General features: G+C 69.2%; 48 protein-coding genes (1 of these 48 running past the window's edge). 32 read left to right on the top strand and 16 right to left on the bottom strand.

All coding sequences use genetic code 11. The features are described 5' to 3' along the window. From TSH64_RS31580 to TSH64_RS31595, 4 genes are all read left to right on the top strand, one after another. A protein-coding gene (locus TSH64_RS31580) for a FecR family protein (protein ID WP_247873253.1) crosses the window boundary here: on the top strand, nucleotides 1-108 show its 3' portion. Its footprint begins 936 nt before the window's first position; the window shows 108 of its 1,044 coding nt (coding positions 937-1,044); its start codon lies beyond the left edge, outside the window; it ends in the stop codon at nucleotides 106-108. Nucleotides 109-288: 180 nt separating this feature from the next. Continuing rightward, nucleotides 289-2,790, top strand: a complete 2,502-nt coding sequence (locus TSH64_RS31585; RefSeq protein ID WP_247873254.1) for a TonB-dependent receptor — start codon at nucleotides 289-291, stop codon at nucleotides 2,788-2,790. Between the two features lie 40 nt (nucleotides 2,791-2,830). Beyond that, nucleotides 2,831-3,979, top strand: coding sequence for a PepSY domain-containing protein (locus TSH64_RS31590; RefSeq protein WP_109451097.1), 1,149 nt, complete (start codon nucleotides 2,831-2,833; stop codon nucleotides 3,977-3,979). Then, nucleotides 3,976-4,161, top strand: a complete 186-nt coding sequence (locus TSH64_RS31595) for a hypothetical protein (RefSeq protein ID WP_109451099.1) — start codon at nucleotides 3,976-3,978, stop codon at nucleotides 4,159-4,161. The genes TSH64_RS31590 and TSH64_RS31595 overlap by 4 nt, the downstream gene beginning before the upstream one ends. Nucleotides 4,162-4,228: 67 nt before the next feature. Here TSH64_RS31595 and TSH64_RS31600 read toward each other — a convergent pair whose 3' ends face one another. Next, nucleotides 4,229-6,283, bottom strand: coding sequence for a sulfatase-like hydrolase/transferase (locus tag TSH64_RS31600; RefSeq protein ID WP_109451101.1), 2,055 nt, complete (start codon nucleotides 6,281-6,283; stop codon nucleotides 4,229-4,231). A gap of 375 nt (nucleotides 6,284-6,658) precedes the next feature. On the opposite strand from TSH64_RS31600, the gene TSH64_RS31605 reads away from it, so the two are divergent. The 9 genes from TSH64_RS31605 (at nucleotide 6,659) to TSH64_RS31650 (ending at nucleotide 18,024) form a co-directional block, all read left to right on the top strand. Next, nucleotides 6,659-7,672, top strand: coding sequence for an AAA family ATPase (locus tag TSH64_RS31605; RefSeq protein ID WP_109451103.1), 1,014 nt, complete (start codon nucleotides 6,659-6,661; stop codon nucleotides 7,670-7,672). Beyond that, nucleotides 7,662-8,546, top strand: coding sequence for a ParB/RepB/Spo0J family partition protein (locus TSH64_RS31610; protein ID WP_247873255.1), 885 nt, complete (start codon nucleotides 7,662-7,664; stop codon nucleotides 8,544-8,546). Before TSH64_RS31605 ends, TSH64_RS31610 begins: the two co-directional genes overlap by 11 nt. Nucleotides 8,547-8,847: 301 nt before the next feature. Next, complete coding sequence (locus TSH64_RS31615; RefSeq protein WP_109451106.1) at nucleotides 8,848-11,169, top strand: NosR/NirI family protein; 2,322 nt, start codon at nucleotides 8,848-8,850, stop codon at nucleotides 11,167-11,169. An 86-nt stretch (nucleotides 11,170-11,255) separates the two neighbouring features. Then, nucleotides 11,256-13,205, top strand: coding sequence for a TAT-dependent nitrous-oxide reductase (nosZ, locus tag TSH64_RS31620; protein ID WP_109453225.1), 1,950 nt, complete (start codon nucleotides 11,256-11,258; stop codon nucleotides 13,203-13,205). A 191-nt stretch (nucleotides 13,206-13,396) separates the two neighbouring features. Beyond that, the gene (locus TSH64_RS31630) at nucleotides 13,397-14,758 is read left to right on the top strand and encodes a nitrous oxide reductase family maturation protein NosD (protein WP_109451107.1); all 1,362 of its coding nucleotides are present in this window, start codon (nucleotides 13,397-13,399) and stop codon (nucleotides 14,756-14,758) included. After that, nucleotides 14,755-15,681 (top strand): ABC transporter ATP-binding protein, encoded by a 927-nt coding sequence (locus TSH64_RS31635; RefSeq protein ID WP_109451109.1) that lies wholly within the window; start codon nucleotides 14,755-14,757, stop codon nucleotides 15,679-15,681. The genes TSH64_RS31630 and TSH64_RS31635 overlap by 4 nt, the downstream gene beginning before the upstream one ends. Continuing rightward, nucleotides 15,678-16,502: an ABC transporter permease subunit gene (locus tag TSH64_RS31640; RefSeq protein WP_109451110.1), complete on the top strand. Its 825-nt coding sequence runs from the start codon at nucleotides 15,678-15,680 to the stop codon at nucleotides 16,500-16,502. The genes TSH64_RS31635 and TSH64_RS31640 overlap by 4 nt, the downstream gene beginning before the upstream one ends. Beyond that, nucleotides 16,502-17,035: a nitrous oxide reductase accessory protein NosL gene (locus tag TSH64_RS31645; RefSeq protein ID WP_109451112.1), complete on the top strand. Its 534-nt coding sequence runs from the start codon at nucleotides 16,502-16,504 to the stop codon at nucleotides 17,033-17,035. The genes TSH64_RS31640 and TSH64_RS31645 overlap by 1 nt, the downstream gene beginning before the upstream one ends. Next, nucleotides 17,035-18,024, top strand: coding sequence for an FAD:protein FMN transferase (locus TSH64_RS31650; protein ID WP_109451113.1), 990 nt, complete (start codon nucleotides 17,035-17,037; stop codon nucleotides 18,022-18,024). The genes TSH64_RS31645 and TSH64_RS31650 overlap by 1 nt, the downstream gene beginning before the upstream one ends. Before the next feature lie 58 nt (nucleotides 18,025-18,082). On the opposite strand, the gene TSH64_RS31655 is transcribed toward TSH64_RS31650, so the two are convergent. The 3 genes from TSH64_RS31655 to TSH64_RS31665 are packed head-to-tail and all read right to left on the bottom strand — an operon-like array spanning nucleotide 18,083 to nucleotide 20,750. Beyond that, on the bottom strand, nucleotides 18,083-19,009 hold the full coding sequence (locus TSH64_RS31655; protein WP_109451115.1) for a U32 family peptidase: 927 nt from the start codon (nucleotides 19,007-19,009) through the stop codon (nucleotides 18,083-18,085). A gap of 28 nt (nucleotides 19,010-19,037) precedes the next feature. Then, nucleotides 19,038-20,024 (bottom strand): peptidase U32 family protein, encoded by a 987-nt coding sequence (locus tag TSH64_RS31660; protein WP_109451117.1) that lies wholly within the window; start codon nucleotides 20,022-20,024, stop codon nucleotides 19,038-19,040. A 6-nt stretch (nucleotides 20,025-20,030) separates the two neighbouring features. After that, nucleotides 20,031-20,750, bottom strand: a complete 720-nt coding sequence (locus TSH64_RS31665) for an SCP2 sterol-binding domain-containing protein (protein ID WP_109451118.1) — start codon at nucleotides 20,748-20,750, stop codon at nucleotides 20,031-20,033. A 601-nt stretch (nucleotides 20,751-21,351) separates the two neighbouring features. Between TSH64_RS31665 and TSH64_RS36050 the strand changes: the two genes are divergently transcribed. The 3 genes from TSH64_RS36050 (at nucleotide 21,352) to TSH64_RS31675 (ending at nucleotide 23,694) form a co-directional block, all read left to right on the top strand. Next, nucleotides 21,352-21,492 carry a hypothetical protein gene (locus TSH64_RS36050; protein WP_167421690.1) on the top strand — a complete coding sequence of 47 codons (141 nt, stop codon included), beginning with the start codon at nucleotides 21,352-21,354 and terminating at the stop codon, nucleotides 21,490-21,492. A 174-nt stretch (nucleotides 21,493-21,666) separates the two neighbouring features. After that, complete coding sequence (locus tag TSH64_RS35730) at nucleotides 21,667-21,819, top strand: hypothetical protein (RefSeq protein ID WP_158285439.1); 153 nt, start codon at nucleotides 21,667-21,669, stop codon at nucleotides 21,817-21,819. 153 nt (nucleotides 21,820-21,972) lie between these two features. Further along, nucleotides 21,973-23,694, top strand: a complete 1,722-nt coding sequence (locus TSH64_RS31675) for a GAF domain-containing sensor histidine kinase (protein ID WP_109451122.1) — start codon at nucleotides 21,973-21,975, stop codon at nucleotides 23,692-23,694. 88 nt (nucleotides 23,695-23,782) lie between these two features. Here the strand turns inward: TSH64_RS31675 and TSH64_RS31680 are convergent, their stop codons facing one another. From TSH64_RS31680 to TSH64_RS31690, 3 genes are all read right to left on the bottom strand, one after another. Next, entirely contained in the window at nucleotides 23,783-24,685 is a 903-nt protein-coding gene (locus TSH64_RS31680; protein ID WP_109451124.1) for an SDR family oxidoreductase, read from the bottom strand. A 128-nt stretch (nucleotides 24,686-24,813) separates the two neighbouring features. Then, the gene (locus tag TSH64_RS31685; protein WP_109453227.1) at nucleotides 24,814-25,338 is read right to left on the bottom strand and encodes a DUF2249 domain-containing protein; all 525 of its coding nucleotides are present in this window, start codon (nucleotides 25,336-25,338) and stop codon (nucleotides 24,814-24,816) included. Between the two features lie 144 nt (nucleotides 25,339-25,482). Beyond that, entirely contained in the window at nucleotides 25,483-26,208 is a 726-nt protein-coding gene (locus TSH64_RS31690; protein WP_109451126.1) for a Crp/Fnr family transcriptional regulator, read from the bottom strand. A 147-nt stretch (nucleotides 26,209-26,355) separates the two neighbouring features. Here TSH64_RS31690 and TSH64_RS31695 point away from each other — a divergent pair, with 147 nt between their 5' ends. After that, nucleotides 26,356-27,474 carry an NnrS family protein gene (locus TSH64_RS31695; RefSeq protein WP_109451129.1) on the top strand — a complete coding sequence of 373 codons (1,119 nt, stop codon included), beginning with the start codon at nucleotides 26,356-26,358 and terminating at the stop codon, nucleotides 27,472-27,474. Here TSH64_RS31695 and TSH64_RS31700 read toward each other — a convergent pair. From TSH64_RS31700 to TSH64_RS31715, 4 genes are all read right to left on the bottom strand, one after another. Beyond that, a complete protein-coding gene (locus TSH64_RS31700) occupies nucleotides 27,439-28,110 on the bottom strand; it encodes an alpha/beta fold hydrolase (RefSeq protein ID WP_109451131.1) in 672 nt (223 codons plus the stop codon). The two genes, TSH64_RS31695 and TSH64_RS31700, sit on opposite strands and share 36 nt — an antisense overlap. Before the next feature lie 28 nt (nucleotides 28,111-28,138). Then, the gene (locus TSH64_RS31705) at nucleotides 28,139-29,140 is read right to left on the bottom strand and encodes a glutathione S-transferase family protein (RefSeq protein ID WP_109451133.1); all 1,002 of its coding nucleotides are present in this window, start codon (nucleotides 29,138-29,140) and stop codon (nucleotides 28,139-28,141) included. An 88-nt stretch (nucleotides 29,141-29,228) separates the two neighbouring features. Continuing rightward, a complete protein-coding gene (locus tag TSH64_RS31710) occupies nucleotides 29,229-29,813 on the bottom strand; it encodes a YceI family protein (RefSeq protein WP_109451135.1) in 585 nt (194 codons plus the stop codon). A 40-nt stretch (nucleotides 29,814-29,853) separates the two neighbouring features. Further along, nucleotides 29,854-30,699, bottom strand: coding sequence for a hypothetical protein (locus TSH64_RS31715; RefSeq protein WP_109451137.1), 846 nt, complete (start codon nucleotides 30,697-30,699; stop codon nucleotides 29,854-29,856). Between the two features lie 123 nt (nucleotides 30,700-30,822). On the opposite strand from TSH64_RS31715, the gene TSH64_RS31720 reads away from it, so the two are divergent. Then, nucleotides 30,823-31,776, top strand: a complete 954-nt coding sequence (locus tag TSH64_RS31720; protein WP_109451139.1) for a LysR family transcriptional regulator — start codon at nucleotides 30,823-30,825, stop codon at nucleotides 31,774-31,776. Between the two features lie 54 nt (nucleotides 31,777-31,830). Here TSH64_RS31720 and TSH64_RS36690 read toward each other — a convergent pair whose 3' ends face one another. Further along, nucleotides 31,831-33,678 (bottom strand): DEAD/DEAH box helicase family protein, encoded by a 1,848-nt coding sequence (locus tag TSH64_RS36690; RefSeq protein ID WP_282188140.1) that lies wholly within the window; start codon nucleotides 33,676-33,678, stop codon nucleotides 31,831-31,833. A gap of 300 nt (nucleotides 33,679-33,978) precedes the next feature. Between TSH64_RS36690 and TSH64_RS31730 the strand changes: the two genes are divergently transcribed. From TSH64_RS31730 to TSH64_RS31755, 6 genes are all read left to right on the top strand, one after another. Beyond that, nucleotides 33,979-35,037 (top strand): LacI family DNA-binding transcriptional regulator, encoded by a 1,059-nt coding sequence (locus TSH64_RS31730; RefSeq protein WP_109451141.1) that lies wholly within the window; start codon nucleotides 33,979-33,981, stop codon nucleotides 35,035-35,037. 38 nt (nucleotides 35,038-35,075) lie between these two features. Next, nucleotides 35,076-36,527: a xylulokinase gene (gene xylB / locus TSH64_RS31735; protein WP_109451143.1), complete on the top strand. Its 1,452-nt coding sequence runs from the start codon at nucleotides 35,076-35,078 to the stop codon at nucleotides 36,525-36,527. Next, complete coding sequence (xylA, locus tag TSH64_RS31740) at nucleotides 36,524-37,846, top strand: xylose isomerase (RefSeq protein ID WP_109451145.1); 1,323 nt, start codon at nucleotides 36,524-36,526, stop codon at nucleotides 37,844-37,846. The genes xylB and xylA overlap by 4 nt, the downstream gene beginning before the upstream one ends. A 73-nt stretch (nucleotides 37,847-37,919) precedes the next feature. Next, complete coding sequence (gene xylF, locus TSH64_RS31745; RefSeq protein ID WP_199237708.1) at nucleotides 37,920-38,978, top strand: D-xylose ABC transporter substrate-binding protein; 1,059 nt, start codon at nucleotides 37,920-37,922, stop codon at nucleotides 38,976-38,978. Next, on the top strand, nucleotides 38,978-40,300 hold the full coding sequence (locus tag TSH64_RS31750) for a sugar ABC transporter permease (RefSeq protein WP_109451147.1): 1,323 nt from the start codon (nucleotides 38,978-38,980) through the stop codon (nucleotides 40,298-40,300). Before xylF ends, TSH64_RS31750 begins: the two co-directional genes overlap by 1 nt. Beyond that, nucleotides 40,297-41,100, top strand: a complete 804-nt coding sequence (locus TSH64_RS31755; protein ID WP_109451149.1) for an ATP-binding cassette domain-containing protein — start codon at nucleotides 40,297-40,299, stop codon at nucleotides 41,098-41,100. The genes TSH64_RS31750 and TSH64_RS31755 overlap by 4 nt, the downstream gene beginning before the upstream one ends. Before the next feature lie 40 nt (nucleotides 41,101-41,140). Here the strand turns inward: TSH64_RS31755 and TSH64_RS31760 are convergent, their stop codons facing one another. From TSH64_RS31760 to TSH64_RS31770, 3 genes are all read right to left on the bottom strand, one after another. After that, the gene (locus TSH64_RS31760; RefSeq protein ID WP_109451151.1) at nucleotides 41,141-42,235 is read right to left on the bottom strand and encodes a TAXI family TRAP transporter solute-binding subunit; all 1,095 of its coding nucleotides are present in this window, start codon (nucleotides 42,233-42,235) and stop codon (nucleotides 41,141-41,143) included. Between the two features lie 31 nt (nucleotides 42,236-42,266). Continuing rightward, on the bottom strand, nucleotides 42,267-43,649 hold the full coding sequence (locus TSH64_RS31765) for a sel1 repeat family protein (RefSeq protein WP_146208091.1): 1,383 nt from the start codon (nucleotides 43,647-43,649) through the stop codon (nucleotides 42,267-42,269). A 451-nt stretch (nucleotides 43,650-44,100) separates the two neighbouring features. Continuing rightward, nucleotides 44,101-44,661 carry a sugar O-acetyltransferase gene (locus tag TSH64_RS31770; RefSeq protein WP_109451156.1) on the bottom strand — a complete coding sequence of 187 codons (561 nt, stop codon included), beginning with the start codon at nucleotides 44,659-44,661 and terminating at the stop codon, nucleotides 44,101-44,103. 348 nt (nucleotides 44,662-45,009) lie between these two features. Here TSH64_RS31770 and TSH64_RS31775 point away from each other — a divergent pair, with 348 nt between their 5' ends. Further along, a complete protein-coding gene (locus TSH64_RS31775; RefSeq protein WP_109451158.1) occupies nucleotides 45,010-45,420 on the top strand; it encodes a hypothetical protein in 411 nt (136 codons plus the stop codon). A gap of 142 nt (nucleotides 45,421-45,562) precedes the next feature. Here the strand turns inward: TSH64_RS31775 and TSH64_RS31780 are convergent, their stop codons facing one another. Then, nucleotides 45,563-46,753 carry a plasmid replication protein gene (locus TSH64_RS31780; RefSeq protein ID WP_109451160.1) on the bottom strand — a complete coding sequence of 397 codons (1,191 nt, stop codon included), beginning with the start codon at nucleotides 46,751-46,753 and terminating at the stop codon, nucleotides 45,563-45,565. A 797-nt stretch (nucleotides 46,754-47,550) separates the two neighbouring features. On the opposite strand from TSH64_RS31780, the gene TSH64_RS31785 reads away from it, so the two are divergent. The 7 genes from TSH64_RS31785 to TSH64_RS31815 all read left to right on the top strand — a co-directional run bounded on the left by TSH64_RS31785 (nucleotide 47,551) and on the right by TSH64_RS31815 (nucleotide 54,073). Continuing rightward, complete coding sequence (locus tag TSH64_RS31785; protein WP_247873256.1) at nucleotides 47,551-48,438, top strand: helix-turn-helix domain-containing protein; 888 nt, start codon at nucleotides 47,551-47,553, stop codon at nucleotides 48,436-48,438. A gap of 11 nt (nucleotides 48,439-48,449) precedes the next feature. Further along, complete coding sequence (locus tag TSH64_RS31790) at nucleotides 48,450-49,109, top strand: hypothetical protein (RefSeq protein WP_109451164.1); 660 nt, start codon at nucleotides 48,450-48,452, stop codon at nucleotides 49,107-49,109. An 82-nt stretch (nucleotides 49,110-49,191) separates the two neighbouring features. Next, nucleotides 49,192-50,268, top strand: a complete 1,077-nt coding sequence (locus TSH64_RS31795; RefSeq protein ID WP_199237709.1) for a UV damage endonuclease UvsE — start codon at nucleotides 49,192-49,194, stop codon at nucleotides 50,266-50,268. An 85-nt stretch (nucleotides 50,269-50,353) separates the two neighbouring features. Then, entirely contained in the window at nucleotides 50,354-51,934 is a 1,581-nt protein-coding gene (locus TSH64_RS31800) for a PAS domain-containing sensor histidine kinase (protein ID WP_247873257.1), read from the top strand. Between the two features lie 28 nt (nucleotides 51,935-51,962). Beyond that, the gene (locus tag TSH64_RS31805) at nucleotides 51,963-52,634 is read left to right on the top strand and encodes a response regulator (RefSeq protein ID WP_109451171.1); all 672 of its coding nucleotides are present in this window, start codon (nucleotides 51,963-51,965) and stop codon (nucleotides 52,632-52,634) included. A gap of 127 nt (nucleotides 52,635-52,761) precedes the next feature. Next, nucleotides 52,762-53,190, top strand: coding sequence for a response regulator (locus TSH64_RS31810; protein ID WP_247873258.1), 429 nt, complete (start codon nucleotides 52,762-52,764; stop codon nucleotides 53,188-53,190). A 154-nt stretch (nucleotides 53,191-53,344) separates the two neighbouring features. Further along, nucleotides 53,345-54,073, top strand: coding sequence for a helix-turn-helix domain-containing protein (locus TSH64_RS31815; RefSeq protein WP_109451173.1), 729 nt, complete (start codon nucleotides 53,345-53,347; stop codon nucleotides 54,071-54,073). Nucleotides 54,074-54,275 lie beyond the last annotated feature (202 nt).

Here is a 54,275-nt window from a genome sequence, read left to right on the forward strand (position 1 = left end):
TCCGGCGTCTTCGCGCTAGACCGCCCGGATGCCGTCTTCGATGCGCTGGAACGCGGCCTCGGCGTCCACGCCACCCGCATCACCCCCTATCTGACCCTGCTGCGCTGAAAAATGCTGCTGGCCTGAAAAAAATCGGCAGGCCTGAAAAAACCTCCCAGGGATCCCCGCCGTCCCATCGTCATGTCCGGGAAAGAAGAGAATGAGACGCAGTCGCAGAACGCGGCGCGGTCTCTCACCGGATATCAGAGGCGAGCGATGGCATTGGCGAAGTTTGGGGCGAAGTTTGGCATGAAGAGCGGATCTCGGGGCGGTGACCATGGTGGTCCGTCCGGCCGCTTGGTCCTGAAGCGGCGGTTCCAGAAGCGGCGGTTCCTGGGGCGGCTGCTGGCGACGACGGTGCTGATCGCGCCGGGGCTGCTGCTGCCCGGCATTCCCGCGGCGATGGCGCAAACGAACCCGGCCGGCCCCTCCGCAAACGCCGTCAGCTTCGCCATCGCGCCGCAGTCGGTCGACGGGGCGCTCGCCGCCTTCTCCGCCGCCACCCGCATCCAGGTGCTGACCCCCGGCGCCGTGACCCAGGGCGTCGCCTCCCCCGGCGTCAGCGGGGCGATGACCGCGCGCGAGGGGCTGAACCGCCTGCTGTCCGGCACCGGGCTGGTCGCCCGCTTCCTCAACACCGAAACCGTCACGGTCGAACGCGTGGCGGCGGGTGGCGCCGTCCAGCTCGACCCGGTGCAGATCGAAGGCAACCGGACCGCCGGCGGCCCCGGCGCCCTGCCCCCGGCCTTTGCCGGCGGGCAGGTGGCGCGCGGCGGGCGCATTGGCGCGCTCGGCAACCAGGATGCGATGGACGTTCCGTTCTCCGTCACCGGCTACACCGCCGAGACCATCCGCAACCAGCAGGCGGAGACGATCGCCGACGTGCTGGCCAACGACCCGGCGGTGCGCAGCAGCCTCGGCTACGGCAATTTCGCGGAAAGCTTCGTCATCCGCGGCTTCCAGCTGGCGGGAGAGGATCTGTCGGTCGACGGCCTCTATGGTACGGCGCCGCGCCAGATCGTCGCCACCAACATGTTCGAACGGGTTGAGGTCCTGAAGGGCGCCAACGCCTTCCTGAACGGGGCGGCCCCCAGCGGCTCCGGCATCGGCGGCGGCGTCAACCTCGTGCCCAAGCGGGCGGAGGACGAACCGCTGACCCGCCTGACCGCCAGCTATGCCATGGACAGCCGGCTCGGCCTGTCCGCCGATGTCGGCCGCCGCTTCGGCGACGCCAACCAGTTCGGCGTGCGCGTCAACGCCGCGGTCCGCGGCGGCGACACCGCCGTCGACGACGAGGAGCGGACGCTGAAGCTCGGCTCCCTGGCGCTGGACTACCGCGGCGAGCGCGCCCGGGTGACGCTCGACGTCGGCACCCAGACCCAGCGGGTGGAGCAGGGCCGCCCGGTGGTCTATTTCGGCAGCTTCGTCCCGGCCGTGCCCTCGGCCTCGCAGAACTACGCGCAGCCCTGGACCTATTCGCAGATGCGCGACACCTTCGGGCAGCTCCGCGCCGAATACGACATCCTGCCCAACCTGACCGCCTACGGCGCCTTCGGCCTGCGCAGCATGCGCGAGGACGGCGACTACGGCTCCCCCACCGTCACGCGGCCCGACGGCACCGGCACGGTCAGGCGCCTGACCGTCCCGCGCGAGGATTTCACCAGCACCGGCCAGGCCGGCGTCCGGGCCGACTTGCACACCGGCCCGGTCCGCCACCAGCTGAACGCCGGCGCCTCGGCGCTGCGGACCACCAACAACAACGGCTTCGAGTTCGGCACCACCACCGCCATCAACCTCTACCGCATGGTCGGCATGCCGCGTTCGGTGACGACCTCGGCCAGCGGCATGACGGGCGACCTGCCGAAGGTCAGCGAGTCGGTGCTGCGCAGCGTCTACGCCTCCGACACGCTGTCGATCCTGGACGACCGGGTGATGCTCACCGCCGGCCTGCGCCAGCAGAACATCCAGGTCCGCGGCTACAACCGGGCCAACGGCGCCCGCACCTCCGATTACGACCAGTCGGCGCTGACGCCGGTGGTCGGGCTGGTGGTGAAGCCGCTGAAGGAACTGTCGCTCTACGCCAACCGGATCGAAGGGCTGGCCCAGGGTCCGACCGCCCCGTCCACCGCCGCCAATGCCGGGGAGATCTTCGAGCCCTACCGCTCCGTCCAGTACGAGGTCGGCGGCAAGCTCGATTTCGGCAGCTTCGGCGGCTCGCTGTCGCTGTTCCAGACCACCCAGCCCAGCGGCGTCACCGACGCCTTCACCCGCCTCTACAGCGTGTCCGGCGAACAGCGCAACCGCGGCATCGAGCTGATGCTGTATGGCGAGCCGGTGCAGGGCCTGCGCCTGCTGGGCGGCGCCACCTTCATCGATCCGGAACTGACCGACACCGGCAACGCCGCGACCGAAGGCAAGGACGCCGTCGGCGTGCCGCGCCACCAGTTCAACGCCAACGTCGAATGGGACCTGCCCTTCCTTCCCGCCTCCTTCCCCACCGTGACGCTGACCGGCCGCGTGATCCACACCGGGGCGCAGTATCTCAATACCGCCAACACGCTGAAGATCCCGAGCTGGACCCGCTTCGACGTCGGCGCGCGGATGATCGCCGACGTCCAGAACCGTCCGGTCACCATCCGCGCGGCGGTGGAGAATGTGACCGACAAGGCCTATTGGGCGTCGGCCTACGGCGGCTACCTGAGCCAGGGCGCCCCGCTGACGGCCAAGCTGTCCGTCTCGGTCGATTTCTGACCGGCCGGCAGAGTGTTGACGGCGGCATGAGGAGCTTGCGATGACCAACCGAACCATCCGGGCCTGGACGCTGATCCACAAATGGACCAGCCTGATCTGCACGGTCTTCATGCTGCTGCTGTGCCTGACCGGCCTGCCGCTGATCTTCCATGACGAGATCGAGGCCCTGACGGCGGAACACACCCTGCCGCCGATGCCGGCCGAAACGCCGCTGAAGTCGCTGGACGAGGCGGTGGCGACGGCGCTGGCGACCTACCCCGGCGAGCGTCCGCTGTTCCTCAGCTTCGACGAGGACCGGCCGGTGGTGAACGTCACCACCGGACCGGGCGCCCGCCCGCCGGTGTCGCAGATGCACATCTCCGCCATCGACCTGCGCAGCACGCGGATCCTGGCCGACCTGAACGACGACAAGGGCTTCATGCATGTGATGCTGCGCCTGCACGTCGACATGTTCGCCGGCCTGCCCGGCGAGCTGTTCCTGGGGTTCATGGGCTTCCTGCTGTTCGTCGCCACCCTGTCGGGCGTGGTGATCTACGCCCCCTTCATGCGCAAGCTGTCCTTCGGCACCGTGCGGGCCGGGCGCAGCAGGCGGCTGAAATGGCTCGACCTGCACAACATGCTGGGCATCGTCACGCTGATGTGGGTGGTGGTGGTCGGGCTGACCGGCGTCATCAACACCCTGTCGGTGCCGCTGGTCGCCTACTGGCGCTCCAACGAGCTGGCGGCGATGATCGCCCCCTACGCCGGCAAGCCGGTCCCGGAGCGCTTCGCCTCCGTCGATGCCGCCGTCCGCACCGCGATGGAGGCGGCTCCCGGCATGCGCCCGCAATTCATCGCCTTCCCCGGCGTGCGCTTCTCCAGCAACCACCATTACGCGGTCTGGCTGAAGGGAGCCACGCCGGCCACCAACCGCATCCTGACCCCCGCCCTGATCGATGCCGAGACCGGGGCCTTCACCGACATGCGCTCCATGCCCTGGTACATGCTGGCGCTGCGGCTGTCGCAGCCGCTGCATTTCGGCGATTACGGCGGGTTGCCGATGAAGATCCTGTGGGCGGTGCTTGACGTGCTGACCATCGTCATCCTCGGCAGCGGCCTCTATCTCTGGGTCGCCCGCCGCCGCACCGCGCAGGACCACGCCGCCGCCGCTCCCGGCCTGCGCAGCGCCGTCGGGGACGCTGCGGAATGAAGCCGCGCGCGCCCCTCCCCCTGCTGGCGATCTTCGGCATTCCCGCCGCAATCGCGCTCGTCACCGCCGCCGGGCTGGTCACCGCCCTGCTGGACGACGGGCTGGTGGACGCCCTGTCCTGGGCGGCGCTGTCGGTGCCCGTGCTGGCCGCAGCCTGGTCCTGGCGGAACCGCGAGCGCTGACGGCCCCTTCCGGCGCTGCCCCCGGCGGCCTGCGGGGGCCCCGGTTTCCCAGGCCCCCGCATCCCCGTTACGCCGGCACCGGCTGTTCGGCCGGAACGAACGGCTCCAGCCCCGCCCGGCGCTCCACATCCGCCAGCAGGGCGGCGAGGCGGTCGGCATCCTCCTGGACCGCCGCCACGTCGTACCAGCCCGGCAGGTTGTCCAGGTCGGTGCGCGCCGTCGGGGCCTGCCCGGTCACCTCCAGGAGGTTGGTTTCCTCGTTCGGATCCCGGTTCAGGTCGTACATCTCCCATTCCAGCAGGAGCGGGTTCGCCGGGTCGAAGTAGCGGGCCAGCTTGGCGGTGTCGGTGCGCACGCAGCGGATGTGGTTGGGCTGGCGCACCGGGCCGGGGGACAGGTCCGGCACCGGCTTGACCTTGAGGTCGCCGGCACGCACCGCCTCGACGGTCCGGCAATACACCTCGTAGGCGCCGTAATAGTCGGGCTCGGTGATCCGGCCGCCCTCGGAGGGCTGTGTCACCTCGTCGTCGGTCATGAACAGCACGCCTTCGCGCGGCTCGCCGTTGGGATAGGTCACCGGCGTGCCGGGGGCCTTCAGCACCGGGGTCAGGTCGACGCCGGGCAGCGGCGCCATGGTGTGGCGCTTGGCCAGCTCGTCCGCCGCCTTGTCCAGGGCCCTGCGGCCGACGCCGGTCAGGCCCAGCACGGTGGGCACGAGGTCGGCGTGGCTGGTCACGGCCTCCACGTGCCGCAGCGAGGTCCCGTCGCCGCCCATCGAGGCCGGGAACCGCACCACCATCGGCACATGCACGGCCTCCTCATAGGCGACGTGCCACTTCTCCAGCATCATGTTGTGGGCGGCCCCCAGCTCGCCATGGTCGGCCACGAAGATCACGATGGTGTTGTCGGCCTGGCCCGAATCCTCCAGGGCCTGGAGCACGCGGTTGATCTGCGGATCGACCTGGGAATGCAGCCAGCCATAGAATTGCAGCAGCTGGATGCTGTACCCCTCCGGATCCTCGGAGAGCTGGAACGGGATGGTGAATTTCAGCGCCATCGCCACCGCGGCTTCCCAGTCGGCGGACCCGGCCAGGTCCCCGGCGGCGCTGACGGCGCCATGGCTCGCCTTGGCGGACAAAGCGAGGCCGATCTTGTAGGCGGCATCGAACTGGCAGGACGGCTTGGTCGACAGATCCTCGTCCCAGGTCGGAATCCGACCAGCGCAATCCTGCGGGAAGCCCTGCGGATTGAGCGGCATCGCCATGGTGCCCTCGGTCGGCGGGTACGACGACTGGCCCTGGAGGGGCACGTCGAGCGGGCCGAACACCGGCTGGGTCTTCGCAGCGCTTCCGTCGGTCGGCGGCAGCGCCTGCGAAATCACCGTGGGGTATGTCGCGATGTCGTGGGGGTTGGTGAAGGACACCACCGCGAACCACGGGCGCTCCGCCGCGTCGGTGGCCGGGGTGTTGGAACCGGGCCGCGCCTCGTCCGCCGAAACCCCGTAATTGTAGGGCAGCGCCAGCCCGCGGCGGCGCAGGAACAGGCAGGCGTTGTCGGCGAAGCCGGCGTCGCGGTAGAGGCCCAGGTTGTTGATCGCCGCCCCATGGGGCTCGGGATAGGACAGCTCCCAGTCGGAGAAGCCGTAGCGCTGGAGCGAATGGCCGGCCGGGTTGCTGACATGCCATTTGCCGAAATAATGCGAGGAATAGCCGATGGCCTGCATCCAATGGCCCATGGTGGGATGGCCGTCGGCCTCCAGCCACGGGAAGCGCGCCGCGTTGCCGTCCTTGAACATGCCGTCGGTCTGGGTCACGCCGGTGCGGTTGCCGTACTGGCCGGTGAACATCACCGCGCGGCTGGGGGTGCAGGCGCTGGACCCGATGGTGTGGTTGTGCAGCGCCACCGCATTCCTGCGCAGCCGGGTCAGGCCGGGAAAGAAGCGGGCGTATTCGTTCTCGCCCACGTCCGCCTCGCCCCGGAAGCCCAGGATGCGCTTCAGCGGTTCCGCCAGCCCGCCGTTGGGGCCATAGGAGAAGCGCGGGTAGCGGTATTGATCGACGGAAATCAGCAGGATGTTGGGCTGCGCGCCGTTGCGCTGCGGCCGGTTGGCATGCTCGGTCATGACACTATTATCCTTTTGCAATCCATATTGGGGAAAAGCAACGTCAATGGGCAATCGGCCTTCGGAAAAGGAATGAATTTCCGTTGTGGAGGCTGGCCAGAGCCCTGTTTCTTCGTTTACGCCCCAAAGGTAGTTTGATAATATTCAGGGCGTCAAACGGTATTGGTGGCAATTTTAACTTGGGAATCGTAAATTTTATTCATACTGGAGCATGCATTTCCCTTCAAGGTCACCTCATATCTTTTGGAATCTCTGCTGCAACGCAGAAAATCGAATTTCCCGCTCCATTCCTCCCGCCGAGGCCGAGGAGCGTTTCCTTGACCATTGTAGCGTCTACCCCTACCCTCCGGCCCGGTTCATGCTGGGGAGGGGACGGTGAAGGGCGACGAGTTGCGGACCCATCGGGAAGCGAAAGGACTGTCGCAGTCCGAGTTCGCCGTCTGGCTGAACGAACGGCTGCAACGCCGCTACGACAAGCAGAAGATCAGCCGCTGGGAAAATGACGCGGAGCGCATCCCGGCGGCGGTCGATGCCCTGATGACGCGCGAAATCAACGGGCCGGAGCCGGAAAGGCTGGGCGGCCCGGCCCTGGTCGTCGTCGTGGCGAACCAGAAGGGCGGCTGCGCCAAAACGGTGTCGGCGGTGAACATCGCCTCGGCGCTGGCGATCAAGGGCTATGCCACCATGCTGATCGACTGCGATCCGCAGGCCAACGCCACCCAGCATCTCGGCATCGACTCCTACACCATGGAGACGGAGGGCAAGACCCTCTACTACGTCATGCATGGCGACCTGGAGCTGGACGACATCCTCGTCACCGTGCCGGAAAGCGGCCTGCGCGTCGCCCCCTCCTCCATCCGTCTCGCCGAGACCGAGGTGGAGCTGGGCAAGGAGGCCGGCGGCGATTTCATCATGAAGGAGAAGATCGCCGCGGCGAAGCGCAGCTTCGACTTCATCGTCATCGACACGCCCCCCAACATCGGCGAGCTGACCAAGAACGCCATGGTCGCCGCCCACACCGCGGTCATCCCCTGCCAGACCGAGAAGTTCAGCCTGCTCGGCATGGCTTTCCTCTTGGAGAACGTCACCAAGATCCGCCGCCGGATGAACACCGGCCTGTCGGTGCTCGGCATTGTGCCGACCATCTTCAAGCAGCGGGAGCGCAACGACCGCGAGGTTCTGGAGCAGATCCACGAGGAATACGGCCCGCATCTGCGGGTGTTCGATCCGGTGCCGAAGGCGTCGGTCTATGCCCAGGCGACCTCGGTCGGCCGTGCGGCGGTGGAAGCGATGCCGGACGTCGCCGGTGCCGCCGTCTACCGCGATGTCGCATCCGCCCTGGCCGAGGAACGCACCGCCCGCATCAAGGAGGTCGACCGTGTCGCGTAGTCTTCTCGGCAAGGCAACCAAGCCGGCGCAAAGCGCCACCGCAACCGCCAGGATGAAGGACGCGCTGTTCGGCCTCAGCCGCCATGCGCCGCATCTGGTGGAGGTGCCGGTCGACCGCATCGCCCCCAACCCGAACCAGCCGCGCCGCGAGTTCGACGAGGAGGAGTTGCGCGGCCTGGCCGCCTCCATCGAGCGTCACGGGCTGCAACAGCCCATCGGCGTGCGCCAGACCGCCGACGACCGCTGGCAGCTGGTCTATGGCGAGCGGCGGCTGCGGGCGACGCGGCTGCTGGGGCGGGAGACCATCTTCGGCATCCTGTTCACCGGCGACGACGACGAGGAGATCGCCATCGTCGAGAACCTCCAGCGCAGCGACCTGAACCCGCTGGAGGAATCGGACGCGCTGGCCCGGCTGGCCGAACGGCACGGCTATTCCCACCGCCAGCTTGCCGAGGCGCTGGGCCGCAAGAAGACCTACGTCACCATGATGCTGTCCTTCCAGCGTCTGGCCCCGGCGATCCGCGAGGACTATCCCCTGCTGCGCCCGACCAAGGCGAGGCTGGAGGCGCTCGCCGCCATCGACGACCGGGACGAACAGATCCGCGCCTGGGAAAAGCTGAAGCGCGCCGAGATGGGCCCCCTGCCCTCCCCGGCGGCACCCACCGCCGGTCCGTCCCGGCGCGAGCCGGTCAGCGCGCCCGCCGGCATCGCCTCCAGCGCCCTGCCCGCCCGGACCGCCAAGCCGGTGTTCCAGGCCCGCGACGTGCTGCGGGACCTCCAGGCCAAGCCGCAGTCGCTGTCCGACACCGACCGTCAGGCGCTGGCCGACATGCGCAGCGCCATCGACGCGATCCTGGCCGCGGCCGGACAGTAAGACCGGTCGGAATCCGACCACCGCGGGACGGATGGTCGGATTCCGACCGGGAGCTGAACTCTCCCATCTGAATCTCCCTCTCCCCCCGGGGAGAGGGGACTTCTGGCTCCGGCCCGGGGCACGCCGTGACTATCGGCCAAGCGGTGTCCGCCCCTTCCCCCAAAAGTTGTTGATCTGGCGCAATTCGCACAAGGCCCCCCGGCGCACTTGACCGCGGTCAAGAACTCCCCCGCCGCCAAGCGCTTTCATGCCCTCCGAGACACCAATGCAGACACCGCCGCAAGGTGGCGAACGCCGGAGGATGGCCGTCGTGGGGTTCAGGCGCGTACAATCTTGGGTGGGATCGGCGCTCGTCGCCCTCCTGCTGCTGCTGACCGGGATCGCCGCAGGCATCGCCCCAGGCATCGCCACGGCGGACGCCGCCGACAGCGGCCGGCTGCTGCCCTATCTGGCGAAGCTGCACCCCGCCGACCTCGTCCCCGGCGCCGACCGCTTCGGCCAGCCCACCCCGAACACCCCCACCGTTCCCGTCTACAAGGGCGCTGCGCTGGTGGGCCATGCCTATCTGACCTCCGACTTCGTCAACACCACCGGCTATTCAGGCCGCCCCATCGACGTGGTCGTCGGGCTGACGGCGGACGGCACGGTGACCGGCGCCCGGCTGATGGACCATCACGAGCCCATCGTGCTGATCGGCATCCCGCCGGCCCGCATCAACGGCTTCATCGACGGCTATGTCGGCAAGAACGTGCTGACGCTCGCCACCCAGAGCGCCGCCAGCCCGCCGGTCGACATCGTGTCGGGCGCCACGGTGACGGTGATGGTGATCGGCGATTCCATCATCCGCTCCGGCAAGAAGGTGATGCAGACGCTGGGCAAGGCCGGGCCGGACACCGCCCCCGCAATCGTCAGATCCGTCGATTTGTCGAAGACGGCGGTGGAGGACTGGACGACCCTGATCGGCGACGGCTCGGTCCGCCGCCTGACCCTGACGGTGGGGGAGGTCAACGCCGCCTTCGAGAAGACGGGCAGGGCGGAGGCCATCGCCCGCGCCGAGGCCGGCAGCCCCGACGAGACCTTCATCGACCTCTACGCCGCCTTGGTGTCGATCCCGTCCATCGGCCGCTCGCTGCTGGGCGATGCCGAGTACGAGACGCTGACCAGGCGGCTGAAGCCCGGCCAGCAGGCGGTGTGGGTGGCGGGGCAGGGCCGCTATTCCTTCAAGGGCTCGGGCTATGTCCGTGGCGGCATCTTCGACCGGGTCGAGATGATCCAGCATGAGGGCTCGATCCGCTTCCGCGACAAGATGCACAAGCGCCTGGGCAGCGTCGCCGCCGCCGGTGCCCCCGATTTCCCGGAAATCGGCCTGTTCGTCCTGCCGGAGGGCACCGAGTTCAACCCGGCCGAACCCTGGCGGCTCCAGCTGCTGGTCCAGCGCGCCATCGCGGCACTCGACAAGGTGTTCGTCACCTTCGACCTCGGCTACCAGCCGCCCGACAAATACCTGAAGACCGAACAGCCGGCTCCCACCGCCGCATCTCCCGATCCGTCCGCCAGCCACAGCCCGGCCATCCGGGCCGCCGGTGCCGAGGCCGCGGAGGAGGCCGCCGAAGTCCCGCTGTGGCAGCGCATCTGGCAGAACCGGCAGGCCGACATCGCGGTGCTGACCTCCGCCATCCTGCTGCTGACCGGCATCTTCTTCTTCCAGGACCAGTTGACCAAGCGGCCGAAGCTGTACGAGCGGGTGCGCACCGCCTATCTGGTCTTCACGCTCGTCTGGCTCGGCTGGTACGCCACGGCCCAGCTGTCGGTGGTCAATGTCCTGACCTTCGCCAACGCGCTGCGCACCGACTTCCGCTGGGACTATTTCATGATGGACCCGCTGGTGTTCATCCTGTGGTTCTCGGTGGCGGCGTCGCTGCTGTTCTGGGGACGCGGCGCCTTCTGCGGCTGGCTCTGCCCGTTCGGCGCACTTCAGGAACTGGCGTCGAAGGCGGCCAAAAGGATCGGCATCCGCCAGATCACCGTCCCCTTCGCCCTGCACCAACGCCTGTGGCCGATCAAGTACATCGTCTTCCTGCTGCTGTTCGGCGTGTCGCTGCAATCGCTGGGCACGGCGGAGAAGGCGGCGGAGATCGAGCCGTTCAAGACCGCCATCATCCTGCATTTCGTCCGCGACTGGTGGTTCGTCGCCTTCGCCGTGGCGCTGCTGGCCGCCGGGCTGGTGATCGAACGCTTCTTCTGCCGCTATCTCTGCCCGCTGGGTGCCGCGCTGGCGATCCCCGGCCGGCTGCGGATGTTCGACTGGCTGCGCCGCTACAAGGAATGCGGCAGCCCGTGCCAGCGCTGCGGCAACGAATGCCCGGTGCAGGCCATCCACCCCGACGGCTCGATCAACCCCAACGAATGCATCCAGTGCCTGCACTGCCAGATGCTCTACCACCACGACCACAAATGCCCGGTCATGATCCAGAAGCGGCAGAAGCGCGAGAAGTGGCAGGCCGCCGAGGCCAAGCTGGCCGCCGAGAAGGAGGCAGCCGCCCGCAGCGCCCCGGCCCGCAGCACGGCGGCGACCGCCGACCCGGCCACCGGCCGGCTGACGATCCGGCCGCACGGATCCTGAGCCACACACCCTCACCCCGATAACGGGACCCGGTCGCAACGGGCCCCATGACACCCCGCAAGGCGGGGGCAGCGAAGGAGCAGACCATGTCGAGCGAGACCAACAACAGCGCAGGCGTCAACCGCCGCGCGCTTCTGGGCGGAACGGCGAAGGCGGCGGCCCTTGCCGGCCTCGGCGGTGCCGTGGGCGGGGCGACCGCCGGCGGCATCGCGGGCAGTGCCCTGTTCGGCGCCACCGAAGCGATGGCCGCCAATGCCCAGGCCGGCCACCTCAACGCCGAGGTGAAGCCGGGCGACCTCGACGAATATTACGCCTTCCATTCCGGCGGGCATTCCGGCGAAGTCCGCATCCTCGGCCTGCCGTCGATGCGCGAGCTGATGCGCATTCCGGTCTTCAACCGCTGCTCCGCCACCGGCTGGGGCATGACCAACGAGAGCCGGAAGATCCTGACCGAGCATATGCTGCCGGAAACCAGGAAGTTTCTGGAGACGCGCGGCGGCATCTATCTGAACGGCGACGCCCACCACCCGCACATGTCGTTCACCGACGGCACTTACGATGGCCGTTACATCTTCATCAACGACAAGGCCAACACCCGTGTCGCGCGCATCCGCTGCGACATCATGAAGACCGACACCATCATCGAGATCCCCAACGCCGCCGCTATCCATGGTCTGCGCCCGCAGCGTTATCCGCGGACCGGCTACGTCTTCGCCAACGGCGAACAGCGGGTGCCGACCCCGAACGACGGCCGCGACCTGACCGCCACCAAGGCCTACAAGTCGCACTTCACCGCCATCGACGGCGACACGATGAAGATCGCGTGGCAGGTCTGGGTCGACGGCAACCTCGACAACACCGACGCCGACTATCAGGGCAAATACGCCTTCTCCACCTGCTACGATTCCGAAGAGGGCGTCACCGCGGCGGAGATGACCAGCGGCGAGCAGGACTGGGTCGTCGTCTTCAACCTGAAGCGCATCGACGAGGCGGTGAAGGCCGGCAAGATCCAGGCGGTGAACGGCGTGCCGGTGGTCGACGGCCGCCACGGCAGCCCCTACACCCGTTACATCCCGGTGCCGGCCAACCCGCACGGCATCAACGCCGCTCCCGACGGCATCCATGTCACCGTCAACGGCAAGCTGTCGCCGACCGTCACCGTGTTCGACGTGCGGCTGCTCGACGACCTGTTCGACGACAAGATCAAGCCGCGCGACGTGGTGGTCGCCGAACCGCAGTTGGGCCTCGGCCCGCTCCACACCGCCTATGACGGCCGCGGCAACGCCTACACCACCCTGTTCCTCGACAGCCAGCTGGTGAAGTGGAACATCGACAAGGCGCGGCGTGCCTTCAAGGGCGAGAAGGTCGATCCCATCGTCCAGAAGCTGGACGTCCAGTACCAGCCCGGCCACAACCACAGCTCGATGGGCGAGACCAAGGAGGCCGACGGCAAGTGGCTGGTGTCGCTGAACAAGTTCTCCAAGGACCGCTTCCTCAACGTCGGCCCGCTGAAGCCGGAGAACGACCAGCTGATCGACATCTCCGGCGACGAGATGAAGCTGGTGCATGACGGCCCCACCTTCGCCGAGCCGCACGACACGCTGATCGTCCACCGCTCCAAGGTGAACCCGCGCTCGGTCTACGACCGCAACGACCCGCTGTGGGAAGAGGCGCGCCAGCAGGCCAAGAAGGACGGCGTGGTGCTGGAGGACGACGCCAAAGTCATCCGCGACGGCAAGAAGGTCCGCGTCTACATGTGGCAGCGCGCCCCGGCCTTCGGTCTGGAGGACTTCACGGTGAAGCAGGGTGACGAGGTCACCGTCTATGTCACCAACATGGACGACATCGACGACCTGACCCACGGCTTCAGCATCACCAACTACGGCGTCTGCATGGAGGTCGGCCCGCAGGCGACCGCGTCGGTCACCTTCACCGCCGACCGGGCCGGCGTCTACTGGTACTACTGCCAGTGGTTCTGCCACGCCCTGCACATGGAGATGGCCGGCCGCATGATCGTCGAGCCGTCCTCGACCTGATCGACCGCTCTCCCCCTGCGTAAATCCCCCTCTCCCCCCCGGGGAGAGGGTCGGGGTGAGGGGGATGCAAAGCGTGGCGTCGCTTGGTGCGCAGGAGCTTCCGATCCCAGCCAATCCTCGCCACGCGCCCCCCTCACCCTAACCCTCTCCCCGGGGGGGAGAGGGGATCCCCCCACCGACGGACTCCCGCCATGTTCCTCCGCACCGCGACATTCCTCGCCGCCACCCTGGCCCTGCCGGCCCCGGCGCTCGCCGCCACGGCGACGGTCGCCCCCGGCGGGCTGGAGGCGGCGCTGGCGTCCGCGGCGCCGGGAGACACGCTGGTGCTGTCCGCCGGGGTCCATCCCGGCCCGCTGACCGTCCGCACCCCGGTCACCCTGACCGGCGAGCCGGGGGCAGTCATCGACGGGCAGGGCAGCGGCAGCACGCTCACCATCCTCGCCCCCAACGTCACGCTGCGGCATCTGGAAATCCGCAACTCCGGCCTCAGCCTGATCGACCAGAATGCCGGAATCTTCCTCGGCAAGGAGGCCCGCGGCGCGGTGGTCGAACACAACCGGCTGCGCGACAACCTGATCGGCATCTATATCTGGGGAGCGGCCGACAGCCTGGTCCGCCGCAACGACATCGTCGGCCGCACCGACCTGCGCGTGTCGGAACGCGGCAACGGCATCCAGCTGTGGAACGCGCCGGGCACCCGCGTGCTCGACAACAGCGTGCGAGAGGGGAGGGACGGGCTGTTCACCACCTCGTCCCGCAAGAACGTCTTCTCCGGCAACCGGTTCGAGCATGTCCGGTTCGCCGTCCACTACATGTACACCAACGAGTCCGAACTGACCGACAACGTCTCCGTCGGCAACAACGTCGGCTATGCGGTGATGTTCTCCAACACCCTGCTGATCCGCAACAACCGCTCCAGGGCGGACCGCGAACACGGGCTGATGCTGAACAACGCCAACAGCGCGCGCATCGAGGGCAACGTGATCGAAGGCCGCTTCGCAGGTGCGCTGTCCGACGCCGGCGAGGCGCTGCCCGACAGCGACATCCCGCGCGACAGCGAGGCGATGAGCGACCGGCTGCGCAGCGGCACCTGGAAATGCGTTTTCATCTACAACGCCAACAAGAACCGCTTCACCGGCAACCGGTTCGAGGGCTGCGAGATCGGCGTCCATTTCACCGCCGGATCGGAGCGCAACAGCCTGACCGGCAATGCCTTCATCGGCAACCGCACCCAGGTCAAATATGTCGGCACCCGCTACCTCGACTGGTCGGAGAATGGGCGCGGCAACTACTGGTCGGACAACGCCGCCTTCGACCTGAATGGCGACGGCATCTCCGACGAGCCCTATCGCCCCAACGACGTGGTCGACCGGGTGATGTGGGAGTACCCGGCGGCCAAGCTGCTGATGAACAGCCCCGGCGTCCAGGTGATCCGCTGGGCGCAGAAGCAGTTCCCGGCCCTGCACCCCGGCGGCGTGATCGACAGCGCGCCCCTGATGACGCCTCCCCCCATGCCGAGCCTGCTCCAGACTGCCGAAAGGAAACAGCCATGACCGACTTCACCGCACAGGTGCAGGGCGTCACCAAGCGCTATGGCGAGACCGAGGCGGTGCGCGGCGTGGATTTGACGCTGGCGCCCGGCGAATGCGTGGCGATGGTCGGCCACAACGGCGCCGGCAAAAGCTCGCTGATCAAGCTGATGCTCGGCCTGACCACCCCGACAGAGGGGCGCATCCGCGTACTGGGCGGCGACCCGGCCAGCGCCGCCTGCTCCCCCATCCGCCGCCGGATCGGCTTCCTGCCGGAGAATGTCGCCTTCCACCCCAGCATGACCGGGCGGGAGACGCTGGACTTCTACGCCCGTCTGAAGGGCGCGCCCTGCCGCGACAACGACGCGCTGTTCGAGAGGGTCGGGCTGGAGCCCGCCGCCATCAAGCGCCGCGTCGGGACCTACTCCAAGGGCATGCGCCAGCGCTTGGCATTGGCCCAGGCCCTGCTCGGCGGCCCGAAGCTGCTGTTCCTCGACGAGCCGACCACCGGCCTCGACCCGGCCCTGCGCCAGAGCTTCTACGCCATCGTGGCGGAGCTGCGCGACCGCGGCACCACCATCCTGCTGTGCAGCCACGCTTTGACCGAGCTGGAAGGGCAGGCCGACCGCGTCGTGGTGATGAACCGCGGCCGCAAGGTCGCCGACGGCTCGCTCGCCACCCTGCGCAGCCTCGCCCAATTGCCGGTCCGCATCCGCCTGACCCTGCCGACCGGCGACATCGACGCGCTCGCCGCACGGGTGGGGGAGGGCGCCGCGCTGACCCGGCTGGCCGGCGGCGTGGTCGAACTGGCCTGCGCCAACGACGACAAGGTCGCCCTGGTCCGCCGCATTTCCTGCAACGGCCTCGCCGTCGATGACATCGAGATCCTCCAGCCCAGCCTGGACGAGATGTACGCCCATTTCCTGCGCCGGGAGGCTGCCGAATGAACACGCTGCTCATCATCGCCGGCAAGGAACTGCGCGAGGCGACCCGCAACCGCTGGGTCGTCGCCACCACCCTGCTGATGGCCGCACTCGCCCTGACGCTCAGCTTCCTCGGCTCCGTCCCCACCGGCACGGTCGGCGTCGGCCCGGTCGAGGTCACCATCGTCAGCCTGTCGAGCCTGACCATCTTCCTGCTGCCGCTGATCGCCTTGCTGCTGTCCTTCGACGCCGTGGTGGGCGAGATCGACCGCGGCACCATGACCCTGCTGCTGTCCTATCCGGTGGCACGCTGGCAGCTTCTGCTCGGCAAGTTCCTCGGCCATGCCGCGGTGATCGCGCTGGCCACCGTGGTCGGCTACGGCGCCGCCGGGGTGGCGCTCGCCATGGGCGGCACCGCCATCGGGCCGGAGAGTTGGCGCGCCTTCGCCGCGATGATCGGGTCCAGCGTGATGCTGGGCGCCGCCTTCACCGCGCTCGGCTATCTCGCCTCCACCATCGTCCGCGACCGCGGCACGGCGGCCGGCATCGCGGTGGCGGTCTGGCTGGGATTCGTCCTGCTCTACGACATGGCGCTGCTCGGCATCCTCGCCAGCGGCAGCGGCCTGGGGGTGGAGACGCTGAACTGGCTGCTGCTCGCCAACCCGGCCGACGCCTACCGCCTGTTCAACCTGACCGGCTTCAAGGGCGTCAGCGCCTTCGCCGGCACCGCCGGGCTCACCGCCCATGTCCAGCTTTCGGTCCCGCTGCTGCTGGCGGTGATGGCCGGCTGGATCGCCGCCCCGCTGGCGCTGGCCGCCACCCTCTTTTCGAGGAAGCAGATCTGATGCGCACCCTCCGAACCCTCCTTGTCGCCGCCGCCCTCCTGGCACCGCTCGCCGCCTGCAAGCAGGAGAGGGCGGAGGTCGCCCCGCCGCCGCCCGCCACCCTGACCGCCGACGCCGTCGGCCATTACTGCGGCATGAACCTCGCCGACCATTCCGGCCCCAAGGGCCAGATCCTGGTGAAGGGGCAGGAGCGGCCGATCTGGCTGTCCTCCGTCCGCGACACCTTCGCCTTCACCATGCTGCCCGAAGAGCCGAAGGAGATCGGCGCCATCTACGTCACCGACGTCGCCAAGGCGACAGACCCCGCCGCCCCCGACATGACGGCCTGGGTGGAGGCGCGCAAGGCCTGGTACGTGCTGGGCAGCCGCTTGCGCGGCGGAATGGGCGAGGCGGAGCCCTATCCCTTCTCCGACAAGGCCGCCGCCGAACGCTTCGCCGCCGCCAACGGCGGCACGGTCCTGCGCTTCGCCGACGTGCACGAGGACCGGATCCTCACCCCGCCCGCCGCCACCATGGCCGAGGGAGAGCACTGATGCTGAACAGACGCCGCTTCCTCGCCATCGGCGCCGTCGCCGCCGGCCTGTCGCTTCTGCCGCACCGGCTGCTGCGCGCCGAAGACGTCCCTGTGCGCGTCTGGCGCGGCGTCGCACTCGGCGCCGACGCCAGCCTGACCATCGCCCATCCCGACGGGGCGCAAGCCGACCGCCTGATCGCGCTGAGCCTGGAGGAGGTGGAGCGGCTTGAGCGCGTCTTCAGCCTCTACCGCCCCGACTCCGCGCTGCGCCGCCTGAACCGCGACGGCCGGCTGGACGACCCGCCCGCCGACCTCGTCCGCCTGCTGTCCGAGGCCGCCGCCTTCGGCCGCGCCACCGGCGGCGCCTTCGATCCAACGGTGCAGCCCTTGTGGCAGCTCTATGCCGGCCATTTCGAGCGCGCGGACGCCGACCCCGCCGGCCCGCCGGAGAGTGCCGTCCGCGCCGCCCGCGCGCTGGTCGATGTCCGCGCCCTGCGGGTGGAGCCCGACCGCATCGCCTTCGCCGCCAAGGGGATGGCGGTGACGCTGAACGGCATCGCCCAGGGCTACGTCACCGACCGCGTCAGCCAGCGCCTGAAGGCCGAGGGCATGGACAATGTCCTGGTCGACATGGGCGAGTTGCGGGCGCTCGGCCATCATCCCTCCGGCCGCCCCTGGACGGTCGGGCTCGCCGATCCCAGGGCGCCGGACCGCAGCACGGAGACCGTGGATCTCACCGACGGCGCGATGGCGACCTCGGGTGGCTACGGCACGCAGTTCGACGCCGCCGGCCGCTTCACCCACCTGTTCGACCCCGCGAGCGGCGCCTGTGCCGCCCAATGGCTGGCGGTCACCGTGCAGGCGCCGGACGCGACGACGGCCGACGCCCTGTCGACCGCCCTGTCGGTGGTGCCGGCGGACCGGGCTCCGGCCATCCTGGCCGCCTATCCCGGCGTGACCGCCCGCTTCACCCACCCCGACGGCCGCATCCTGCGGCGGCCCGCTTGAAGGACGGCGACGAGGCTGCGGCAATCCCCTCTCCCCCCGGGGAGAGGGGGAGCCCCCCTCACGCCACCCGCAGAGCCCCCGCGGTGTCGTGGTAGAAGCCGTTGACCAGCGGCGCGTCGATCAGCCCGCCCAGTTCGGCGGCGACCTCCGCCCCGTCGCGCCGCCCGTCCAGCACCGCCCGGAACGCCTCGGCGACCCGCACCATGTCCATCGCCTGCGGCGACAGGCGGAAACGGTCCACCCCCATCGCCACCAGCGCCGGCATCTCCGCCGCCAGGCACAGGCAACCGTGCGACATCGTCTGGGTGCCGTTGACGGTCAGGAAGGGCTGGCCGTCCATCGTCGTCACCGGCATGCCGTCCGGGTCGTTGCCGCAGACGAACTGGCAGCCGTCCTTGTGCAGCCCATGGGCGCGCGCGTGATAGCAGCGGGCCGAGATGGCGAGCGGCGCCCGCCCCCAGACCTGCACCTCGGTCTCGATCCCCAGCTCCCGCCCGGCCTTCGCCAGCACGGCGACGGTGGCCGCCGGCAGTTCCGCCGGCAGCGACACCGCCACCGCCCCGCGCCCGGCCATCCAGCCCAGCGTCGCCTCGTTGTAGACGTTGATCGTCGGCCCGACCGCATGGGGCCGCCCGGCCAGCAGCGCCAGCGCCCCCATGTCGTTCGCCTCGACCAAACCACCCTCCGGCAGGCCGCCATCGGGCAATGTGGCATCCGACCTCACCAGATCGCGCATCGCCGAACGCTCGCGCTCGCTGCCGACCAGGATCGGGCTGGCGAGCCACACCGTCTTGCCGGCGGCGGCCAGCCGTTCGATCACCTCGCCCATCGCCTCGGCGAAGAAGGGCGCCCGCTTGAAGCAGACGATCTCGCCGACGATCACCGTGTCCACCGGCGCCTCGTCGGCGATCCGGGCGTAGAAGTCGCGCCAGCGGTCGACCGGCCAGTTGAACAGCACCGGCCCCAAAGTGAGTGACGCAGTCATTCCGTAAAACTCCTCAGCGCCCAAAGGCTTATCGCCACGCGCGCGTATAGGCTCCGGTGGTCTGGGTCCCGCCCTCGACCATCGCCTGCAGATCGATGTGCGGCACCGGCCGTCCGGCGGCGAAGGTTTCCAGCGCCTCGCGATAGGCGCGGACCACCGCGGCGATATAGGCCTTGCCGCGCTGCCGCCCCTCGATCTTCAGCGCCCGCACCCCGGCCGCCTTCAGCTCCGGCAGCAGGTCCATGGCATTCAGGCTGGTCGGCTCCTCGAACAGGTAGGCCGGCCCCTCCCCGGCAACGAAGCGGCCCTTGCACAGCGTCGGATAGCCGGCCTGCTCGCCCTCGCCGAAGACGTTGATGGTGAAGCCGCCCAGCGTCGAGGCGAGCGCGCCGCCCCGCTGTTCGTAGCGGACATGGTTGGCCGGCGAACAGACGCCCTGCTTGTTGGGCGACAGGCCGGTGGCGTAGGAGGACAGCGAACAGCGCCCCTCCGCCATCGGGCAGAGGCCGCCGAAGACGAACACCTCGGTCTCGATGTCGATCTCGGCGTTCAGCCTGGCGATTTCCGGCACCGTCAGCACGCGCGGCAGCACGACCCGGCGCACGCCGAAGGCCTCGCGGTAGAGCCGGATCGCCTCGACATTGGCGGCCGACGCCTGAACCGACAGATGCAGGCGCAAATCGGGATGGCGCTTCGCGGCATAGTCCAGCAGCCCCGGATCGGCCAGGATGACGGCATCCACCTTCAGCCGCGCCGCATCGTCCACCGCCTTCCGCCAGGGGCCGAGATTGCCCGCCTGCGGGTAGGTATTGATGGCGACATAGACCTCGACGCGGCGCGCATGGGCGTAATCGACCGCGTCGGCCACATCCTGCCGGGTGAAGTTCAGCCCCGGAAAGTTGCGGGCGTTGGTCTCGTCCCGGAAGCCGAGATAGACGGCATCGGCCCCGGCATCGACGGCGGCCCGCAAGGCGGCCGGCGTCCCCGCCGGGCAGATCAGCTCGAAATTGTCCATGATCCCCTACGCCCCCATGCCCGGCAGCTTCCCCGGCAGCCCGCCGGGCGGCGTCCCCGCCGTCCCGCCGAGCCGTGCCTCCAGCCGCTCGATCCCGCGGCGCAGCGGCGGCGGCAGCAGCCGGCGCGCCGCGTCGATCCGGTCCAGCACCGGCCCGGCATTGCGCCGCAGCACCGGCAGGGCGCGGGCCAGCGGCCCGGCGATGGAGGCGGCGTCGGCCACCAGATCCATCTCGTCCTCGCCGTCCAGCGTGTTGCGCAGCGCCAGGATCAGCGCGGTGTCGCCGGAAATGCTCAGCTCGCGCCGGAAGAACAGCGCATCGCCGTCGATCCGCCCTTCCAGCAGGTCGAGCAGCTTGTCATAAGGCCCGCGCACCACCGCATCGGCCCCCGCCTTGCCCAACGCCTCGCCCACACCGTCGGCGCCGCGCGGCAGGGCATGCAGCGACATCTCGGGCCCGACGCGCATCAGCAGGGCGACCGGCGCGTCCACCGGCTCGATCAGCACGCGGGCGTCCGGCATCTCGCGCAGGGCCTCGAAGGCGCGCGGATGACAGTCGGCCAGCAGCCGCAGCAGCCGGGCGAGCAGCGCATCGCTGGCCCGCCGCCCCAGCCTGGGCACCAGCCCCAGCCCGGCCCGGCTCAATCCGGTCTCGAACCGGCGGGCACGCTCGCCGGCGGGGGAATTGCAAACGGAAACAGTCTGTGCGGCATCGGGATCGCGCATGGGCGGCTTCCCTCCTCATCGGTCATTCCGCCGCCCATGAAAGCCGGTAACCGCCTGACGTCATTGACCTCGGTCAAGTTCAAGCTTGAAAAAGCCCTTGGCGTCAGGCCGCGCTCGCCGGCACAGGAGCGGCCGCTCATGGTCGTACAGCCGGCGCTTCCCCCGGCCGATGCGGTGTTTCAGCGCAGCGCCCCGAAGGACCGCCGGGGCCTGCCAGGGGATCACGCCCGGGATCGCGCCCGGGATCGCGCCCGGGATCACACCGAGCGGCCGATTTTCCGGCCGGGGCATCCGCTGTATCTTCGATGGCTGTATGAATCTCAACGGTGCATTGCATGCATGTCTGTTGACATTGTAGGCCTCAACAGAGCATACATCCACGCATTGTATGGATGAATTGATTGGATTTCCTCCTGGGGAACCAAGCGATGCCATCCAAGCAGGCGTGGCCGCCTCTTCGGTACAGCCACGCCAACCCAGCCGTCTGTCTTCCGCGCGCAGGCGCGGCAGACAAGGCCCCGCGCCCGACCCGACCGCCGTCGGCATCCGCTGACGAAGGACGGCGTCCTGTCCTGACGTTATTCGCAGGGAGATGTTCAAGATGTACGACTGGTTCCCTCTGGTCTTCTTCCCGTTCAAGATCATCGTGTTGGGCACGGGGATGTTCTTCGCCATCAAGTGGCATCACGACCGGGCGAAGGAGGAACAGGCGAAGAAGGACAACGAAGCCGGCAGGCGGTAAGCGCCCGCCGACGCTGCCGGGTTCCGCTCGATCCGCGCTTCGCAATGAGCCGGGCTGTGGCACCGCTCACAGACCCGGAGGCCGGATGCGTCCAGGATCGCCCCATCGCCGCCGACCATCCCCCGGTCGATTGAACGGCACCGAGATGTCAGCCCTTTCGGACGGAGCGATCCCATGACCATCCTCTGCATCAGCGCCGCCACCTCGATCCTGAGCCTGGGTCTGCTGGCCGGGTTCGACCTCTGCGTCGCCCTGCCGCCGAAAACCGCCGGGGCAAGGGCCGCTGCACCCGCCCGCCGCCGGTCCGGCGAGGACATGATGGGCTGAAGCCCGGCCGATCCCCGGCCCTTGCAACGGCCCGACCGCGCCATGCCCCCGGTCGCGATCAGGTCTTCGTCGATGTTCCTATCCTTCGGAACGGGATTCGTGCGAAAGTGCCGACTTGCAGAAACGGCCTTCGCCGGAGAGGACCGTACCGCGATGGATCAGCGCTCCAGGCCATCCACGCCACTCGCCACGCTCACGAAAGCGCTCGCGCAGATCTCGCGGGCCAGAAGCACGGACGATGTCGTCGCGACCATCCGGGCCAGCGCGAGGTCCCTGATCGGCTGCCAGGGGATCGCCATCGTCCTGAAGGAGGGCGACCTCTGCCATTATGTGGAAGAGGACGCGATCGGTCCGCTGTGGAAGGGGCAGAAGTTTCCCGCCTCCGCCTGCATCAGCGGATGGTCGATGATCAACCGGAAAACCGCCGTCATTCCCGACATCTCGCTTGACGAGCGGATCCCTCATGAACTGTACCGCGAAACCTTCGTGCGCGCGGTCGCGATGGTGCCGGTGCGTGCCGATGACCCCATCGCGGCGATTGGGGCCTACTGGTCGCAGCCCTACAACCCGGATGGCTGGGAAGTCGAAACGCTCGAAGCGCTGGCGGAAGCCGCCGCGACGGCCCTTGAGACCACCGAGGTCATTGCGGCGCTGAAGGCCGGCCAGCAGGCGCAGCCCCGCATATTGGGGCAGAAGACCGCTGCAGAGGACTTCGCCGGGACCGTTGGCAAGGTCTCCGGAATCGCGGCCGTACCGACCATCCTCGATGTCGTGCTGCGCATGACGGGCATGGGCTTCGCGGCCGTCGCCCGTGTGACGGAGACACGTTGGGTCGCCTGTCAGGTGCTCGACCCGGTGGGCTTCGGTCTGAAGCCCGGCGACGAACTGCCGGTCGAGAGCACGCTCTGCAACGAGATCCGGAGTCATCGCCGGACCATCGTCTTCGACGACGCCAGCGCGGATCCGCAATATTGCGACCACCATACCCCCCGGATCTATGGGCTGAGGAGCTATATCTCCGAACCGATCATCCTGGCGGACGGCGAGTTCTGGGGCACGCTCTGCGCCATCGACCCGACCCCGGCCAAGGTCGACAACCCGCAGGTGCTGGGCGCCTTCAGGCTTTTCGCCGAACTCATCGCCCATCATCTCGACGCGGAGGCCCACCTCAGATCGACGACCGCGTCGCTCGACCGGGAACGTGATCTGGCGAACCTGCGTGAACAGTTCGTCGCGGTGGTGGGACACGACCTGCGCAACCCCATCGCGGCGCTGGACGCCGGGACGACCCTCCTGCTGAATGGCGGCTGGACCCACCAGAGCCCGCTGGTGCTCAGGCTGATGAAGGCGAGCCTCTCGCGGATGTCCGGCCTCGTCGAGAACGTCATGGATCTGGCGAGGGCACGGATAGGTGGGGGCATCGCCCTTGCGGTGGCGGAGGGCGATCTCGCGGCCACTCTCCAGCACGTCGTCGACGAAATGCGGATCGCCCATCCCGGCCGTGAGATAACCGCACTGTTCGACCTGCCTGCGACCGTCACCGCCGATCATCCCCGCCTCGCCCAAATGGCGTCCAACCTGCTGTCGAACGCCGTTACCCACGGCTCCGCCACGATGCCGGTCCGGATCGCTGCCGCCGCCGTCGCGGGCGAATTGACCATTCGCGTAACCAACGCGGGACGGCCCATCCCGCCGGAACAGGTCGATACGCTCTTCCTGCCCTTCAGGCGGGGGGAGGGGAGGACCGAAAGCAGGGGGCTGGGCCTGGGGCTCTACATCGCATCCCAGATCGCCCAGGCACATGACGGCAGGATCGACGTGCGGTCCGACGCCGACGAGACATGCTTCACCTTCACGATGCCGTTGAAGGCCTGACATCGGGGGAGGGAAAGGAACCGGGCAGGATGGAACACCACCCGGAACCCTGTTCCACGCCGTTCCATCCCCCCTGAAGCGCCCTCCCTTACGGTTGCCCGCTGCCGCCCGCCGCACCATAGACATGGCCGGTGGTGAAGCTGGCATCCTCCGCCGCGAGCTGGACATAGATGCTGGCAAGCTCGGCCGGTTGGCCGGGACGGCCGAACGGGGTCTGGCTGCCGAACTGCTTCAGCTTCTCCTGGCTGGCGCCGCCGCTGACCTGCAGGGGGGTCCAGATCGGGCCGGGGGCCACGCCGTTGACGCGGATGCCCTTGTCCGCCAGCTGCTTGGCCAGCGACTTGACGTAGTTCATCGTCGCCGCCTTGGTCTGGGCATAGGCGTAGAGGTCCGGCGTCGGGTCGTAGGCCTGTTCCGACGTGGTGCCGATGATGACCGAACCCGGCTTCAGGTGGGGCAGGGCGGCCTTGATGATCCAGAAGGGGGCGTAGATGTTGGTCTTCATCGTCGCGTCGAACTCCTCGCTGCTCACATCGAGGATCGACGGGAAGGCCTGCTGGCGCGCCGCGTTGCAGACGACGATGTCGAGCCCGCCCAGCCCGGCGACGGCATCGGCCACCAGCTTCTTGCAGAACGCCTCGTCGCGCAGGTCGCCGGGGATCGCCACCGCCTTGCGGCCGGCCTCCTCGATCAGGGCGACGACGTCCTGGGCGTCCGGCTCCTCGGTCGGGAAATAATTGATGGCGACGTCGGCGCCCTCGCGGGCATAGGCGATGGCGGCGGCCCGGCCCATGCCGGAATCGCCGCCGGTGATCAGCGCCCGGCGCCCGGCCAGCCGGCCGGAACCCTTGTAGCTGGTCTCGCCATGGTCGGGCGGCGGATCCATGTCGCGGGCCAGCCCCGGCCAGGGCTGCGACTGGCCGTTGAAGGGCGGGCGCGGATATTTCGTGCGGGGGTCCTGCGGCGTGACGGTGTCGTCCTTGCGGTCCATGCCTGTCTCCTGATCCGGCGGTCTGTGTGCGATGCGGCGATGCCTCGCACACAGAACCGGACGGGGACGGAAATGGTTGCCGCAACCCTGCCCATCAGCGGAGCGGGGCCATCGGCGGAGCGGGCTCCTCAGCCGCACATGCCGCCGCAGCAGGACCCGTTGCGCCGGGCCAGCAGCCGCTCATACGCGATGCTGACCACGCCGGCCGGCGGGATCACCCCCTGCAACAGCGCCAGCACGTCCCCCTCCGCCGTGCCGGGCGGGACATCCGTCACCTCGCAGACCGAGCCGCCATTGCCGTCCGGCCCCAGCCGCGCGTCGCCGGCGGCGACCGTCACGTCGCCGTTGCGGTCGATGCGCACGCGCAGGCTGGTCGCCGCCGCCCCCTCGGGCCGGGAAATGCGGACCTGCCAGACCTCGGGCCCCTGTTGCAGATACTCCCAGGCGAAGCCGGCGCCGAACAGGCTGAGCAGCTGGTGGTGCAGCGGACGCGGGTCATGGTCGTTGACCAGCGAGAAGCCGTCGCCGGGCGTCAGGTCCTGCACCGACGCGAAGATCAGCTGGTGGCGCTGGTAGGGCGGGATGGCGCGGAGATCGAGAACCGGTTCGGCCCGCTCGGCATGGGGGGCGGTGGGCGCGGCGGGGGAGGTCATGGTCGGCATCGTCGTCCGTCTGGTCTGTGGGGGAGCGGCAGGATCGCCATGCCCCCCTGTATCCCGGATCGCCGCCCCCTTCTTTGCTCCAGCACAAACCCCGGAACGGGGGGCGTCCCGCCCCGGTCCGGCATCCGGTCGCAGTCAATCCCGCTCGGCGGGCGGCGGCACCGGCGGCAGATCCTCGGCGATGGCGACCAGCGCATGGGGCTTGCGGATCACCACCTGCTGCCGGCCGCTCTCGACGATGCCCTGGCTTTCCCAGGCCGACAGGGTGCGGCTGACGGTGTGCAGCGTCGTGCCCGTCATCTCCGCCACGTCCTGCCTGGACAGCGGGAAGTCGATCTCCACCCCGGCCTCCACCCGCCGCCCGGCGTGGCGCACCAGCCGCAGCAGGGCGTGGGCGATGCGGCGCTCCACCCGCTCCGTCGCCACCTCGCGCAGGCGGTTCTGCACTTCGCGCAGCCGCCCGCCGACGATCGCCAGCGCGTTGCGGGCGATGGCGGGATGGCGGTCCATCAGCTCGGTCATCGCGGCGGCCGGCCAGGACAGCTCGACGCAATCGGCCACCGCGACGGCATCGGCCGGATAGAACCCGTCGGTGAAGATCGCCAGCGTGCCGAACATCTCGCCGGGGCCGATGAAGCGCATCACCACCTGCTGCCCGTCGGGGCCGGTCTGCACGATCTTCACCCGCCCGTCGATCAGCGCATGGCCGGCCGCCGCCGGTTCCCCCTGGCTGAAGAGGGCGGTGCCGCGGACATGCAGCCGGGGCCGCGCCAGCGCGACGGCCTCCCCCAGCGCATCGGCATCCAGCCCGGCGAACAGCGGCATGCCGCGCAGTACGGCAGGGTCTGGGGGCGGAGGCATGGCGGTCGTCCTGGCGCGCTGGGCGGGATCGGGGGCGGGGGAGGGGTCGTGATCGGCATCCATTCGTGCACGACTTTGTTGCGGCTCAAAGCGCGAAATCCGGCATGGCGCCAGAATGACCGCAGCATTCCAGCGAAGGTCCCCGCCATGCCCACCCCTTCCACCAGCGCCCACCGGACGATGTACCCGGCCGCGGCGCTCTATGCGGCGCTCGCCGTCCCGCTGTGGCTGGCACAGGTCGGTGGCCTGCTGCCGGCGGGCTGGTCGCCGGCCGTGCATGCGCACGAGATGACGCTGGGCTATGCGCTGGCGGTGGTCGGCGGCTTCCTGATGACCCGGCTGTCGCGCCCGATGGTGGCGGTGGCCCTGCTGTCCTGGCTCGCCGGACGGCTGGCCCTTCCGGCCGGGCTGCCGCCGCTGCTGGCACTCCCGCTCTGCTTCGCCTATCCGCTGCTGCTGTTCGTCGTCGCCGGCCTTCCCTTCCTGCGCACCGGCCGCAGCGGCCACAACGCGGTGTTCGGCCCGCTGATCGGCGCCTTCCTCGGTGCCGAGGCGCTGTTCTGGGCGGGGGAGCTGGGCCTTGTCCCCGGCAGCGGCCAGCCCGTCGCCCTGCTGCTGATCGCCACGCTGCTGCTGACCATGGGCGGGCGGGTCATCCCCGCCGCGACCGCCGGAGCCCTGCGCCGCCAGGGGATCACCCTCGCGCACCGGGTCCAGCCGAGGCTGGAGGCGATGGGCATCGCCGGGGCCGCCCTCTGCCTGCTGTCGGCCGCCACCGGCCTGCTGCCCCTCGCCGGCGCCGCCGGGGCCGCGATGGCCGGGACGAGCGCACTGCTGCGGCTCGCCCGCTGGAAGCCGCATCTGCTGCTGCGCCGGCCGGAGATCGCCAGCCTGCATCTGGGCTATCTCTGCCTCGGCGCCGGCTGGCTGCTGTCGGCTGGCACGGCGCTGCTCGGCCTGCCGCCCGCCGCCGGCTGGCACCTGCTGGGGGTCGGCGCGCTCGGCATCCTCGCCAGCGCCATGACGATCCGCACCACCCTGCAACGCGAAGCGGAGCCGGAGCGTTTCCCGCCCGCCGCCAGCGTCGCCGTCGGGCTGATCGCCCTGGCGGCGGCGCTGCGCGTGGCGGCGGTCTGGTGGCCGTCGATGAGTCTGCTGACCGCCGCGGCGGTCTTCTGGACCCTCGGCCAGCTGCTGACCGCCGGGGTTCTGCTCACCCGGCCGCGGCGGTCACGCCGACGGCAGGACGCGTTGCAGGAAATCTAGGCCGAGCTGCGCACCGGCGGCGGTGATGGTGTGCGGGACGCCGCGCAGCAGATGCTCCTCCACCGCGAAGCCGGCGGAGCGGAAATGGGTGGCGGCGGCCTGCACCACGGCGGGCGGCATGATGCTGTCCGCCGCACCGCCGACCATCAGGATCGGCGGACGGTGCCCCGCCCCATCCGGCGTTTCGACCGGTGCAGCGATGCGGCCGGCGAAGGCGACGACGGCACCGCAGCGCTCCGGAGCGGTCATGGCGAGATGCAGCGCCATGATGCTGCCCTGGCTGAAGCCGACCAGCACCACGTCGGCGGGAGCGACGCCCACCCGCTGCCGTTCGGCCTCGATCAGTTCGGCCAGCGCCGGCAGGGCAGCGGCGACGCGGGCGGGGCGGTTCGCCTCCGTCACCCCGGCGATGCTGAACCATTGATGCCCGTTGCCCATGTCGAAGGGCTGCGGTGCGTTTGGCGCTGCGAAGGCGGCGTCGGGAAGCGCCCCCCGCCAGGACTGGGCCAGCGGCATCAGGTCGGCGCCGGACGACCCGACGCCGTGCAGCAGGATGACCAGCCGCCTTGCCGCCGTCCCGGAGACGGGGGCCAGGCGCAGGACCTCACCGGAACCGTCTGTCGTGTTGCCGCTCATGGAAACCGCCTTTCCTGTCGTCGCTGTATCAGCCGCGCTGCCAGATGCCCTTGCCCGGCAGCCGGTCGCGATCATGCGGACGGTCGAAATCCAGCGCCGGCCCCTTCGGCACGATCAGCGTCGGGTTGATCGCCGGGTTGGTGTAGTAGCCGGTCTTGATATGGTCGATCTTCACCGTCTCGCGGATGCCCGGCCACTGGTACAGCTCGCGCAGATAGGCCGACAGGTTGGGATAATCCCCGATCCGCCGCAGGTTGCACTTGAAGGCGCCGTGATAGGCGGCGTCGAAGCGCACCAGCGTCACGAACAGGCGCCAGTCGGCTTCGGTCAGATGCTCGCCAGCCAGATAGCGGCTGGCCGACAGCCGCTCCTCCAGCCGGTCGAGCGTGGCGAACAGCGCGTCGAACGCCTCGTCGTAGCTGGCCTGCGACTTGGCGAAGCCGCAGCGGTAAACGCCGTTGTTGACGGTCGTATAGACCAGCTCGTTCCAGCGGTCGATCTCCGGCCGCAGCGGCTCGGGATAGAGGTCCAGCCGGTTGCTGGTCAGCCCATCGAAGGCGCCGTTCAGGATGCGGATGATGTCCGCCGACTCGTTGTTGACGATCCGCCCCTCCTGCCGGTCCCACAGAACCGGGACCGACACCTTGCCGGTGTAGGTCGGGTCGCTCGCCGTATAGAGGCTGTAATGATGGCGGAAGCGGCCGACGCCCGGTCCGCCATCCTGCTCCTCGCCATAGACCCAGCCGTCTTCGCCCAGCACCGGCTCGGCGGCGGACATGCCGATCACCCCCTCCAGCCCCTTCAGCGCGCGAAAGATCAGCGTGCGCGAGGCCCAGGGACACAGATAGGAAATATAGAGATGATAGCGTCCGGCCACCGCCGGCAATGTCGGCTTCCCATCGGCATCCGGCGCGCCGTCCGGCGTGATCCAGTCGCGGAAGCGGGTCGGCTCGCGGTGAAAGGCGCCGCCCTTGATCTCGCTGGCCGCGATGTCGCCCTTTTCCCAAACACCGTTCACAAGCTGCGGCATCGCGGTTCCTCCATTCCAATCGGCACATAGGCGAAGGGGCCGGCGAACCGGCCCCTCCCACTCTGCAACAGTCGAAGACTGCCGGCGATCAGGACTTGACCGCTTCGACCTCGATCAGCAGCTGGATGTCGTCACCGATGGCCGGGGCGCCGTACTTCATGCCGAACTCGGTGCGCTTGACCGTGCCGCGGGCGGAGAAGCCGGCGGTCTCCAGCTTGCTGGCCGGGCTGACGCCGTCCTTGTTGAAGGTGACGTCCAGCACCACCGGCTTGGTCACGCCCAGCATGGTCAGGTCGCCGTGCAGCTTGCCGGTCTTGTCGCCGGTCTTCTCGATCTTCGTGCTCTTGAAAGTCATCTTCGGGAACTCCTTCGCATTGAAGAAGTCCGGCGAGCGCAGATGCTCGTCACGCTTGGCGTGGTTGGTGTCGACGCTGGTGGTGTCGATGGTGACGGTGACGGTGCTCTTCTCGACAGCGTCCTTGTCGAAGCTGACCTCGCCGCCGACCGTGTTGAAGCGGCCGATCACGTTGGAGAAGCCGACATGGTTGACGATGAAGGCGACGGCGGTGTGCGCCGGGTCGATCTTGTAGCTGACCGGGGCGGCGAAGGCGGTGGAAACGGCACCGGTCGCCGTCGCGACGAACAGGGCGGCGGCAAACAGGGTCTTCTTCATGAACGGAACTCCGGAAAACAGGATTGACTGGAAGGAAGGATCAGTAGGGCGACGCTTCGCCGCCACTCAGCGCGAAGGCCGCGCCGATGGCGACCAGCGCCGGAAGGACAGCGACCACCGTGACGGCGGCCGACGAGGCGGCGCGGCCGACCGGGCCGTCGCCCTGGGGAAGAAAGCGGCGGACATGGCCGGCGAACAGGGCGGGCAGGGCCAGCAACAGAACCGCGGCCTGGGTCTGGGTGAACAGGGCCAGCACGGCGGCCAGCAGGACGGCGATGCCGGTGGCGACCCGGCCCGACAGGCCCCAGCCATGGCGCTCCACCGGCCAGTTCCACAGCAGGAACCCACCGGCCGACGCCGCCAGCGCCAGCGCCATCTGGGCGATGGAGGCCGAGGAGCCGATCAGCGCGGTGCCGCCGACCGCCAGCGCCAGCGCCAGCAGCGAGGCGGCCGGCGCCGTCGGGCTTTCGGCCCCTTGCGTCTGCGAAACGCGGGCAAAAGCGACCCACGCCGCCGTGCCGAGCAGGACGACCAGGGTGACGATTGCCGCCGCCGAGTCGAGCGCGGGCAGGGCGATCCACAGCAGAGATGCGGCAAGCCAGACCGCCAGCACCGCCGACGCGATCCGGCCGCGGATCCCCGCCACGTCGGCGACCACGCCGATCAGCAGCCCGGCGGCCGACGCCCAGAACAGCTTGCCCATGCTCGACGGCGGCGGCAGGGCCGGCAGGCCGATCACCATCGCGAAGACGACCAGGAAGCCGGCGGCGATGCCGGCCGCCGCCAGCGGGCGGCGCAGCAGGTGCAGCGCGCCGACCAGGATCAGGCCGACCAGCAGCGGCAGCACGCTGGATTGGACGAAGGGGTCTTGAAGCAGCTCGGACATGGGAGAAAGCCGGGTCTCGATGGGATGGCGCAGGCTGCGCTTGGCGGGGACCCTAACCTGTGCTCTGGTAAGCGCAAATTCGGGAGTTTTGCAAAAAGCATATGCAGGAATGAGCGGGAATAAATGCTAGGTAGCAGCAATTGGGATGATTTTCGCTATTTGCTGGCGGTGGCGCGGCATGGGTCGCTGTCGGCGGCGGCGCGCGTCCTCGGTGTGAACCACAGCACGGTCCTGCGCCGGGTGACGGCGCTGGAGCAGGCGATGGGTGCCCGTCTGTTCGACAAGCTGCCCGGCGGCTATGTGCTGACCGCGGCGGGCGACGAGATGCAGCGGGTGGCGCAGAAGATGGAGGAGGATCTGGCCGCCGCCAACCGCCTGCTGTCCGGCCGCGACACCCGGATCAGCGGCAGCCTGCGCGTGACCACCGTCGACATCCTGACGCTCTACGTCCTGCCGCGCCACATCGCCGCCTTCCGCCGCCGCCACCCCGACCTGCGGGTCGATCTGGTGGCGGCGGAGGCCTCGCTCAGCCTGACCCGGCGCGAAGCCGACGTGGCGATCCGCGCCACCACCAGCCCGCCGGAGAATCTGGTGGGCCGCGCGGTGTCCGGCCTCGCCTTCGCCGTCTATGGCGGCACCGGCTATCTGGAGGAGGCGGGCGCCGGCGGCGATCTCGACCGCCATCCCTGGGTCGGGCTGGACGAGTCCTTCGACCACACCAACCTCGCCCACTGGATGAAGCGGATGGTCCCGGCCGGCTCCGTCCGCTACCGGGTCAATTCGGTGGCGGGGGCGGTGGAGGCGGTGCGGGCCGGCATCGGGCTCGGCCTGCTGCCCTGCGGCGTGGTCGACCGCGACCCGGCCTTCCGCCGCATCGGCGAGCCGGTGCAGGAGGCCGACGCGAAGCTCTGGCTGCTGACCCACGAGGATTTGCGCCACATGGGCCGCGTCCGCGCCTTCCTCGACTTCATGGCCGACGCCCTGACCCGCGACCGCGACCTGCTGGAAGGGCGCTGTCCGTTGCCCCTCTCCCTCCCCGATTTCTCCCTCTCCCCCCCGGGGAGAGGGACGGGGTGAGGGGGACGCACATGCCGGATTTTTGGATAAGGGCCGCAGCGCATCCCCCTCACCCTAACCCTCTCCCCGGGGGGGAGAGGGGATTCTTCCGGTGTCGCGTCCGCGAGGCATCTGCATCCGTGCCGGCTGCCCCCGCCGCCGTGTCGACCACGTGAATTGCGGATCGTCGAGGATCAGGTGCCGGTGGTCCGACAGCCGGTTGCGCTCCAGCCAGCCGACCGTCGCCTCCAGCTCCGACAGCGTCATTTCGGAGCGCGCCTTCTTCATCAGCCGCTTCAGCACGGCGTTGTAGATGTGGTAGCCGGTCGGCCCCTCGGCGACGAGGTTGTTGTCCTCGTCCTCGATCACCTGCGCCGCCACCAATTGCCCGATGCGCTGGCGCAGGTGATGCTCCGCCGCACTCGGCGTCAGCGGCAATTCCCCCGGATCCCTCCCCTGCGTTCCAAAGTCCGGCCCCGGCGCCACCACGGCGAAGCTCAGCGCCGTGGCGTTGGATTCAAGCGGGATGATCTCCGGCTCGCGCTCCGTCGAGCGCTCAAAGGGAAGCTCCTGCTGCGGACGGCGGGTCTTCACCATGGCGCGGGTGCCCTGCTGGGTCTCCACCATGGTGCGGAACTGCTCGAACAGCGCGTCGGAGGGGTGGTAGATCAGCGCCCGCTGCCGGTCGTAGGGACCGCCATGCGGGTCCACCCGCGTCGCCCGCGCAATCGCCTGCTCCAGCCAGGGGCGGGAGCGGATGTGCGTCAGGCAGGCGACATGGGTGATCGACGGCGCGTCCAGCCCCTCGTACGCCATGGCGACGGAGACCAGCACCGCCGGTTCGGGGCGCAGGCGAAACGCGGCGACCACCTCCTGCGCGTCGCGGCACTCGGAAATGGCGAGCCGCGCCATGCGTCCGGCCTGCGCCTTCGGCATCCAGCCTTGCAGCGTCTCCAGATAGAAGCGCGCCGTCCCCTGGTCGGGAGCGATCACCAGCAGCTTGCCCAGCCCCGGATCGTCGCGCCCCGCCGGCAGCTTCAGCTCCGCCCGCCGTTTCGCCCGATGCTCCCGGCAGGAGCGGTAGGCCTCGCGCAGCATCGCCTGGGCGAAGCCGGTGCGCAGTGCGGTGAACAGGGCGTCGCGCGTGTTTTCCCCCGCCTTGGACAGGGAATCGACCCAGCGGTTGGTCCGCTCCGCATCCAGCCAGGAGGCCGTCCCGTCCATCGCGCCGAAGGTCACCGGCAGGATCGCCTTCTCCGCCAGCGCCTGCCGCCGCGAATATCCCACCACCGCCCAGCCCGGCGCCTTGAAATCGATCTCCCGCACCTTCCGCGTTCCCTGCGGCGCGCGGTAGGGCAGCCACAGGATCGGCCGGCCGTCGGCGCGCTCCAGCGTCCCGCTCATCAGCAGACGGGCCGACGCATTCTCCAGCAGCGGCAGGATCGACCGGCTCCAGGCGGTTTCCTCCTCCACCGCCGCCATGCGGTCGGTGTCGAACACCGCCGGCAGATGGTGCAGCTCGTCCACCGCCAGGAGGTAGCGGTGGCGGCGGAACTCCTGGAGATGCAGGTCCGGTGCGGCGGCCACCGCCTGATATGTGGTGACGTAGCCCTGCAAACCGCGGCAGAGGTCGCGCCCGTTCTCCGCGGCGCGCAGGGCAAGGCTGTGTCCCAACACCTCGCGCCAGCGCGGATCGACGAAGGCCTCCTCCGCCTGCTGGCGCAGGCTGTCGCGCGGCACGATCCAGCAGACCCGGTCGATCCGCCCGGCCTTGTGCAGCGCCGCCGCCATGATCACCGGCAACAGCGATTTCCCCCCGCCGGGCGTCACCGCCGCCAGAACGTCGCGAACCTCCGTCTGCTGCTGGCCGATGGCGTCGGCGATGGCGCTGACCAGTTGCTGATGGGTTCTCAGCTGCGGCATTCCACCCTTCTGGCTGTGGCACGAGGGAGGAGCAAGCCTAAAGTGCCGCGAGTTCTCCGGTCTTGAGCGCAATCGTAGGTAACGGCGCCCAGGCGGAGTACTGCCGCCACCGGCTGGGGAGGGCGATTCGCGATTCCTAAGCCTTATGAGCGGCTCGCCGCGCGGCAATCTGATGTACGCACCTTAATTTCCGCATGCGCGAACTGGCCCAACATCGCAACTCTCCACCAAATGGCAGAGCTTGAGCCTGACCTCAAGATTTGAGTTGCGCACCTCAAATTGCAGGAATATGTTCGCGGCATGAACAATCACGCCAGCGATGGACCCATGACCCTGCGCGACGTCGCGGCCGCGGCCGGCGTCAGCCTTGCGACCGCCGACCGGGTGGTCAACGGGCGGCCCGGCGTCAGCGCCAAGACCGCGCGCAAGGTGCAGGACGCGGTGCAGCGGCTGGGCTTCCGCCCGCTGGCGGCGGCGGCGGAGCTGGCGCGGGCACGCTCCTGGCGCTTCGCCGTGATCCTGCCCGGCGGCGGCAACCGCTTCATGATGGACATCGCCGACACCATCCGCGCCCAGGCCGGCTGGTTCCGCGCGCGGCGCATCGGGGTGGAGATCGTCGAGGCCGACGTGTTCGACGCCGACACGCTGGCGGCGCAGTTGGCCGCCCTGCCGGGCCGCTTCGACGGGGTGGCGCTGGTGGCGCTCGACCATCCGCGCATCCGCGCCGCCATCGACGATCTGGTGGAGGGCGGCATGGCGGTGGTGACGCTGGTGTCCGACGCCCCGTCCTCGCGGCGCCAGCATTATGTCGGCATCGACAACATCGCCGCCGGCCGCACCGCCGGATCGCTGGTCGGCCGCTTCCTTGGACCCCCGCGCGCCGGGGAGCCGGGCGGCTCTGTCGGCATCGTCACCGGATCGGGCAGCCTGCGCGACCATGCCGAGCGGCGCTTCGGCTTCGGGCAGGTGCTGGCGGAGGAATATCCCCATCTGACCTGCCTGACTCCGGTGGAGGGCCGCGACGATCCCGGCCGCAACCGCGATCTGGTCCGCTGCATGCTGGCCGACACGCCCGATCTGGTGGCGATCTACAACACCGGCGAGGGCTCGGTCGGCATCGGCGAGGCGCTGGCCGAGGCCGGGCTCGCCCGCAAGATCCTCTGCGTCGGGCACGAGCTGACGCCGGCCACCCGCCGCATGCTGCTGGACGGCAGCTTCGCCGCCCTGGTCGCCCAGGATCCGGGGCACGAGGTGCGCTCGATGGGCCGGGTGCTCCACGCCCTGGTCACCGGCCAGGAGATCGTCGCGGCGCAGGAACACATCAGGGTCCAGGTCATCCTGCGCGACAACCTGCCCTGACCTTATCGGAACCAGGGCATCAGAAAAGGTCGACAGTCATGTTTCTCGGGATCGACATCGGCACCTCGAGCGTCAAGGCGGTCCTGACCGACGCCGACGGGGCCGTCGCCGGCAGCGCGTCCCGCCCCTGCACCGTCTCGCGCCTGCATCCCCTGTGGTCGGAGCAGGAGCCGGAGGACTGGGTCGCCGCCGCCATCGCCGCGGTGGACGAGCTGGCAGCCCGCCAGCCGGACGCGCTCGCCGGGGTGCTCGGCATCGGCTTCTCCGGCCAGATGCATGGCGCGGTGCTGCTGGGCGCCGACAACCGGGTTCTGCGTCCCGCCATCCTGTGGAACGACGGCCGCTCCCACCGCCAATGCGCGACCCTGGAGGAATCCCTCCCGACGCTTCGGGAGATCAGCGGCAACATCGCCATGCCGGGATTCACTGCGCCCAAGCTGCTGTGGGTGGCGGAGGAGGAGCCGGAGGTCTTCGCCGCGCTGGCCAAGGTGCTGCTGCCCAAGGCCTATGTCCGCTGGCGCTTCACCGGTGCCATGGTGGAGGAGATGTCGGACGCATCGGGCACGCTGTGGCTCGACGTGGCCCGGCGCGACTGGTCCGACGACCTGCTCGCCGCCACCCGGATGACCCGCGCCCACATGCCGGATCTGGCCGAAGGCTCCGACGCCGTCGCCCAGCTGTCGCCCGAACTGGCCCGCCGCTGGGGCATGAAAACGCCGCCGCTGGTGGCGGGCGGGGCAGGGGACTGCGCCGCCAGCGCGGTCGGGCTCGGCGCCATCGCGCCCGGCGACGGCTTCCTCAGCCTCGGCACCTCCGGCGTGGTGTGGCGGACGACCGACCGTTTCCTGCCCAACCCGGCGCTGGCGGTCCATGCCTTCTGCCACGCGCTGCCCGGCGTCTGGCACCAGATGGGCGTCATGCTGTCGTCCGCCGCCTCGCTGGCCTGGGCCGCCTCCACCCTCGGCGCGCCGGAGGCGGAGCTGCTGGCCCCGCTCGGCGATGCCGTTGACGGCCCCTCGCCGGTCGCCTTCCTGCCCTATCTGTCGGGCGAGCGCACCCCGCACAACGACGCCACCGTGCGCGGCCTGTTCGCCGGCCTGTCGGCCGAGACCACGCGCGACGCGATGGTGCAGGCGGTGCTGGAGGGCGTCGCCTTCGCCTCCCGCGACAACCTCGTCGCGCTGGGGGAGGGCGCCCCGACCGTCTTCGACCTTGCCGGCGGCGGCTCCCGCTCGCGGCTGTGGGCGCGCATCTGCGCCAACGCGCTCGGCGTCACCATCCATCGCATCGAGGACGGCGAGGTCGGCGCGGCGCTGGGCGCCGCCCATCTCGGCCGCATGGCGGCGACCGGAGAATCCCCCGCCACCGTCTGCCGCAAGCCCCGCCGCCTGGAGACCTTCACCCCCGATCCGGCCCGCGCCGAAGCGTACAGCCAGGCCTGGCTGCGCTGGCGCCGGCTCTACCCCCTTGCCAAGGAGTTCGCGTCTTGAGCACCGCCTCTTTCTTCGGCGACCTGTCCCCGGTGGCCTACCGCGGGCCGGACAGCCGCGATCAGCTCTCCTACCGCTGGTACGACAAGGACCGCGTCGTGCTGGGCAAGCGGATGGAGGACCATCTGCGGCTGGCCGCCTGCTATTGGCACAGCTTCTGCTGGCCGGGCGGCGACCCCTTCGGCGGCGAGACCTTCCAGCGCCCGTGGATGCGTCCCGGCCAGGACCCGATGGCGGCGGCCCGTGCCAAGGCCGATGTCGCCTTCGAGATGTTCCGCCTGCTCGACATCCCCTTCTTCTGCTTCCACGACCTCGACGCCGCACCGGAGGGCGACTCTCTGGCCGAGAGCGTCGACAACCTGAAGGCCATCACCGAGCTGTTCGCGGCGAAGATGGAGACCGCCAAGGTCCGTCTGCTGTGGGGCACCGCCAACCTGTTCTCCAACCGCCGCTACATGGCGGGTGCCGCGACCAACCCCGACCCGGACGTCTTCCTCTACGCCTGCGGTCAGGTCCGCGCCGCGCTGGAGGCCACCCATGCGCTGGGCGGCGCCAACTACGTCATGTGGGGCGGGCGCGAGGGCTATGAGACGCTGCTGAACACCGACCTGAAGCGCGAGCTGGACCAGATGGGCCGCTTCCTGGCGATGGTGGTGGAGCACAAGCACAGGATCGGCTTCGACGGCCCGATCCTGATCGAGCCGAAGCCGCGCGAGCCGACCAAGCACCAGTACGACTTCGACGTCGCCACCGTCTACGGCTTCCTGGAGCGTTACGACCTGCTGGCCGACGTGCGGGTGAACATCGAGCAGAACCACGCCATCCTCGCCGGCCACAGCTTCCAGCACGAGGTCGGTCTGGCGCTGGCTTTGGGCATCTTCGGCTCGCTCGACATGAACCGCGGCGACGCGCTGCTGGGCTGGGACACCGACCAGTTCGCCAACGACATCGGCGAGCTGACGGTGGTCATGCACGACATCCTGAAGGGCGGCGGCTTCACCACCGGCGGCCTGAATTTCGACGCCAAGATCCGCCGCCAGTCGCTCGACCCCGCCGACCTGCTGCACGGCCACATCGGCGGCGTCGACACCTGCGCCCGCGCCCTGCTGCAGGCGGCGCAGATGCTGGAGGACGGCGCCCTGACCGGCCCGCTGGCCGAACGCTACGCCGGCTGGGACGGTGCTGAGGGTCAGGCTATCCTGTCCGGCAAACGCGACCTCGCCACGCTTGCCGAGCGGGCGCTGACCTCGGGCATCAACCCCCAGCCGCGCTCCGGCCGGCAGGAGTATCTGGAGAACATCGTCAACCGCTACGTCTGAGCCCCACAGCCCCTCTGCTTCCGTCGATCAACAAGGCCGCCATGACCGGACGGCCACATAAGGAGGAAACACGATGAAGCACCGCCTCACCGCGACCGCCGCCGGCCTGTTCCTGACGCTGGCTGCCATGACCACCATGACCTCGACGGCGGCACTGGCCGCCGGCACCACCGTCGGCGTGTCCTGGTCCAACTTCCAGGAGGAGCGCTGGAAGACCGACGAGGCGGCGATCAAGGCCGTGATCGAGAAGGCCGGCGGCAAGTACCTGTCGGCCGACGCCCAGTCCTCGCCGGCCAAGCAGCTGTCGGACATCGAATCGCTGATCTCGCGCGGCGCCAACGCGCTGATCATCCTGGCCCAGGACAGCGACGCCATCCGCCCGGCGGTGGAGAAGGCGGCGGCGGAAGGCATCCCGGTCGTCGGCTATGACCGGCTCATCGAGATCCCGTCGGCCTTCTACATCACCTTCGACAACAAGGAGGTCGGCCGGCTCCAGGCGCGCAGCGTCTTCGCGATGAAGCCCAAGGGCAACTACGCCTTCATCAAGGGCAGCTCCACTGATCCCAACGCCGACTTCCTGTTCGCCGGCCAGATGGAGGTGCTGAAGGCCGCGATGGACCGCGGCGACGTGAAGAATGTCGGCGAGGCCTACACCGACAAGTGGCTGCCGGCCATCGCCCAGCAGAACATGGAGCAGATCCTGACCAAGAACGGCAACAAGGTCGATGCCGTGGTCGCCTCCAACGACGGCACCGCAGGTGGTGCGGTCGCGGCGCTGGCGGCGCAGGGTCTTGCCGGGACCGTGCCGGTGTCGGGCCAGGACGGCGACAAGGCGGCGCTGAACCGCATCGCGCTCGGCACCCAGACGGTGTCGGTGTGGAAGGACGCCCGTGAACTCGGCCGCCGCGCCGCCGAGATCGCCATGGAGCTGGCGGGCGGCAAGAAGATGACCGACATCGCCGGTGCCGCCACCTTCGACGGCGGTCCGAAGAAGCAGAAGATGACTTCGCTGTTCCTCACCCCCATCGCCATCACCAAGGACAACCTCGGCCAGGTGATCGACGCCGGCTGGGTGACCAAGGACGTGGTGTGCCAGGGCGTGAAGCCCGGCAGCGTCAAGGCCTGCAACTGATGGCGGAGCCGTCCACCACGCTGTCCCCGGCGCCTCCTGCGGAAGCGCCGGCCGGACGGCGGGCCGGCATCGGCGACGCCCTGCGCGCGCTGGAGCTGGACACCCGCATGGTCGGGATGATCGGGGCGCTGGCCATCGTCTGGATCGGCTTCGACATCCTGACCGGCGGCGCCTTCCTGACCCCGCGCAACCTGTGGAACCTGTCGGTGCAGACCGCGTCCGTCGGCGTGATGGCGACGGGCATGGTGCTGGTCATCGTCACCCGCAACATCGACCTGTCGGTGGGCTCGATCCTGGGCTTCACCGGCATGGTGGTCGGCGTGCTCCAGGCCCGCTTCCTGCCGGAGATCTGGGGCTTCGACAATCCGCTGACCTGGGTGATGGCGGTGCTGGCGGCCGTCGCCGTCGGCGGGGCGGTCGGGGCGGTGCAGGGCGCCATCATCGCCTATCTCGGCGTGTCGTCCTTCATCGTCACGCTGGGCGGTCTGCTGGTCTGGCGCGGGGCGGCGTGGTGGGTGACGACCGGCCAGACGGTGGCGCCGATGGACGGCCTGTTCAAACGGCTGGGCGGCGGCTTCGAGGGCGCCATCGGCGCCGGCCCCAGCTGGGCGGTCGGCATCGCCGCCGTCCTGCTGTCGGTCGCCGCCATCCTGGTGACGCGGCGGCGCCGGGCCGGCTTCGGCTTCCCCGTCCGGCCCTTGTGGGCGGAGGGGGTGGTGATCCTGCTGGTCGCCGCCGCCATCGTCGGCGCGGTGCTGGTGGTCAATAGCTACCCGCTTCCCGTCCCGGTGGTGCGCCGGATGATGGAGGCGCAAGGGCTGTCGACCGACGGCGGGCTTCCCTTCGTCGCCCACGGCTTCGCCATCCCGGTGCTGATCGCGCTGGCGGTGGGGGTGGGGATGACCTTCCTGTCGCGGCGCACCCGCTTCGGCCGCTACGTCTTCGCCATCGGCGGCAACCCGGAGGCGGCGGAGCTGTCGGGCATCAACACCCGGCGGGTGATGGTGATGGTGTTCGGGCTGATGGGGGCGCTGTGCGGCCTGTCCGCCTGCATCGCCACCGCCCGGCTGAACGCCGCCACCAACGCCAACGGCACGCTCGACGAGCTGTACGTCATCGCCGCGGCGATCATCGGCGGCACCTCGATGGCCGGCGGCGTCGGCACCATCCTCGGCGCGATGCTGGGCGCCATGGTGATGCAGTCCCTGCAGTCCGGCATGGTGCTGCTGGGGGTGGACGCGCCGATGCAGAACATCGTCGTCGGCCTCGTGCTGGTCGCCGCGGTCTATGTCGACACGCTCTATCGCCGGGGGTTGAAATGACCGCTCTCGCAACGGCAGTCCCGCAGACGGCCAGCACCCCGCTGGTGGAGATGCGCGACGTCTCCATCGCCTTCGGCGGCATCAAGGCGGTGGACGGCGTCAGCATCGACCTCTACCCCGGCGAGGTGGTCGGGCTGCTCGGCCACAACGGCGCCGGCAAATCGACGCTGATCAAGATCCTGTCCGGCGCCTATGCCGCCGACCATGGCGAGATCCGGGTGAACGGCGAGCCGGTCCACATCACGAGCCCGCGCGACGCCAAGCGCTGCGGCATCGAGACGATCTACCAGACGCTGGCGCTGGCCGACAATGTCGATGCCGCCGCCAACATCTTCCTCGGCCGCGAGAAGCTGACCGCCTGGGGCACGCTCGACGACCACGCGATGGAGGCGGAGGCGCGCAAGGTGATGGGCCGCCTCAACCCGCATTTCCGCCGCTTCAAGGAGCCGGTGAAGGCGCTGTCCGGCGGCCAGCGCCAGTCGGTCGCCATCGCCCGCGCCATCCATTTCGACGCCCGCGTTCTCATCATGGACGAACCGACCGCGGCACTCGGCCCCGCCGAGACAAGGCAGGTCGGCGAGCTGGTGAAGCAGCTGAAGCAGGAGGGGATCGGCATCTTCCTGATCTCCCACGACATCCACGACGTGTTCGATCTGGCCGACCGCATCCATGTGATGAAAAACGGCAAGCTGGTCGGCACCGCCCGCGTCGCCGACGTGACGCAGGACGAGGTGCTGGGCATGATCATCCTCGGCAAATGCCCGCCCGGCGCCGTTCCCGGACCGGGGGCGACGGCCTGACGGCAGGGGGCGACCGTGGCGCCCCCTACTGCGGCGCCCCCTATTGCGGGGACCGCGCCTGCCACAGCAGGAACTGCTCGAACAGCTTCTCCGCCTGCTGGGGCGGCACCCCGCGCTGCTCGACGAAGCTGCGGAACTCCTCCTTCCTGGCGGCGGCGGATTGCGGCTCCTTCGCCGCCGACGCCTGACGCAGCCACTGCTCGGCCGGCTCGAACCGGGTCCAGCCCGGTACGTCGGCGGCCAGATTGACCTCCTTCCATTTCGGATGGCGCGGCGGCTTCAGGAACTCGTCGAACTTGCTGAAGAAGGCATCGACGAAGCGGGCGACCTTGCGATGGCGCTCCAGGTCGCGCTCCCAGCCATAGACCGCCATCACGGCACCCACCGCCACGGTGTCGACCTGCTCGCCGGGCTTGATCAGCCCGTCATAGTCGGCGCTGGTCAGGCGCGACGGCAGATAGGTGTCGAGCAGCGCGGCGCTCATCGGGACCGACAGGAAATGCAGCCCGTCCCCGGCCTTCAGGTCGCGGAACAGCCGGGTCGGCTTGCCGGCGACATAGGCCATCGCCGCGATCTCCCCCCGGCGCAGCTTCTCCAGCGCCAAAGCCTGGTCGTTCGCCTGCGATTCCACCCGGATGCCCAGCATGTCGAACACCAGCGAGGCGGTCATCGAAGTGCCGCTGCCCTGGACATCGACATTGACCTTGCGGCCGGCCAGATCCTCGATCCGCGTCACCTCGGGTCCGGCGAGGATGTGCAGTTCCTCGTTGTAGAGCTTGGCGATGTATTTGATGCGCCGGTCGAGGTTGGGCAGGAGCCTCTCGCGCTTGGCATAGGCCAGCACGTCGGACTGCACGATGCCGACATCGATGCCCTTCAGCAGCACCACGTCCTTCAGGTTCTGGACCGAACCCTTGCCCAGCATGGGGAGGACGCGCAGCGTGTCGCCGTCGTCCAGCACCGACGCCAGATCGGCGGCGATGCGCACATAGGTCCCCTCGACCCCGCCCGACACGATGCCGACGGTGCCGCTGTTGGCAGTGACGCCGCGCGGATCGGCGGCCGACGCCGTGCCGGCAAGGCCGACGGCGATGCAGGCTCCCAGCGCAAGCATGCGGACCAACGATGCCTTCATGGTGCTTTCCCCCCTCGATGGCTGCGCCCAACTATCTCGATTTTCCGGCGAGCCAGTCGGTCAGTTTCTTCAGTTGCTGTTCGGCATCCCCGCTGCCGGCGGCGACCGCCCGCCGGTACCAGGCGGCGGCCTGCTCCGGATCGGGGGCCAAGCCGCGGACATGCAGCCGCTCATGCACCAGCGGGTCGTGGGTCCGGCCGAGCGCGAGGGCCGCCTTCGCATTGCCGGTTTCGGCGACCATCTCGTAATAGAGCCGCGCGCCCGCCAGATCGCCCTGGGCGAACAGGTCGTCGCCCCGCTTCATCAGCGCCGCCTCCGGGATGCTGGACGGCAGCTTGGCCGGCTTGTGCACCACCTCTTCCCGCTTCTCTGCCCGCGGCGGCTCCGGCGGGGGAGCGGCCACCGCCGGAACGGCGGCAACGGCGACGGAGGCCGGCGCGGGGGTGGCGGTGGTAACGGGCATGGTGACGGCCACAGGGGCAGCCGGCGGATCCGGCGGCGGCTGAACGGCTGCCGGGGCCTCCGCCGGCGGGTTGACCGGCGGGTCGGCCTGAAGATTGGCCGGTGCCTCGGCGACCGCCGGTTCGCCTTGTTGCGGCTCCGGCTCTTGCGGCTCCGGCACCGCCGCAGGAGAGGAGCTTCCGGACACCGCCGGTTCCGCCATGTCCGGCTTCGCCGCTGCCTCCACGACCTGCGCCGGGCCTCCCTGAGACGAGCCCCCCTGTGCCGGAGGGTCGGCAGTGGAATTGTCGGCCACACCGGCTTGCACGACCGGCACCGCCAGCGTCACCGCCTGTCTGGCGACCACGCCGCCGCCGTGATCGGTCACCGCAGTGATGCGCAGCGACAGCGGGCCGGCGGTTTCGGCCGGCAGGCTCAGGGTCAGGTCGGACAGTTCCTCCTGCGGCACCTTCCAGGCCCCGTCGCTGCTCCGCTGGCCCCGCGACAGGCTGGCACCGTCGGGCAGATTGTCGATCAGCACGAAGGTGATCGCCTCGTATTGCGGGTTCGGCTGGCCGTAGGGAGAGGTGACGACGATGGACAGCGGGATCGGCTGCCCCGGCAGGCCGCCCGACGTCTGGGCGGCGACAAAGGGCATCAGCCGCCAGTCGGTCGCCGCCTCGCCGGATTTCGGCAGCACCGTCGTATGTGTGGCGACGGTGTCGACCTGCCGGGCGTTGTTGGCATGCGGCTTCTCGCGCACGACAAGCCAGGAGTCGAGCGTGCTGCCGGCCCCGCCATCCTCGCCCGACTCCTCCCCGGCCACCAGCAGGCAACAGCCGCCGCCCGCCCCGGAGCCTGCGGCATCGCCCCTCCCGTCGAGCCGCCCGGTCACCCCGTCAAGTTGCATCGGCAGCGCCAGAACCGTCAGCACCGCAAAGCAGGGGCGGACGCTGCCCGGGCCCGGTGCCAAGGAATGCCCGGCCTCCCGTCCGCGGCGGCGATGCAGAAAATCGGCATGGGATAGGAAACGGCGCAGAAAACGGGGCTGCGTCTCGCGCATGTGGCATCCTCCCGGACAAAATCCCTCAAACCCCGCCTTGCCGGCAGATCGAATTCGGGACTTTTGAAAGACATGCGGCGATGTTTTACGCCGTCGATTGTTTCTAATTATTTGTTATCTTACCGATCTCTCGGGATCGTTTTATTTTAAGGGGCAAACAAAGAAAAACAACCATCCCGTAGAGGGCGTTTCCCGTTTTACCGCAAAGGGAGGATTACTTCGTAATCTTCGGATCCGCACCGGGTGGAGAGGGCTGGGCTCCGGCCGCGGCATTCGCCGCCGGAACGGGGTGCCACCACCGGTCGTGGCCGCACCCCGTCTTGTGAAGAAACGAACCGCTTGTGAAAAAACGGAAAACGGTTCAGCGCACCCTGGCTGGGTTTCCCATCACCGTGGCGCCGGCCGGCACGTCGCGTGTCACCACGCTTCCGGCACCGACGATGGCGTCGTCGCCGATGGTGACGCCCGGCAGGATCAGCGCAGCGCCGCCGATCCAGACATTGCGGCCGATGCGGATGGGCCGCCCGAACTCCAGCCCGGCCTCGCGGGTGGCGAAGTCGCGCGGGTGGTCGGCGGTCAGGATCTGGACGCCCGGCCCGATCTGCGTCTTGTCGCCGATGGTCACCGCGACGACGTCCAGGATGACGCAGTTGAAGTTGAGGAACACCCCGTCGCCGAGGCTGATGTTGTAGCCGTAGTCGCAATGGAAGGGCGGGCGGATGACCGCCCCGTCGCCCACCGCGGCGAACCGCTCCAGCAGCAGCTTGCGCCGGTCGCCGGCGGGCAGGGCAAGGGCGGCGTTGTAGCGGACCATCCACTCCTTGGCGGCGGCCTGATCCGCTTGGATTTCCGGGGCCGAGGCGTCATAGAGATCGCCGGCCAGCATCTTTTCCTTTTCGCTGCGTCCATCGGACGTCTGCATCGCTCATCTCCCAAGTCGCAGGCCAGCCGGCGGTTGTCCGCCGGGGGGAGGCGATTAGAGCAGATGTCGACCGGCCATGCGCCAACGCTTCGGGATGTCTTGCACCGTCGAGCGTCGCGGAACGCCGGCAAGCCGCTCGACCAGGGCGCGCGCTGCTGCGCGCCATCCTCACAAGACACCACATACTTATACTTGTATGTATCTCGTCTTTATATCCCTAAAAATGCATCTTTCGCTTGAGAACAACCTGAAGCGCAACTAACGTCACCCTCACGCGCGTTCTCATCACAACCTCGCGGGCGAGTGCGCGCGTTCATGCTCCCCGGTCACGTGCAGGAGGAATCAGCGATGAAAAAACGGTTTGGTCTGGCGTTCGCCTTTGCCGTCGGCCTGTCGGGTCTGTTCGCAACCGCGGCGCCGGCGGCGACTTATGTCTGCGCCTCCGAAACCAACTGCGACAATTATACTCCGATCACGGCGGCGCAATTGGCGCTCACCGCGCCCGATACGAAGATCACCGTCCAAATGGCGCTGCAGCAATCGGCGGACGAGTCGATCAAGAATGGCTACAACAGCGTCGCGAAGACCGACCTTGGCATTACCAAATGGTGGCACAAGGGCGGCAGCACGACCCTCGACCAGACCTATTATCACATCACCGTCAGAATCTACAAAGACAACAAGTGGACCAAGACCTGCCACGCTTATGCCCTCAACATCGGCACGAGCACTCCGAAATACCAGGCGACTTGCCAGTAACCGCTCGATCGTCTCCGGTCACTTGAACAGGATGGCGCCGCTGAGGCCGCCTTGCCTCCCGAAGGCAAGCGGCCGGATGGCCGCGCCCGGCGATTGACGGCAAGCGTAAAGCCTGATGCACCAGGCTTTACGCTCGAAAATGTCAGCCTTCGCCCTGGCCGCTGCGCGCGCCCAGCAGGGTGCTGCGGCGGCGGCGCAGTTCGACGCTCTGGCCGGGGGTGATGGGCAGGAACTCCTTGGGGCGTTCGTCGCTGCCGGCGATGGCGCGGAAGGTGGCGGCGTTCGCCTCCTGAACGAAGTTGCCGCGGCGGACCTGATCGAGGAACTTCCGGCTCGGCATCATGATGTATTCGATATCGTTGATGCGCCGGCCATCCTTCGACACCGTCTTCTCGACCTGATCGAGGATGCCCTCCTCGACCAGCGAATCGACGGCGGAGGTCACGGTGCGCAGCGTGTCGCGCCGCCGGCTCCACTCGTTCATGCCGCTGTTGTTGATGATGTCGTCGGCCGACAGCGTCATCGGCGGCACGTCGTGGGCGCCGTCGGGCAGGCGGCTGAGGTCGAGATCGCCATATTCGATGGACAGGCGGTTGTAGAGCCAGCGCGCCACCGGGCTCTTCAGCCGCATGATCCACTGGTAGGAGATCGGCTTGAATTCCAGGTTGCGGATGGCCGAGGCGACCAGCGCGTTGAATTCCAGATAGGTGTCGTTCTCGTCCTCCTCGCCGCCCTCGCCGGTGCGCGGCCGGATGTAGAGGGTGGGGAAGACCGAGGATTCCAGCACCGGCCGCGCCGACTTGCGCCCGTTCTCCGGCATCTTGCTGATAATCATCCGGGTACGGGCGAGGATTTCCAGCGCCTCGCGGATCTCCGCCGTGTCCATGGTGCGGTTGACCGCGCGCAGCTCCCGCCGGATCTCGTAGAGCGAGAAATGCACGCGCACGCGGTCCTGCTTGTCGCCCATCAGCGACAGGCGCGAGCGGTCCATGGCGAGGCGGCGCACCACCTGCTCGACGATCTGCTCGCGCTCCGACGGAAACACCTCATACTCGACCATGCGCTTTTCGGCCGGATCCTCGCCGGGGCCGGGCTTGGCCGGGCGGTAGATGCGGGCGGGCTGCAAGGTCAGCGAGAACAGGGCGTCCTTGAAGGGAAACTCCTTGTGGACCGACTGGACGAACGCGTTGGCGGCCGGCAGTTCCGGCTCGGTCCCCCGGCCCTTCGACACGAACACGAACCGCGGCGCCGTGTCGTAAAGCGCGATCATATGGGACTGACTGCGGTCCTCCATCTCGAACAGAGTCAGCTGGACCGCGTTCGCCTTGCTCATGGCTCATCCCTCCTCGCCAAAGGCCACGATAGGGGCTGGCATCGGACGGAGGCAACCGGCGGGGAGGACTGAAGCCCAAGCCCTGTGTCCCATTTGGCCGCGCTTGTGTAGGAATTGCCCGCGCCTGTGTCCTGAATGCCCGCGGTTGGATTGGACCGCCCCCGTCCGACGCCGCCGGATTGGTCCCGCCCGCCGCGAATCGCGGCTGAACCGGCGAAGCGCGGGCATTCGGGACACAGACTCGGGTCCGCCGATTCCGCCGCGCCCCGCCGCGCCAGAGCGACGAAGCGCGGGCAAATGGGACAGCCCAAGGTGCGGCGGTCTCCAAACGCGGGGATTCGGGACACAAGCCGGACCGCACATCCTGCGATGGACCGCCCAACCGCGGGCAAATGGGACCGATGCCGCGCCGAATCAGCCTTGCCGCAGGGCAGGGGGCGCTGCCGGCCGGGACAGTCCGTCCTGCGAACCGCGGGAAACCGCCCCAAACGCGAGCAAATGGGACAAGCTGTCCAGGGGACCGGCGGTGGGATTCGGGCGAAGCGCGGGCAAACGGGATCGGATCCGATTCGCAGCGCTGGCGCGGCCAAAGCCGACCGAACCGCGGGCAAAGGCGACAGGGTCGCGGGCCGATGGGACAGAATCGCGAGCCGACGGGACACAAAGGACTCTGTCCCATTTGCCCGCGATTCGACGGCCGGCACGACCGGCGGAATCCTTCCCCGCAAGTTCACCGGCCGTCCGGCAGCCTCCCCCGCTGGCCGCCGGCCGGTCCCCATGCCTTGCGGAGTTTCCCCATGTTGCCAAAACCGTCTCCCAAATCGTCGCCATTCCCCTCGCCGCCAACGGACGGACACCCTCTCGACACCCGCCGATGGGGGCGGATTCCCGCCTGGTGGCTGGAGCATCCCGGCCTGGAGGCCGACGGTTTCGCCGTTCTGGCGGCGCTCGCCACCTTCGCCGACGACAGCGGCCTGTGCTGGCCGTCGCAATCGACGCTGGCCGCCAAACTCAAGCGCTCGCGCCCGACCGTCAACCGCATCATCCAGTCATTGAGCGACCTCGGGCTGGTCGGCATCGAACACCGCCGCGGCCGTGACGGCGCCCGCCTGTCCTGCCTCTACCGCCTGCGCTTCACCCCGCTGGACGGCAGCGGCCAGGAAACGGAACAGCGGGATGCCGCCGCCGCGGATCGCCCTGTTCCGATGGCCGACAGGGATGACTCCGCCACGCACATCCCCTGTCCGCCTGCGAGTCAGGAACAGGTCCAATTCAAACAGATTCCGGACTCGCACGCTTCGGGCGAGCCCACGGACGCACAGGCAGGCGCTCAGTCACGACCGCAGGAGGTTCCGGAAGGCTGGATGCCGACCGCCGACGACCTCGCCTGGGCCACGGCCCGCCATGCCGAGATCGACCTCGGCCGCCATGTCGAAGGCTTCATCCTGCGCTGCCGGGCCCATGGCTACCGCTACCGCGACATCTCATCGGCCTGGAGGGCATGGCTGTCGCAGGACGCCGCCGTCGGCAAGGCTCCCCCCCATTCCGGCAACGGCCCGGCCTTCGCCGCACCCGTCCGCAAGTCCGCCCACAAATCCACCACGACCGAACAGCGCCTCGGTGCCTGGAGTGCTGCCGCCGACGAACTGCGCCGTCGCTCCGCCACCGCTCCCGCCTGGCGATGAAGGGACGACCGATGACCGCAGGATCCAGAAGCGCCGCCCCCGGAAAGGCGACCGTCACCGCTCTGCCGCGGCCCCATCTTCCGGCCTCGCCGGCCGCGGCCTTCGATCCGAACCTGCCGGCTCCCCAGCGCCGGATCCGGCTGACCGCGGCACTTCCGCCGCCGCTTCAGGAACTGCTGGCCCAGGGCCGAACCGACCGGCGCCCGCGCTTCGGCGAGGATGGCTTCGACGGCATGATCGAACAATGGTTTCCCCCGGCCGGCGTCACCGCCGTTGAGGCGGCACTCGCTCGCCAGACCCTTGAGGATCTGTCCGAGACCGTGCTGGCCCCCGCCGACAGCGACCATCTGCTCGGCCGCGTCCTGACACTGCTCAGCCATTTCCCGGCCAAGGGGCTGTCGCCCGAGGTCGAGCGGATGATGGCGCTCGACTGGGCGGAGGATCTGGGGGAATACCCGGCCTGGGTGCTCGATGCCGCCGCGCGCCACTGGCGCCGCAGCCGGAAATGGCGCCCCTCCATCGCCGAGATGCGCGCCCTGTGCGAGGAACTCTGCGCCCCGGAACGCGCCTTGGCCGACCGGCTGCAAGCCCTTGCCGACGCGGCACCGTGTGAGGCGGCAGCACCGGATCCACGTGCAATGGCAACGGGAGCGCTGCGCCGCATGGGCTGAGACCGTCCGCACCCGGCTTGCGGTGGAAGCGCCGGATCCGCGGTCCATATTAAGCGGCCCGTCCGCTTCATCATGCCGACCGATGCCCGACACCTCCGCTCCGATGCCGCCGTCCGCCGCCCGTTTCGGCTGGTGCTGCCAGTATGTTCCGCCCGATGGCGACGCCGGACTTGCCAAGCGCATGAATCCCGGCACCGTCACCATCGCGACGTTGAGCAGGCTGAGCCCGGCCCGTGCCGAGGAAAAGCTGACGGAGGTCCTGCGCCGCAACCTCCAGTCCCTGCATCTGCAACTGGACGAGGTCGCCCGGCATCCGGCCTACCGCCGCCTGCTGCGCGTCAACAGCGGGCTGCTGCCGGCCTATACGCACGAGGTCGGGCGGCCGCTCTACCGCCTGCCCGGTGTCCAGGCGCTGGTGCGGAGCGGGCTGGAGCATGCCGGCCGCAAGGCCGCAGAGGCGGACATCCGCATCGGGCTGCACCCGGACCAGTACTGCGTGCTGAACAGCGCCAACCCCTCCACCCTCGACAATGCGGTGGCGGAGCTGGAGTACCATGCCGACATCCTGCGGACGATGGGGCTGACCGGCGGCTGGCACCCACGGGGCGCCCACGTCAACATCCATGGCGGCGGACGCGGGGAGGGGATCGCCGGCTTCCGCCGCGGCCATGCCCTGCTGTCGGAGGAGGCGCGCAACCTGCTGACGGTCGAGAACGACGAGATGTCCTTCGGCCTGGACGACCTGCTGCCGCTGGCCGACATCGTGCCCATCGTGCTCGACCTCCACCACCATTGGGTCCGCACCCAGGGTGAGTATCTGCGCCCCGACGATCCGCGCATCGCCGTGGTCGCCGGCTCCTGGCGCGGGGTACGGCCGGTCGCCCACATCAGCGTGTCGCGCGAGGATCTGCTGGCCGGCTGGCCGGCCGACAGCCTGCCGGATTATGCCGCGCTGGCGGCGCGCGGGCTGACGACCAGGGATCTGCGGGCGCACTCCCAGCGCATGTGGAACCATGCGGTCAACCGGCTGGTGGCGGATCATCTCTCCTGGGCCGACTTCGAGGTGGAGGCCAAGGCCAAGAATCTCGCCGTCGACGATCTGGAGCAGGACGCCCTGCTGAGCGGCGCCATCTCCGCCCCGGCCTCCGCCGGCCCCTGATCGCCGGCCCTGATCGCCAGCCTTGACCCACGGTTGTACTCAACTACTCTGTTGCCGACGAAGGATGAGAGGTCGAGGGTGGGACGTGGCGGACGATAGCCGGGCCGGTGACCGGGAACAGAACCTGGGTGCTCTGTCGCAGTTGCAGGCGATGCTGGACACCGTGCCCGACGGGGTCGTGATCATCGACGACCGCGGCCGGATCACCTCGTTCAACCCCGCCTGCGAGCGCCTCTTCGGCTGGACCGCGGCCGAGGTGGTCGGCCGCAACGTCAACATCCTGATGCCCGCCCCCTACCGGGAGGAGCATGACGGCTATCTGGAGCGCTATCACCGCACCGGAGAGCGGCGGATCATCGGCATCGGCCGCGAGGTGACCGGCCAGCGCAAGGACGGCTCCTGCTTCCCGATGGATCTGTCGGTGGGGGAGGCGGGCCAGGATGGCCCGCCGGTCTATATCGGCATCATCCGCGACCTGACGGCCTCCCGGCTGGCCGAGACCGCGCTGCGCGAGCGCGAGGCGCGGCTGGCTTCCATCCTCCAGACGGTGCCGGAAGCGATCATCGTCATCGACGAGACGGGGCTGATCGAATCCTTCAGCCCGGCGGCCGAGCGGCTGTTCGGTTATGCGGCGGCGGAGGTGGCCGGGCGCAACATCAGCATGCTGATGCCGTCCCCCTACCGCGAGCAGCATGACGGCTATCTGGAGCGCTACGGCCGGACGGGCGAGCGCCGCATCATCGGCATCGGCCGCATCGTGTCGGGCCAGCGGCGCGACGGCTCGGTCTTCCCGATGGAGCTGGCGGTGGGGGAGGTGCTGCTCGCCGGCCGGCGCTGCTTCACCGGCTTCGTCCGCGACCTGACCGAACGGCAGGCAACCGAGCGGCGCCTTCAGGAACTCCAGTCGGAGCTTTTGCATGTCAGCCGGGTCAGCGCCATGGGCCAGATGGCTTCGACCCTGGCCCACGAGCTGAACCAGCCGCTGACCGCCGTCATCAACTACGCCAAGGCGGCCAAGCGCCTGATGGAACGCCCGGAAACGGTGTCCAAGGCGATGGACATGGTCGACAAGGCGAGCGCCCAGGCCACCCGCGCCGGCCAGATTATCCGCCACCTGCGCAGCTTCATCGAGAAGGGCAAGACCCACCGCTCCGTCGAATCCCTCAACAAGGTGGTGGAGGAGGCGAGCGCGCTCGCCCTCGTCGGCGCCAAGGATCGCGGCCTGCATGTGCGCTTCGACTTCGAGCCCGCCGACCCGCAGGTGCTGATCGACAAGGTGCAGGTCCAGCAGGTGATCCTCAACCTCGTCCGCAACGCCATCGAGGCGATGGGCGGCACCGAGGGCGGGCCGCGGGTGCTGACCGTCCGCACCGGCCCGGAGCCGGCGGACGAGGCCTTCCGCCGCGTCTCCGTCACCGACAGCGGCCCCGGCGTGCCGGAGACGGTGCGCGCCCAGCTGTTCCAGCCTTTCGTCACCACCAAGAGCAGCGGCATGGGGCTGGGCCTGTCGATCTGCCGCTCGATCATCGAAGCCCATGGCGGCCGCCTGTGGCTGGAGCCGGCTGCCGAACCGCCGGCCGAGCCGCCATCCACCGGCGCCAGCTTCGCCTTCACCGTGCCGCTGTCCGCCTCCCTGTCCGCTGCGGATGCCGACGATGCCAGCTGATGCCCAAGCCCATGCTATAGTGTCCGACATGACCGCCGACCTCACCGTCTTCATCGTCGACGACGACGACGCCATCCGCGATTCCCTGCAGGTCCTGCTGGAATGCGCCGGCTTCCGGGCGGAAAGCTTCGCCACGCCGCTCGCCTTCCTCGGCTCCGACGCGCCGTCGCGGCCGGGCTGCCTGCTGGTCGATGTCCGCATGCCGCAGATGAGCGGCCTCGACGTTCAGGAACGGCTGACCCGCGACGGCCACGCCATCCCGGTGGTGGTGATGACCGGCCATGGCGACGTGCCGCTCGCCGTCCGCGCCATGAAGGCCGGCGCGGTCGATTTCGTCGAGAAGCCGTTCGAGGAGGAGGCGCTGCTCGCCGCCGTCCGCTCCGCCCTGGCCCGCGCGGCGGAAAGCCGAACGGCGCCCGCCGCCCCGCCGGCCACGGCCCCGGAACAGCCGGCTCCCCCGCCCGCCGCCTCCGCCCCGCCGGAGGTGCTGGCCCGCCTGTCGGCCCTGACGCCGCGCGAACTGGACGTGCTGCGCTGGCTGGTGGCCGGAAAGTCGAACAAGGTCATCGCCTTCGAGCTGTCGATCAGCCCGCGCACCGTGGAAATCCACCGCGCGCGGGTGATGGAGAAGATGCAGGCCGACAGCCTGCCCACCCTGGTCCGCATGGCGATTGCCGCCGGTGTCGTTCCCGGCGGCTGATCTGCATCAAAAGCGCGCCGCATACGCATTGCTCCTTATATCGGCGCCCCCGGCCTCCTTTTATCTTCCATGACGCGCCGCACCGTCGGCGCTGTTGTCTGTCTGTTATGGAAGTTCGGAGGCCGTCATGGATCGCCTGGGCAATGAGCCGGGCAACGGGTCTGGCACCGGGCCGGGCGGGATGCCGGGTGCCGGCATCGTCCACATCGTCGACGACGACGAGCCGGTCCGCGACTCGCTGAAAGCGCTGTTGGAAGCCTTTTCCTTCGATGTGCGGGACTTCTCGTCCTGCCGCGACTTCCTCGACCGCTATGACGGAAACCCGCAGGGCTGCCTGGTTCTCGACCTGCACATGCCGGTGATGAGCGGGTTGGAGTTCCTGGAGCGCCATCGCGGCGACCTGCACGGAATGCCGGTCATCATGGTGTCCGGCCGCGGCGATCCCGCCACCTTCGCCCGTGCCCGCGAGGCCGGCGTCATCGCCGTGCTGGAGAAGCCGTTCGACGAGGGCCAGCTGATCGACATGCTGAACGGCCTGATGCCGGCCGCCGCCTGATATTGCCACCCGGTATGTAGGTACACTTACGTACGCAAACTTCCTTAGGTACATCACCGAACTGCACAGGCCGGCGGTGGAAAGTTAGCTTCGGGCCATCGGATGCACACCGGAACGAACCGGACCGCATCGCACCGTCAAGGCCGAGGTCACCATGTCCACGCACGCCGCCATTGCCGCTCACGCCAACCGCGCCGTCCCTGGTTATCTGGTCTCCGCCCTGGCGATGACGCCGAATACCGGCGTCGGTGCCGCCATCCAGCCGCGCAACCCCGCCGACCCGCTCGCCAGCCTGGGCCACGCCAAGGTCTACGAGCGTGAGACCACGGTCTTCACCGAGGGCGACGCCGCCGGTTCGGTGTTCCGGGTGATGAGCGGCATGGTCCGCCTCTACAAGATGCTGCCCGACGGCCGCCGCCAGATCATCGGCTTCCTGCAGGCCGGCGACATGATGGGTCTGGCCTTCGCCGCCCAGTATCTCTACACCGCCGAAACCGTGACGGCGACCACCATCCAGCGCATCCCGCGCCTGGAGCTGGACGCCCTGATGGATGCCCAGCCGGCCTTCGCCCGCAAGCTGCTGTCGGCCACCACCTCGGAACTGATGGCCGCACAGGACCAGATGGTTCTGCTCGGCCGCAAGACCGCCGCCGAGAAGGTCGCCACCTTCCTGCTGCGCCTCAGCGACCGCAAGGGTGGCGAGCAGACCATCGATTTGCCGATGGGCCGCAGCGACATCGCCGACCATCTGGGCCTGACCACCGAAACCGTGTCGCGCACCCTGACCAAGCTGAAGTCGAGCCGCCTGATCCGCATCCTGGTCGGCGGCAAGCTCGACCTGCTGGACCGCGACGCCCTGGCCGACCTCGCCGGCGGCTTCTGACCCCCCCATCGCTTCTTTTCAAAATTCTGGCTGCGCACCGAACGCCTCAGCGTCCCGGAGCGCAGCGGCGCGCCCGAACGGCGCACCCCCGGACAGCAAGTGGATGATGACCATGACCGTCACGACCCTTTCCGACCTGAACGCCCTGATCGTGCGGGTGAAGGCGGCGCAGGCGCGCTTCGCCGACTATCCGCAGGAGAAG

It is taken from the genome of Azospirillum sp. TSH64 (assembly GCF_003116035.1).
Classification (GTDB): Bacteria; Pseudomonadota; Alphaproteobacteria; order Azospirillales; family Azospirillaceae; genus Azospirillum.

Excerpts from the sequence above, each read along its gene's own strand:
- TSH64_RS31685 (WP_109453227.1), bottom strand. The coding sequence starts at position 25,338 with ATGACCTCCCCCGCCGCGCCCACCGCCCCCCATGCCGAGCGGGCCGAA.
- TSH64_RS31650 (WP_109451113.1), top strand. The coding sequence starts at position 17,035 with ATGCTGAACAGACGCCGCTTCCTCGCCATCGGCGCCGTCGCCGCCGGC.
- TSH64_RS31805 (WP_109451171.1), top strand. The coding sequence starts at position 51,963 with ATGACCGCCGACCTCACCGTCTTCATCGTCGACGACGACGACGCCATC.
- TSH64_RS31630 (WP_109451107.1), top strand. The coding sequence starts at position 13,397 with ATGTTCCTCCGCACCGCGACATTCCTCGCCGCCACCCTGGCCCTGCCG.
- TSH64_RS31715 (WP_109451137.1), bottom strand. The coding sequence starts at position 30,699 with ATGTCCGAGCTGCTTCAAGACCCCTTCGTCCAATCCAGCGTGCTGCCG.
- TSH64_RS31785 (WP_247873256.1), top strand. The coding sequence starts at position 47,551 with ATGTTGCCAAAACCGTCTCCCAAATCGTCGCCATTCCCCTCGCCGCCA.
- TSH64_RS31815 (WP_109451173.1), top strand. The coding sequence starts at position 53,345 with ATGTCCACGCACGCCGCCATTGCCGCTCACGCCAACCGCGCCGTCCCT.
- TSH64_RS31645 (WP_109451112.1), top strand. The coding sequence starts at position 16,502 with ATGCGCACCCTCCGAACCCTCCTTGTCGCCGCCGCCCTCCTGGCACCG.
- TSH64_RS31770 (WP_109451156.1), bottom strand. The coding sequence starts at position 44,661 with ATGCAGACGTCCGATGGACGCAGCGAAAAGGAAAAGATGCTGGCCGGC.
- TSH64_RS31600 (WP_109451101.1), bottom strand. The coding sequence starts at position 6,283 with ATGACCGAGCATGCCAACCGGCCGCAGCGCAACGGCGCGCAGCCCAAC.
- TSH64_RS35730 (WP_158285439.1), top strand. The coding sequence starts at position 21,667 with ATGACCATCCTCTGCATCAGCGCCGCCACCTCGATCCTGAGCCTGGGT.
- TSH64_RS31690 (WP_109451126.1), bottom strand. The coding sequence starts at position 26,208 with ATGCCTCCGCCCCCAGACCCTGCCGTACTGCGCGGCATGCCGCTGTTC.
- TSH64_RS31710 (WP_109451135.1), bottom strand. The coding sequence starts at position 29,813 with ATGAAGAAGACCCTGTTTGCCGCCGCCCTGTTCGTCGCGACGGCGACC.
- TSH64_RS36690 (WP_282188140.1), bottom strand. The coding sequence starts at position 33,678 with ATGCCGCAGCTGAGAACCCATCAGCAACTGGTCAGCGCCATCGCCGAC.
- TSH64_RS31780 (WP_109451160.1), bottom strand. The coding sequence starts at position 46,753 with ATGAGCAAGGCGAACGCGGTCCAGCTGACTCTGTTCGAGATGGAGGAC.
- TSH64_RS31720 (WP_109451139.1), top strand. The coding sequence starts at position 30,823 with ATGCTAGGTAGCAGCAATTGGGATGATTTTCGCTATTTGCTGGCGGTG.
- TSH64_RS31635 (WP_109451109.1), top strand. The coding sequence starts at position 14,755 with ATGACCGACTTCACCGCACAGGTGCAGGGCGTCACCAAGCGCTATGGC.
- TSH64_RS31665 (WP_109451118.1), bottom strand. The coding sequence starts at position 20,750 with ATGCGCGATCCCGATGCCGCACAGACTGTTTCCGTTTGCAATTCCCCC.
- nosZ (WP_109453225.1), top strand. The coding sequence starts at position 11,256 with ATGTCGAGCGAGACCAACAACAGCGCAGGCGTCAACCGCCGCGCGCTT.
- TSH64_RS31705 (WP_109451133.1), bottom strand. The coding sequence starts at position 29,140 with ATGCCGCAGCTTGTGAACGGTGTTTGGGAAAAGGGCGACATCGCGGCC.
- TSH64_RS31755 (WP_109451149.1), top strand. The coding sequence starts at position 40,297 with ATGACCGCTCTCGCAACGGCAGTCCCGCAGACGGCCAGCACCCCGCTG.
- xylF (WP_199237708.1), top strand. The coding sequence starts at position 37,920 with ATGAAGCACCGCCTCACCGCGACCGCCGCCGGCCTGTTCCTGACGCTG.
- TSH64_RS31750 (WP_109451147.1), top strand. The coding sequence starts at position 38,978 with ATGGCGGAGCCGTCCACCACGCTGTCCCCGGCGCCTCCTGCGGAAGCG.
- TSH64_RS31700 (WP_109451131.1), bottom strand. The coding sequence starts at position 28,110 with ATGAGCGGCAACACGACAGACGGTTCCGGTGAGGTCCTGCGCCTGGCC.
- TSH64_RS31790 (WP_109451164.1), top strand. The coding sequence starts at position 48,450 with ATGACCGCAGGATCCAGAAGCGCCGCCCCCGGAAAGGCGACCGTCACC.
- TSH64_RS31810 (WP_247873258.1), top strand. The coding sequence starts at position 52,762 with ATGGATCGCCTGGGCAATGAGCCGGGCAACGGGTCTGGCACCGGGCCG.
- TSH64_RS31590 (WP_109451097.1), top strand. The coding sequence starts at position 2,831 with ATGACCAACCGAACCATCCGGGCCTGGACGCTGATCCACAAATGGACC.
- TSH64_RS31585 (WP_247873254.1), top strand. The coding sequence starts at position 289 with ATGAAGAGCGGATCTCGGGGCGGTGACCATGGTGGTCCGTCCGGCCGC.
- TSH64_RS31695 (WP_109451129.1), top strand. The coding sequence starts at position 26,356 with ATGCCCACCCCTTCCACCAGCGCCCACCGGACGATGTACCCGGCCGCG.
- TSH64_RS31760 (WP_109451151.1), bottom strand. The coding sequence starts at position 42,235 with ATGAAGGCATCGTTGGTCCGCATGCTTGCGCTGGGAGCCTGCATCGCC.
- TSH64_RS31595 (WP_109451099.1), top strand. The coding sequence starts at position 3,976 with ATGAAGCCGCGCGCGCCCCTCCCCCTGCTGGCGATCTTCGGCATTCCC.
- TSH64_RS31730 (WP_109451141.1), top strand. The coding sequence starts at position 33,979 with ATGAACAATCACGCCAGCGATGGACCCATGACCCTGCGCGACGTCGCG.
- TSH64_RS31640 (WP_109451110.1), top strand. The coding sequence starts at position 15,678 with ATGAACACGCTGCTCATCATCGCCGGCAAGGAACTGCGCGAGGCGACC.
- TSH64_RS31660 (WP_109451117.1), bottom strand. The coding sequence starts at position 20,024 with ATGGACAATTTCGAGCTGATCTGCCCGGCGGGGACGCCGGCCGCCTTG.
- TSH64_RS31775 (WP_109451158.1), top strand. The coding sequence starts at position 45,010 with ATGAAAAAACGGTTTGGTCTGGCGTTCGCCTTTGCCGTCGGCCTGTCG.
- TSH64_RS31615 (WP_109451106.1), top strand. The coding sequence starts at position 8,848 with ATGGCCGTCGTGGGGTTCAGGCGCGTACAATCTTGGGTGGGATCGGCG.
- TSH64_RS31795 (WP_199237709.1), top strand. The coding sequence starts at position 49,192 with ATGCCCGACACCTCCGCTCCGATGCCGCCGTCCGCCGCCCGTTTCGGC.
- TSH64_RS31680 (WP_109451124.1), bottom strand. The coding sequence starts at position 24,685 with ATGGACCGCAAGGACGACACCGTCACGCCGCAGGACCCCCGCACGAAA.
- TSH64_RS36050 (WP_167421690.1), top strand. The coding sequence starts at position 21,352 with ATGTACGACTGGTTCCCTCTGGTCTTCTTCCCGTTCAAGATCATCGTG.
- TSH64_RS31675 (WP_109451122.1), top strand. The coding sequence starts at position 21,973 with ATGGATCAGCGCTCCAGGCCATCCACGCCACTCGCCACGCTCACGAAA.
- xylB (WP_109451143.1), top strand. The coding sequence starts at position 35,076 with ATGTTTCTCGGGATCGACATCGGCACCTCGAGCGTCAAGGCGGTCCTG.
- TSH64_RS31655 (WP_109451115.1), bottom strand. The coding sequence starts at position 19,009 with ATGACTGCGTCACTCACTTTGGGGCCGGTGCTGTTCAACTGGCCGGTC.